Here is a 55,472-nt window from a genome sequence, read left to right as displayed (position 1 = left end):
CATCGTGTTTATTCGGCGCCAGCAGCGTCTCTCACTCGATGACCGTGCGCTTATGGATCTGCGTCCCTTCCGGATCCGCAACTTCACGCTGGCCGTTATCATCCTGCTTATTTCCTTCGGCCTCATGCTCGGTATGGTCACCGTCCTGCCGATATACCTGCAGACCACGCTGGGAGCCACGGCGTTCGCCACCGGGCTTGCGGTCATGCCAGGTGGCATCATTCAGGCCTTCTTGTCGCCGATTGTGGGCCGGGTCTTTGACTCCTATGGACCGCGTCCGCTCACGATTCCAGGCTCGCTGTTCATGGTGGTGAGCCTCTGGCTCATGGCGACGTTGGGAGAGTCCTCAACGCTGTGGATGGTCGTGGGCATGCACGTGCTCTTTTCCCTGGGCATGTGCCTGATGATGACACCGCTCATGACGACCGCGCTGTCCTCGCTGCCGGAGAAACTCTACTCGCACGGTTCGGCCATCATGAACACTTTCCAGCAATTAGCCGGTGCGATGGGCACGGCCTTCCTCGTGGTCTTCCTTACTCGCGGCACGGTTGCGGGCGCGGAAGCCGGAATGAATGCCGCCGCTGCCACAGCCCAGGGAACGCACTGGGCCTTCCTCTTCGCTGGGATCGCAGGTATCGCAATTGCGGTGCTGTCCCCGCTGCTCAAGCGCGTGGATTAACCGCGTGAATTGATTGCGCGTGACTAACAGATAGGCAGGCGTAGTCGAGCTTCCTCGGCATCCTCACCCCATACCAGGATGGCCTCGGCGGAGTCCTCAGCAGCCATGTAGAACAGCGGTTCTGCGTCGGACAGGTCATAGCTGCGTACGGAGCAACGTCCGTTGGAGAGTTCCTGCGCGCCTGTGGTGGGGCCGGCGGCCTCGCGCTTGTCGGCGTCCCCGTAACCCGCAACCGAATACGTCACCCCGTCGCCCGAGCAGGTGATTTTGGCGGTCTGGGATTCTTCGGGTTCGCGTGATTCGCACGTTGTGTCTTCAACGCCGCTGCCGCCGGGGCGAGGGCTGAGGAGGGCCGGGTGGGCGTCGACAAGCGCTTGCTCCTCCTCGGACCACGCGGCGCGGCCCGTGAAGAACCACGCGAGGCCTGCGATGATGACCAAGGCGGCAGCACCAGCGCCGAGGCCGAGGAGGAGCGTGGGGGAGGACTTCTTCTGCGGCGTATCAGAGTGCGGGACCACCTGCTGTACTGGTTCGGGTGCAGGTTGGGCTATAGGCTGCGCGATATCCTGCTGAGGTGCGGCGTTGTGGGTGCGCAGGGCCTCAACGATGGCCGTGGCAGTAGGGTAGGCCGCATCGGCGCGGAAGGCTGGGTAGGCGGCAGACAGCAGCTGGGCACAACGCGCGATGACCTCCTCCGCGGTCGTCCGCGAGCTTTCCTGCGCACCCGCCGGGCCGACCGTGGCGAAGAAAGCAGTGGAGCGGTGATCCGTCAGAATGATGCGCCGCGGGTTCAGCGCCCGCAGGGCATAAGCAGCACGGTTGCGGTGGATGAGGAAGTCCACGGCGTCCGCCAGCGGCGCGAAGATGGCCAGGGCCTCCTCCCGGGAGAGGTGGCGTGCACCAACCCCAGAGCCGGTGAAATCCGCCAGCAGCTCGCCCGGCAGACAGCGGCGCACGAAAAATTCCTGCCCATTGTTCATCGTGCCCGTACCCACGATGGGCGCGATGGCGCTGTGCTCAAGCTGACCGGCCACGCTGGCCTTACGCAGCACCCCTCGGTGCTCGGGAGAGAAGATCTCCACGAGCAGTTGCTCCTTGGAGGGATCCTCAACGAGGAAGAGCGTGGAACCAGCACCCTGGTCCAGGATGGCTAGTTCACGAAGCTGGTGCTGGGATGTAAAAAACTCGGGAAGCGTGGTCACGGTGGGAGAGATTCCTTTGGCGTTGAGGTGGACTGGTCTCAGTTTAAGGGACACCGCCTCCTATCACGTCGCCCCCAAGCACGTCATTTAGCAGAGGGGGAGACTGAGGCGGTCTTCCTTGGCATTTGTGCCTGCGATGACGAAGGCGAAGCGTGCGGACACCCCGGTGGGGTACACGCCCCACGTTCCGGGCTGCCCGGGGATTTCGGCGGAGGTGACGGTGCAGGCTTCGCTGGTGAGTTCCTCCACGGTCCCCGGCACAATGGTGTCGCGGTCGTCCTCGGTGCCAAAGTCAGCGCCGACAAGAGTGAGGTCCTCGCTCTCACAGATGATGCGGGCGCGCTGGCCGGCCTCAGGCTCGGCGGAGTAGCAGTCGAGGTTGCGCCAAGGTGCACGGCCGGGATTCTCGGGGAAGATGAGGGGGAATTCTCGAGCGAGGACGTCTTCTTCGGCATCCCACCCGGCGCCGCGCAGTGCGAGGCCACCGACCACGCTAAGGACCATGAGCACTCCGGCCAGGACCGCAGCGAGGATGATGTGGTTGCGGCGTAGAGACCAGCGAGGAGACTCGTCGCGAGCATCCGGGGCGGGGGAGGCAACGTTGTTCGAAGGATCGATAGCAGGCGACGTATCCGCGGAGCCCGGCACGGTGGCGTCGTGAGGGGCTGGAGCATTCTCCTGTGGTGGCGCGAGTTCGGCGGTTCCTGCCACGGTGGCGAGAGCGTCGAGCATCTCGGTGGAGCTGGCAAAACGCTTCTGTGGCTCGGGGTTCAGCGCGGTGGCGAAGAAGGAGTTGAGGCTGGGGGCGAGGGGGCCGTCACTTGGCGCAAGGTTGTCCGGAGTCAAGTCCGGAATGAGGCGGCTATGCGCCCACTGTTGCGGGCTCGTTGTGCGGCGCAGGTTAACCAAGGTGAGCATTTCCAACACGATGAGCGCGAGCGAGTAGCGGTCACTGGCGGCGGTGGGCTGCGGAGGTGACGGGGCCAGCTGCGTGGGGTAGAGCTCCGGCGCCATGTAGGCGTCCGTGCCTACCCGAAGGCCCTCCCGGGTCATGCGGGTGGTGTCCTCATTAATGGCGATGCCGAAATCCGCAAGCATGACATCGCCGGGTTCCTCACAATCATCCGCGATGATGTTGGCGGGCTTAATATCGCGGTGAATGACCGGGGAGGGCAACTGCGCCAAATAATCGAGGGCCTGCGCAATAGGGGTCAGCAGCCGCACCGTCTGCTCCACCGTGAACTTGGAGCCTTCCATAATGCGGCGGTTAATGTGCGCTTCCAAACTGGGGCCACGCAGGAACTTCATGACGAAGTAGGGCACGCCGCCGGGGGTGACATCGCCATCATAAATCGGCACGATGGCCGGATGATCCAGCGCCGCAACGGTGCGCATCTCCGACATGAACCGCCCTACTTCCTCATCATCCCCCGCGGCGTGCTGGGCAATGACTTTGATGGCCACCTCACGGTCAAGGCTCTCCTTGCGGGCAAAAACAATGGTGCCCATTCCGCCCGCACCGATTTGATGAAACTGCGAATAACCCTTGGCGGTGAGTTCAGGCTCAAGATCCAAAGGTAGGCCGGAGGCTGTGGGCTGCGAGTTCATGTCTAGGCCGCCACGATGATGGGCTGGCGGATGATGAAAGGCTCATAGCCGGCCTGGCGGATGGTGATTGCCGCGGTAAATTCTCCCGGCTCCAGCAGGGAAGCGGCCAAGGTGCATACGCCGAAATTGCAGCTCAATGTGCTTTGCGTGGACTCATCGAGGTGGTTGTGTCCCTCGCTGTCAAGGAGAGCAACGTGCCATTCGGCGTTGTTTTCCAAGTCTGCTTCATTATTGCTGAGATTCATTGCCTGTGCGTTGAGCACGAAGACACCGCCGACTGCCCACTGCAGCACGCCGGTCGGCGCTGACCCGCTCACCGCGCCGTCGTATCCGGTGTTGTCCACCTCCGCGCGCAGCGAGCGGTAGCCGAACTCTTCCAGTTCGGAGTAGTTCGCAACGATTTCGTCCACGGGCCCTGGGCCGGGGCTCTTGGGGGTGATGAGGTAGGAGCCATTGTCTTGGCGCAGGTGGAGCCCGGTAGGCTCTGCGCTTTCCGACGCCTCCCCCGCCACCGTCAGCACCGCCTCTGAACGTTGCCTGGTGCCATTCACCGTGAATTTCGGAGCGTCCTCAGCAGCGTCCTTGCTCGACGAGCACGCAGAGAGCGTGACGAGCGAGAGACCCAGTGCGGCTAGAGCGCGCAGGGAGAACGAGGCGAGCATAGGGCGGATAAATCCTTGCAGAGTCGAGGAAAATAGAATCAGACAAAGAGTATCAGCCCCATACAGGGGGCTAGGGCGTAATTAAGAAGATAGAGATGAATTGTTATGAAAGGTGTGCATAATACTGGGGGTGTGCCGCCGCAAACTGGGCTAACACAATGCGCCACGAAATCTTCTGCCCCGGCTGGAACTGAGGAACACCGAGCTTCTGCAAGGTTTCAGCCAGTGTCTGGATCTTGCGCTCAACCTTTTTCTCCGTCCAGCCAAGAGCCTCGGCCAGTTCGCGCTGAGTGCCCACAACAACGCGGGGTTCAGCCGCTGGGTTCTCCACGAGGGGTTGGGCCAAAGTTTTCAAAAGGAGGCACTGCTCCTCGTTGGGCTCGAAGACATGCGTGGTGAACGGCCCATCTGGCGGCAGGCTGGGTTCGGGGCTGCGCAGAGGCTGCATCACCGTGAGCTCGCATTCATAACTCATCGTGGCGGTGGAAAAATACACGGTGGAGGTGCCCGGGTGCAAAACCTCGATGCTGCCCGGGCTCACCACCGTGCGGCCATAGCCGCAGGCAGCCGGCGGTTGAATGGTGGCGGCGATGAAACTACCAATGTTCTTCAGGAACCACTGCGAGCCGTTGGACCACACCTGCAAGAACGTGCGGTGCATGGCCGGGTCATCGGAGGCGAGCAGGATATCGCCTTGTCGGCCCAGTGTGGCGGACTCGCTGACAGTAAGAAGCTGCGAGTGGCCAATCAAATCGTCGACAAGCAAGGAGCCGTGCTGCGGCTGTGGCTGAGGCTGTGGCATGGCTCCTCCCTTCACGTGTGAACAGTGATAACTAGGACTGTAGTTTACTGCACTGAGTGGGAGGCGTCGCAGACGTCCACGAGAGAGTTCCTTATGCGAAAAGAAACAAACGGTGAAGACTCGGTCGAGGGAAAGGGGCGACGCCGTGAGTGATAGGGCGTGAGTGATAAGGAAAGAGGAACGGGAAACAAGCTCCACACCGCTTCCCGAACCAGCATCGACGATAGTAGCAAGCTCGCGGGCGATTCTCCTAGCTCTAGGGAGAAATCCCCCGGAAGCCGTCTCTATGAGGCGACGCCCTTTCACTCCTGTTCGCTACCGGCGTACAGTGCCGTGAGCTGGGAAAATGAGGGTTGGGGTGGGATGTTGCCGAAAATCGTGAATGGAGTGTCGGCCCCGCGCGTTAGAGTGGATGACACATTAACAGCGAAAGGTAAGAGGTCATGTTCGAGAGGTTTACTGACCGTGCTCGCCGCGTCATCGTGTTGGCGCAGGAAGAAGCACGCATGCTCAACCACAATTACATCGGCACCGAGCACATCCTCCTGGGGCTTATCCATGAGGGTGAGGGCGTTGCTGCCAAGGCCCTGGAGTCCATGGGCATCTCGCTGGAGGACGTCCGCCGTGAGGTGGAAGAGATCATCGGCCAGGGCTCCCAGCCGCACACTGGTCACATCCCGTTTACCCCGCGCGCCAAGAAGGTCCTTGAGCTCTCCTTGCGTGAGGGTCTGCAGATGGGGCACAAGTACATTGGCACCGAGTTCCTGCTTCTCGGCCTCATCCGTGAGGGCGATGGCGTGGCCGCCCAGGTCCTGACCAAGCTGGGCGCTGACCTGCCGCGCGTGCGTCAGCAGGTTATCCAGCTACTGTCCGGTTATGAGGGTGGTGAAGGCGAAGGCGGTGGCCAGTCCCAGGGCGGCCCCGGCCCGGTGGGAGCCGGTGCTGGTGCCGGCGCTGGACAGGGTGGCCGCGGTGGTTCTGGTGGCTCCGGCGAGCGTTCCAATTCGCTGGTTCTGGACCAGTTCGGTCGCAATCTCACCCAGGCTGCCAAGGATGGCAAGCTGGACCCGGTGGTCGGCCGTGATTCCGAGATTGAGCGCATCATGCAGGTGCTCTCCCGTCGCACCAAGAACAACCCGGTGCTCATCGGTGAGCCTGGTGTGGGTAAGACCGCCGTGGTTGAGGGCTTGGCTCTCGACATTGTTAATGGCAAGGTCCCGGAGACCCTCAAGGACAAGCAGCTGTACTCGCTTGACCTGGGTTCCCTCGTCGCCGGCTCCCGCTACCGAGGTGACTTTGAGGAGCGCCTGAAGAAGGTGCTCAAGGAGATCAACCAGCGCGGAGACATCATCCTCTTCATCGATGAGATCCACACCCTGGTCGGTGCTGGTGCTGCCGAGGGTGCCATTGATGCCGCGTCCCTGCTGAAGCCGAAGCTTGCCCGCGGTGAGCTGCAGACCATCGGTGCCACCACCCTGGATGAGTACCGCAAGCACATTGAGAAGGATGCCGCCCTCGAGCGCCGTTTCCAGCCGGTCAAGGTTGATGAACCTTCCCTCGATGACACCATCCTGATCCTCAAGGGTCTGCGTGACAAGTACGAGGCACACCACCGCGTCTCCTACACTGATGAAGCCCTCAAGGCAGCGGCATCCTTGTCGGACCGCTACATCAACGATCGCTTCCTGCCGGACAAGGCCGTGGACCTCCTCGATGAGGCAGGTGCTCGTATGCGCATTAAGCGCATGACGGCTCCGGAGGGCCTGCGTGAAGTTGATGACCGCATCGCTGAGGTCCGCAAGGAAAAAGAAGCTGCCATCGATGCACAGGACTTCGAGAAGGCTGCCGGTCTGCGTGACCAGGAGCGCAAGCTCGGTGAAGAACGCGCGGAGAAGGAAAAGCAGTGGCGCTCCGGCGACCTCGAGGAGATCGCCGAGGTTGGTGAGGAGCAGATTGCTGAGGTCCTGGCACACTGGACCGGCATCCCGGTGCTCAAACTCACCGAGAAGGAATCCAACCGCCTCCTCAACATGGAGGAAGAGCTGCACAAGCGCATCATCGGTCAGGACGAGGCTGTCAAGGCCGTCTCCCGCGCCATCCGCCGCACCCGTGCAGGTCTGAAGGATCCGCGCCGCCCGTCTGGTTCCTTCATCTTCGCCGGCCCGTCTGGTGTGGGTAAGACGGAGCTATCGAAGTCCCTGGCTAACTTCCTCTTCGGTTCGGATGATGACCTCATCCAGATCGATATGGGTGAGTTCCACGACCGCTTCACCGCCTCCCGTCTCTTCGGTGCCCCTCCGGGATACGTTGGCTATGAAGAGGGCGGCCAGCTGACTGAGAAGGTCCGCCGCAAGCCGTTCTCCGTCGTCCTGTTCGACGAGATTGAGAAGGCCCACAAGGAGATTTACAACACGCTCCTGCAGGTCCTTGAGGATGGCCGCCTGACCGATGGTCAGGGTCGCAACGTGGACTTCAAGAACACGGTGCTCATCTTCACCTCGAACCTGGGTACCCAGGACATTTCGAAGGCCGTGGGCTTGGGCTTCAGCGGCTCTTCCGAGACCGATTCGGATGCGCAGTACGAGCGCATGAAGAACAAGGTTAACGATGAGCTAAAGAAGCACTTCCGCCCTGAGTTCCTCAACCGTATCGATGAGATCGTGGTCTTCCACCAGCTCACTCAGGAGCAGATTGTGGAGATGGTGGAGCTGCTCATCGGCCGCGTGGAAAAGCAGCTGTCTGACCGTGACATGGGCATCGAGCTCACGCAGAAGGCTAAGGATCTGCTGGCCAAGCGTGGCTTCGACCCGGTCCTCGGTGCACGTCCGCTGCGCCGCACCATTCAGCGCGAGATTGAGGATCAGCTCTCTGAGAAGATCCTCTACGGCGAAATCGGTGCCGGTGAAATCATCACCGTGGACGTTGAGGGCTGGGACGGCGAGTCCAAGGACAACTCTGCGGCGAAGTTCACCTTCACCCCGCGCCCGCGTCCGCTGCCGGAAGGCACCTTCGATGAGGAACTCGAGGACCTGGAGGACACCGCCGTGCGCGAGGCTGATGAGGAAGCCTCCTCGGATGAGCCGGATACCATCACCCCGGATGTCCTCGGGGAGTCTGGCAGCGATTCCGCTGACGAGTCCCACAACGATGATGGCGATGACGGCAACCCGCCGCCGGCAGGCGCTGGCGCCGGTCAGCCGCTCTAAGCGCTGACTCTGGCCCAGCCACTGGGCCCATGAGGACTAGCCCCGAACCGCATGCGTGTGAAACCACGTGCGGTTCGGGGTTTGTTTTGCGTGACCTTCACGGTGGGCGGGATGCCCACCGCTGAAAAGGAATCAGCACACCGTCTCATGCGATTCGTGCTCCGGGTGCTCAATCTGGATGGTGGAGTGCTCGATTCCAAGTTCGCGCAGGGCGTGCTGGGCGGCATCCAACAGCGGGCCGGTGTCGACGGTGCCGTCACGCACGATGTGCACGGTCGTGAGCACGCTTACGCCATCCAGGCTCCACAGGTGTAGGTCGTGGATGTCGGCAACGCCCTCGACCTGCCGCAGCGCGGGCTCGATCGCGCTGGCGTCGAAGCCCGCCGGAACCTGCTCGAGCAGCACGCTCGCCGACAGTCGCATGAGTTGCCATGCGCGCGGCAGCACCATCGCCGCAATGACCAGCGAGGCGATCACGTCCGCAGCCACGAACCCGGTGGTCAGCACCACGATGCCCGCCACGATCACTGCCACCGAGCCGAGCATATCGACCAGCACGTGTAAGAACGCGCCCTCCACGTTGATCGAGGATTCGCGGTGGCGGTGCAGCACCCACGCCGATAGCGCATTCGCTACCAGGCCGATCACCGCGATGATCAGCATCGTTTTTCCCTGTACTTCGGCCGGGCTCTGCAGTCGGCGAACCGCCTCGACGACAATCCACACCGAGATCACCAGCACCATTACCGCGTTCGCCAGCGCCGCAAGCACCTCCACCCGCCGGTAGCCGTAGGTAGCCTGGGCTGATGCTTGGCGACGCCCCACCAACACTGCTAGCACCGCAATGATTAACCCAGTGGCGTCAGAAAGCATGTGCATAGCATCCGCCATCAACGCCATTGAACCCGCCAACCAGCCGCCGATCAGCTCGGCGAAGAAAACGGTGCCGGTAATGCTGAGCGCAATGAGGAGCGCGCGCAGCGGCGTGCTGGAGTGATCGTGATCGTGGTGCTCGTGTGCCATGCACTCAGCCTATCACCACTGATGCTTATTGACAATCAAATGAAAAAGGTTGACGGCGGGCGCAGCCGGCGACTCCACGTCAGGTTCTTTGTGTGAGTCCTGGGGCGTGTCTAGGATTCAGCAGGCTGGCAGTTCGATGGGGCGGGCACGTCGCGGAAGCGGTCGATGAGATAATTCGTGCCGTGCAGAAGCGAACGAACCATTGGTGCGGCGTGGTTAGTGCCGGAACCAGGACGCACGTTGACGGCGCGGGCATTCTCAAACTGGACGGTGCCGCCAGCCGCACAGAAATCGCGGGCCATGGTTCGTGCCTGCTGGTAGGGAATGATGTCATCGGTGGGGGAATTCATGACCAGCATCGGGGCATTGAGTGCATGTTGGCCCAAGCGTTGCTCGCGCATCATGCGTGAGGCCGCCGGCTTGCGGCGCAGCAGTTCAGCGAAAGTTTCGCCGCTTTCCGTGAGTTCGCTGGTGCGGATATTTCCCCAGGTGGACATGGACTCGCGGATGCAGAAGGTCTCGGCATCAGTGAGGAACTCACGGCCGCGTGGGTTTAACTCGTCGATGATCTCGTGGGAAAAGGCTGTGCTGCGTGCTGCAAAACCGTTGATGGCATAGCCCAAGACGTGGACAAGGGCAGAGCCATCGACGGCATTCATCACCTCGAAGAGGTCTGCTGGCGGAGCGCCCGCGAATGAGCCCTTGACGTTGAGCTCGGGGGCGTAGGTGGCCGCGTATTCGCCGGCGGCGGCCGCTGCGCCGCCGCCTTGGGAATAACCGGCGAAGCCGACAGGTGCGGTAGCAGGTGCGCCGGCGAGCTTGAGACCTGCGCGGGCGGCGTCAAGAACGGCGTGGGCCTCTTCAACGTTGTTGACATAGGAGTGGTGGCCCGGGGTGCCGAGCCCGATGTAATCCGTAACCACAACGCGTACGCCCTGGGTCGTGGCGTACTCGTACACGCGCCCGGCCGCGGCCTCGTAGCCCTGGTCAAAGCGGCTACCGTCGGTGCCGGCGCGCACACGTGACGGCGCGCAGTGGTCACCAGCACCGCGGGTGCCTGGCGCATACACGACGGTGGGGCGTTCACCCGGCCCATTCCACGGAGCCTTCGGCTCAAGAACCATACCGGTGACCGTGGTAGGGGAGCCGTTCATGAGAGTGGAGGCATAGGAGATCGTCGTTGCGGTGACGCCCGGTAGCTCTTCCGTAGCGTCCGCGTGTACGCTGCCCGGTGGAGCCGCCTGGGCTGCAGGGGCGGCGATAGCGATGCTAGCGGCGGTGAACACAACCGCCATCAAGGATTTCATTCTCACGAGGTTGAGAGTAACCCTTACGGCGATGCTGCGCATCCGCGCTATGCTATGCGGCATGGGAATTTACTATCGCAAGCGGAAGAAGACCGGCAAGAATAGCTGGATTAACGTCTCTGGCTCTGGTGCTTCGATGTCGACGAAAGTCGGTCCAGTGACGTTTAACTCCCGCGGCGGCATGTGGGTCAACCTTCCCGGTGGCCTCAACTTCCGGGGGCGCTGGCGCTAATGAGTTCCCACCCCAGCACCGACTATATCCGGATGGGGTATGAGGCTGACGTCGTCCTGCGTTTGGGCATGATGCTCATGGGGGCGGGCACGTCGGGCTATCGTGTGCTGCGCGGCATGAAACGTGCTGCCCGCGCGCTGGGCTTCGACCGGCTTGATGCTGACGTTGGCGTCACCCAAATCACGTGCACCTTTCACCGCGGCCGCGACTTTCGTACCGTGGTGGCTCAGCAGCACTCCCCGGCTGTCGATGCCTCACGCATCGAGGCCCTTGAGGACCTTACGCACAACCGCCTGTATTCAGGGATTACTGCTGAAGAGCTCAGCGCAATGCTGGATGCCATCGAGTCCACCGTGATCAAACGGTGGAACCGCTGGTTGCTAGCCTGCGCGGCGGCAGTTGCCTGTGCATCGTTTGCCGTGCTCAATTACTTCACCGTCTATGCGGTTTTCCTCGTCGCCCTAGCGGCCTTCTGCGGTCAGTTGACCCGCGCCTCACTGCACCACAAACACGTGCACCAGCTGGGCTGCATTGTGGCGGGCGGAACGGTAGCGAGCCTCGTATATTTCTTCACCACCAAGGCGGTTGCCGCCACGGACATCGCGAACCCCGCCGATTTTTCCTCCGGTTATGTTGCGGCGGTGCTGTTCCTCATTCCCGGCTTCCCACTGTTCTCTGCGCTCATTGACCTCGCGCGCTTCGATTTCGGTGCAGGATTGACCCGCCTGGCCTATGCGTTAACTGTCATTACAGCTGCTACTTTCACCGTGGCGCTGGTGAGCTGGACAACGGAACTGACCCCAGAACCGGGAATCCCAAGCCCTGATCCCGAGTGGTATGTTGCCGCAGCCGTGGCAAGTTTCCTGGGTATTTCGGGCTTCGCCTTCTTGTTTAACTCCTCGCGGCGGATGGTGCTGGTGGCGGCGTCGGTGGGCACGGTGGCCAACATCGTGCGCCTGCTCCTCATCAGTTGGGGAGCGACCAACTACGTGGGCGCCTTCATCGGTGGCCTCATCGTGGGCCTATTGGGTGCGGTGGCTTCTAAGGGCGCACACTTGCCGCGCATCACCACGACGGTGCCAGCATCCGTCATCATGATCCCGGGAACATCCATGTTCCGCACCGTCTATCACCTCAATGTGGGCAACATAGACCAGGCTCTGAATAACCTTGCCATCGCCTCGATGGCCGTCGCGGCGATTGGCTGCGGCCTTGTCCTCGCCCGCATGCTCACCGACCGCGACTGGACTATGGGCCGACTCATCGACTTTTCTCATGGCCCTAGTGCGGTAGGTGGAACAGCCCCTCCTCGTTCTGCTCCATAAGGCCATCCTCTAACAGAGAGCCAAGCGCACGGGCACGCTGGGCCGCGTCCTCCCACACCGCGTCCAAATCGGACTGGGGAACGGGGGTGGGTGAGGCGCGGAGGACGTCGAGAAGCAGCCCTCGCACCTGACGGTCCGTACCGGTGAACTTTTGCACGCGCTTTTTAGCCCGCGCGGCTTCTTCCTCGCTGGGTTCTGGACAGCCCGCTAGCTGCCATGCGCAGGTCGCCTTGATGGGGCATGCGGCGCACTCCGGGTTCTTGGCGGTGCACACCAGTGCGCCGAGCTCCATGAGCGCGGCCGAAAAACGCGGCCCATTCTTCTCCGGAAGAAGCGCCTCCACCTGCTTCAACTCGCGTTTCGACGGCGCTGGCGCCAAGAATCGGCCGTCCACAGCGCGGGCATAGACGCGCCGCACATTGGTGTCCACCACCGGCACATTGCGCCCAAAATGAAACGCCGCCACCGCCCGCGCGGTGTACTCACCAATGCCCGGCAGGGCCAAGAGCTTGTCGACGTCCCCCGGAACCTCCCCCGCGCCAATCTCCTTCGCGCATTCCCACAGCCGCAACGCGCGCCGCGGATAACCCAACTTGCCCCACGCGCGCAGGACCTCCGATTTGGAGGCCCCAGCCAAGTCCTGAGGCGTGGGCCAGCGCTCCATCCACTCCTTCCACTGCGGGGCCACGCGCGCGACCGGGGTTTGCTGACTCATGACCTCGCTGAGCAGCACGCCCCACGCCGAGGTTCCGGGCTCACGCCAGGGCAGGGGGCGCTCAACGGCGTCGAACCACTCCAGTACAGCTTGGGTATCCATAAACACCTCAGTGTAGGGGCGATGGGACTAGAGTGTGAATCATGCCTCTAGTTCATGTACCCCACGAACCACAGAAGGTCTGGAAGGCCCTCCAGGAGGGCAACCAGCGCCTTGTGACCGGAAACCTCATCGCCGTCAACCAGGATGCCAAGCTGCGCGCCGGGCTGACCCAGGGGCAGGACCCGCGCGTTATCGTGCTGGCCTGCTCGGATTCCCGTGCGCCCATTGAGCACGTGTTCAACATCGGTTTTGGTGATGCTTTTGTCATCCGCACCGCCGGTCACATCCTGGACAGCGCGGTGATGGCCTCCCTGGATTATGCCCTGGAGAACCTCAATGCGAACCTGCTCGTGGTCATGGGCCACCAGTCATGCGGTGCCGTAGGTGCTGCGTCGGAGTTCCTGGCGGGTGGTGACCTGCCGACGGGCCTGCAGCGCCCCATCATCGAACAGGTAGCCACTGCATCCCTGGTGGCTCAGCGCGATGGCCGCGAGGAGCGCGCGGACTTTGAGCGTGAGAACACCGCGCAGACGGTATCGCAGATTATCTCCGACATCCCAGCGGCGCGCGAGCTTCTCGACGCTGGCACTCTCGGCGTCGTCGGCCTTCGCTACCTTCTCGAGGATTCCAGCGTGGAGACGGTGGTTCTCCACGGCGTCGAGTAGCCTGAATCTACGCCGCGTGGTGGGGGAATAACGAGACACGCGGCCTTATGCTGGCCCGGGTTGGCGCTCAGTCCCCTTAAACTGAGAGCTGTGACTGAGCCTACCCATACCCCGAAGCCGCTGCCGCGCGAGATTTACGTCCGCCGTCGCCTCGCCGCGCTCGTGGCGATTTTGGCGCTCGTAGTCATCCTCATTTGGGCAGCCACTGCGCTTTTTGGTGGCTCCTCGGAGGAGAAGGAGGAGGGCTCGCAGCCGGCGGCAGCCTCAAGTAGCTTGGCGCAGCCGGCTGAGCAGCCGACGACCTCGCAGGCCGAAGAAACTGCCACCGAGACCAGGGAAGAAACGTCGGAGTCCGCGGACGAGAAGCCCGCGAAGGAAGGCTCGGACAATGCTGACGATGCTGACGATGCTGCGAAGTCCGAGGAATCCCAGCCCACCGAGCTAGCCGTGGATCCCTCCAAGACGGAATGCTCTCTCGAAGACCTCATGGTGATGGCTAAGACCAACGAGGACAGCGTCCCCGGCGGCAAGATGCCGACGTTCTACATGGAGGTCTTCAACCCCACCACGAAGGATTGCTCCATCAATTTGGATGAGCAGCAGCTGCGCTTCGAGGTCTACAAGATGGGCTCCAACGAGCGCGTGTGGTCTGATACTGACTGCTATGCCTCGGTAGAGACCGGCACGCAGACCTTCAAGTCTGGTGAGACGCGTTTCTTCCAAGCTGATTGGTCCCGCAAGCGCTCCGAGCCGGGCAAGTGCACCGACCGCCCTGAGGCTGATTCCGGCGCCTACTTCCTTCACACTGTGATTGGTGAAAACTACTCGGCTGCCCTGCCGTTTAATCTGCTCTAGCCGCCCGCTGCGGCCTAGTTGAGTGCGGCGATGGCTTCGCTCAGAGTCGCAGCGTGGCGTACTCGGATTCCACTGACCTCGACGTCTCCCGGCGGGACGATGGCGTGGCGATAACCCAACCGGGCGGCCTCTGCCAGCCGGCGGTCGAGGTTAGGTACTCGGCGCACTTCACCCGCGAGTCCCACCTCACCGATGACGACGGTCTTGGGCGGCAGCGGCCGCTCGTGCAGCGAGGACCACGTAGCCAGCGCCACCGCCAAGTCTGTCGCCGGTTCCTGAATCTTCATGCCACCCACGGTGGCCACGTACGCGTCTTTGTCATTGGTGCGCTCACCCGCACGGGCCTGCAAGACCGCGAGCACCATCGGTACCCGGTTGGCATCGAGTCCGGTGACCACGCGCCGTGGGTTCTTAGCCACTGGGTCCACTGTGAGCGCTTGTACCTCCGCGAGGATGGGGCGCACGCCGTCCATCGCCACCGTCACCGCGGAGCCGTCCGGCGTACTGCCGCGGTGGGAAAGGAACAGCCCTGAAGGATCGGCCACCTCCCGGATACCCGCTGCGGTTTGTTCAAAGCACCCCATCTCATCGGTCGCGCCGAAACGGTTTTTCAGACCGCGCAGTAAACGCAGGGAGGACTGACGGTCGCCCTCGAAATTCAAGACCACGTCCACGAGGTGCTCCAGCACGCGGGGACCGGCCACGTTACCGTCCTTCGTCACGTGGCCGACCAGAAGGATGGGGATTCCCGTGGTCTTTGCCAATGTTGTCAGCGCCGCGGTGACCGCGCGGGATTGGGCCACACCGCCGGCCACTCCCTCGACGCCGGCCGCATGCATGGTCTGCACCGAGTCCACGATGATGAGGCTGGGCTTAAGTTGCTCGACGTGCCCGAAAACAACGTCCAGGTTGGACTCCGCCGCTAGATAGAGGGTCTCATGCAGCGCGCCGGTGCGTTCAGCGCGGGCACGGACTTGGCCGGCAGATTCTTCCGCGGTGGCATAGAGCGCGGTGCGCCCCAGCTGGGCCCAGCGCGACGCTACTTCCAGAAGCAGCGTGGACTTACCCACACCCGGCTCCCCAGCCATGAGTACCACCGAGCCCGGCACGATACCGCGCCCAAGCACGCGGTCCAGCTCCCCAATCCCGGTGTTGAGCGCCTTGGTCTGAGCTGCTCCCACCTTTGTAATCGGTAGCGCCGGGCTCGTCGGAGTCAACCCTTTCGGCATGCGTCCCGTGACCGCTGCCTGGGCGGCACTGCTCTCCTGAGCAACTGCTGTTTCTTGCAGTGTTCCCCAGGAACCGCACTCTGGGCACCGCCCCAACCACTTGGGGGAGACGAAGCCGCACTCAGAGCACGTATGTACGGGACGAACCTTTTTAGCCATGCCCCACACTCTAGTAAGCCACCCGGACATCGACGATTATGTTGGTCTATCAGCAAAAAGCGTGGTTACCCCCATATGGATACTTTTTCTGCGAAGAAAAGCGCCTGTATCACTTCCCCCTTAAAGTATTTGGCAGGTAACAGGCAAGACTCTTCGAGTGTTGCGTGAAGCCGTCCCCCGAGAACATATCCCCGAAGACCCTAAGGTGATTTCATGAAGATCCGTCGTACCCTCGTTGCCGCTGGCGCCGCCGTTGCCATCGCCTTGGCCGGCACCCCTGCCGCCTCCGCTGCCCAGGCTCCGCAGCCGCTGGCTGATGTTTTGACCCAGATCACGAACGTTGCTGGCTACGATGCGCAGAACGTCATTCTTGTTCCGGCAGCCCTGTCGTCCTTGGGCTTCTTCCTGAACGTTCTGACCTAGTAAGCACATCCCCATTCACAGAATCATTCAAGGAGAAACAATGAAGAAGATCCGTCGTTCCCTCGTTGCACTTGCCGCTGCATCCGCCATCGCTGTGGCTGGCACCCCGGCCGCTTCCGCTGCGACTTACCCGGAGCCGCTGAACCAGGTCATGGACAAGATGGTTGAGTACGGTGGCCCACAGGCCCCGAACCTCCTGCTGGTTCCGGCTACGCTGTCCACCATCGGCTGGCTGCAGGCAATCATCGCTAGCTCCTCCGTGCGCTAAAAGCCGGAAAAGCCAACCTCACTGTCACCGCCGCGCGCCTTTGTGCGTGGCGGTCTTAGTGATCGTGCCACCTGTGCGGCGGGAGCTGTAGAGATGCTAAACCGCCCTCACTAACTGAAATTCAATCAGTGAGGGCGGTTTTGGCCGAGCGAAAAGGCTGCAGGCTACTTGGCCTCGGTGTAGCCCTCTTCGGACTGGGAATCACGGTCGAACTCGCCGGACTGCAGCGGGGAGGCGGACACGGTGGCATCGACCTCGATGGTGCCGGTGTTGAAGGTGAACGTGACCGGGCGGGAGCCACCGAAGGCAAAGCCATCGTTCTCCAGGGAGGTGGTCACGTAGGTGACGTTGTTGTCCTTCTCATCCTTCGGAAGGTTCTCCAGGTTGGTGGCGGAGTCACCGTACAGGGCCTGATCGCGAGCGATCGGGGTGGCGCCTTCGAGGACAACGTCCTGGCCATCGACGGTGACGGAATCGAGGGTGACCTCTTCTACCTTGTAGCCCTCGTTCACAGCGATGAATTTCAGGGAGGTCTCACCGGAATCCGGCTCAACCTGAATGGTGACGTCACGTACGGTCACCTTGCCATCTTCGGTGCTGGCGGCTGCGCCGTCGACAGCTGCAACCTTCTCTGCGGTCTGCGCAACGTGGCCGGCCGAGCAGGACGCCAGCGCCAGCGCGGAGAGGGCGGTAACTGACATGATGGCACCGCAGCGAGCGGCGGACTTCAGGGACTGCACTGTGAGTGTCCTCCATTGAATTGCGATCACAAAGCTTATCAACGCTTTAGCCTAGTACCTATCCGGGAAAAGCACACAGTTTCCAGCAAACACCTTGGGTAAACCGGGGGTAGCCGTGCTTCACGGCATCCTCGTCGTGGTGTATGGCCTACTCCCGGCTGCCTCAGCGGGCGGGGGTGAAAACCCACGTGCTAGAATTGACTCCCTGTATATGCGGCCCACCGAGCGCATGTCACGCGCGCACGGCTGGGCACCGTCTCAAAGGCTTCACAAGGAGTGGCAATGGAATTTAAGGTCGGAGAGGTCGTCGTCTACCCGCACCACGGCGCCGCCAAGATTACGGCGATTGAAACGCGTGAGATGGGTGGCGAGACCCTCGAGTACCTCGTCCTCCAAATCAACCAATCCGACCTGGTTGTGCGCGTTCCCTCCAAGAACGTTGAGATGGTCGGCGTCCGTGACGTTGTGGGTAAGGAAGGCCTGGAGAAGGTCTTTTCCGTGCTGCGTGAGGTGGATGTCGAAGAAGCCGGCAACTGGTCCCGCCGCTACAAGGCCAACCAGGAGCGTCTTGCGTCCGGTGACATCAACAAGGTGGCCGAGGTTGTTCGTGACCTGTGGCGCCGCGATCAGGACCGCGGTCTGTCCGCCGGTGAGAAGCGCATGCTGGCTAAGGCGCGTCAGATTCTTGTCGGTGAGCTGTCCCTGGCCACTCCGGTTGATGACAAGAAGGCCGACACCATGATGGAGGAAATCGACGCCACCATCGAGCGTCACCGCGCTGCTGGTCTGGTGGATGACAAGTCCATCACCACCGACGTCGATAGCGACATCGATCTTGATGACCTCTCCTTCGACGACGAAGACTAAACCCCGCGTCATCGCGCTCGTCGCCGCCGCGGGCAAAGGCACGCGCTTGGGTGCGGATGTGCCCAAGGCTTATGTCGAGCTACGCGGCCGCACCTTGGTGGAGCGTTCTGTCCAGGCTATGGTGACCTCCGGCATCGTCGATGAGGTTATCGTGCTGGTCAGTCCGGCGATGGAAGACTTCGCTGCACGCATCCTCGAGCGCGTTGCCGCCGATATCCCCATTCGGCTCGTCCATGGCGGTGGCGAGCGCGCTGATTCCGTCTGGGCCGGCCTCCAAGCAATCCCGGATGAGGACGCCGTGGTCCTCATCCACGATGCGGCCCGGGCATTAACGCCTCCGGGAATGATCGCGCGCGTCGCCAAGCGCGTGCTCGATGGGGCCGTCGCCGTTATCCCAGTCGTGCCCGTGGCGGACACGATCAAGGAGGTCGAGGGGGAGACTGTCCTGTCCACCCCGGATCGCTCGCGGCTGCGTGCGGTGCAGACGCCGCAGGGCTTTAACCTCGCAGCGCTGCGCCGCGCGAACCTTGATTATTGGGAACAGAACCCGGATTTCATCGCCACGGATGATGCCAGCCTCATGGAATGGCACGGCGCGCGCGTGGAGACCGTGCAGGGTGATACCTTCGCTTTTAAAATCACCACTCCCATCGATCTCGTCCTGGCCACAGCCGTGACGGATGAGGCCGAACCGACCATCTTTGAGGTGCCTAGTGACTAACCCCATCATCCCGCGCGTTGGCATCGCCACCGACGCCCACCAGATCGAACCCGGCAAGGAGTGCTGGATTGCCGGCCTGCTTTTCGAAGGCGCTGATGGCTGCGAGGGCCACTCCGATGGAGACGTGGTGGCGCATGCGCTTGTCGACGCACTACTGTCCGCCTCCCACCTCGGCGACCTCGGCTCCTTCGTCGGAGTAGGCCGCCCTGAGTACGACGGCGTATCCGGCGCGCAGTTGCTGCGCGAGTGCCGCGAGCTGCTGGAGAAGGAAGGTTTCGCCATCGGCAATGCGTCTGCACAGCTCATCGGCCAAACCCCGAAGATGGGTCCGCGCCGCGAAGAAGCCGAATCGGTGCTGAGTGAGATTCTTGGCGCACCGGTCTCCATTTCTGCGACCACGACTGACCGCCTCGGCTTCACCGGCCGCGAGGAAGGCCGTGCTGCCGTGGCCACGGCCGTGGTCTGGCGCGCCCCCAATTCCTAACGTAAAGTCGAGGGAGAGGAGGCTGCCGTGGCATTGACAATGCGAATTATAAATACCGAGGCCCTGCGGGCTCGGTATGGGGAACTCCTGCATGCCTTAGAAGTAGCCATTGGGGCGAACCTTAGTTCTGAAGATCTGCGCATGCTCGCAGAATCCGGCCGTTTTTCCACGGAAGAGCGCGACCTTTATGACGAACTCCGTCGCGTAGAGCTGATGCTTGAACGCTAAATGGCGGTGCGTATGGGGGGACTAGGGCAACATCTGACAGCAGAATTTTTTTAACTGGGTGCATGCCGTGCATGTGAAGGTTTTGCCCCTCAATGAAGATTCCGATATCCGCGTGTGGACAGATCTCAATCCAGACTATGGCACTGGATTGTTGGAACTTCACGCACCGTTGGTCTACGGGGTAGGAAGTCAGGGAGGCGATCGGGTTTCCTACAGCGACCTTTTCGAATCCGTTGTTCGCTTTCACACGTCCCTGTCGCCCGATGAATCATCTCTCAGCGTGAAGTCGAGCAAATTCGAGTTGCGTGTAGGAACAGCCCCAGGCGTTCGTTTCGAATATGAGCGAGAGAATCGTACTGCTCCGACGGCCCACATTCACCACTCAGGGGTGGCCGGACTGTTGAGTCCCGCACTAATGAAGAACTTTTCTGGGGTGAAGAACCCTCGAAAGAAGGGCCGAATTGAGGATATACATTTTCCTATTGGCGGCCGTCGGTTCCGGGTATCCCTGGAGGATTATTTTTTCTTTCTTTTTATGGAGTGTGGCTTTCGTTCACGTCCCGGTTGGAAAAGCTTTCTTGCGCAGAGCCGAGAAAAGTGGCTCGATGATCAGTTGCGCGGAGCGGTAGCCGATAATCAAGAGGTTGCTGCGCAAGTACTACGAGAAATAGGCTACACCGTCGAAAGGAAAGGCACGGCACCTAGTGCTGAGGCGCGGGGGCATCGGCCATGGTGAATTCCCACCGGAGGGTCAATTAGACTAGGCCGCGTGAGTACTTTGCGCATTTTTGATACCGCTACCCGCACCCAACGCGACTTTGAGCCGGTTCGCCCCGGCCATGCCTCGATTTATCTCTGTGGCGCCACTCCGCAATCTCAGCCGCATATCGGCCACCTGCGCTCCGGCGTGGCCTTCGACATTCTGCGCCGTTGGCTTCTGGCCCAGGGCTATGACGTGGCACTCGTGCGCAATGTGACGGACATTGATGACAAGATTCTGACCAAGGCCGCAGAAAACAACCGCCCGTGGTGGGAGTGGGTATCCACCTACGAGCGCGAATTCACCAAGGCCTACAACACCTTGGGCGTGCTGCCGCCGTCCGTGGAGCCTCGCGCGACCGGCTTTGTCACGCAGATGGTGGAGTACATGCAGCGGCTTATCGACGCCGGCTATGCGTATGCCGTGCCTGGTGGTGCGGCGGGGCAGAGCAGTGATGCTGGTTCCGTCTATTTTGACGTCGCCGCCTGGAATGCCGCCGAAGGTTCCGACTACGGCGCGCTGTCCGGCAACCGCGTCGAGGATATGGAGCAGGGCGAGTCGGAAGCCGAAGGTAAGCGCAGCCCGCAGGATTTCGCGCTGTGGAAGGCTGCCAAGCCGGGCGAGCCGTCCTGGCCCACCCCGTGGGGCCGCGGCCGCCCCGGCTGGCACCTGGAGTGCTCGGCCATGTCTACCTACTACCTCGGCAGCGAGTTCGACATTCACTGTGGTGGTCTGGACCTGCAGTTCCCGCACCACGAGAACGAGATTGCGCAGTCCCATGCGGCGGGCGATAAGTTCGCCAACTACTGGATGCACAATCACTGGGTAACCATGTCTGGTGAGAAGATGTCCAAGTCCCTGGGCAACGTGCTCTCCATCGCCAACATGCTGGAGATTGTCCGCCCAGTAGAGCTGCGCTACTACTTGGGGTCGGCGCACTACCGTTCCGTGCTCGAGTACTCCGAGGCTGCGCTCACGGAGGCTGCTGCAGGCTACCGCCGCATCGAGGACTTCGTGGGCAAGTTCGAGGGCGTCGAGAAGGGCGAGTGGACCCCCGCCTTCGCAGAGGCCATGAATGATGACATCGCCGTGCCGAAGGCGCTGGCAGAAATTCACACCTCGGTGCGTGCGGGCAACAAGGCGCTTGCTGAAGGTCGCCGTGACGACGCTGAGCGCCTTGCCGGCGCCGTGCGTGCCATGGCCGCGGTTCTTGGCTTTGATCCGTGCGATGAACAGTGGAAAGATGGTGGCGAAACACGCGGCGCTGACGCGGCACTGGACGTTCTTGTCCAGGCTGAGCTTGAGCGCCGTACGACCGCCCGCGCAGAGAAGGACTGGGCTACTGCGGACGCTGTGCGCGACCGCCTGACCGCCGCGGGTATTACTATCACTGACACCGCCGACGGCCCCACCTGGTCCCTGGCGGACTAACCGTCCTTTGGCTAGGCCAAGGACAACAGGCCAAGGACAACAAAGGAGAAGAACTATGGCACGCACCCACGGCCGCGGTGGCGCGGGTATTCGTAAGAGCAACAAGAAAGGCGCCACCAAAGGCTCCGGCGGTCAGCGCCGCAAGGGCCTGGTAGGCAAGGGGCCGACGCCCAAGGCAGAGGACCGCGTTTACCACGCTAAGCACAAGGCGAAGCTGGAGCGCGAGCGCCGCAACTCTGGTCGCCACCAGAAGGAGACCGCGGAGATGGTTGTGGGCCGCAACCCGGTCATCGAGTGCCTGCACGCTAAGGTGCCGGCCACCTCGCTCTACATCGTGCAGGGCACGCGCAACGACGCCCGCCTGTCAGAGGCCGTGGCCATGTGCAATACTCGCAACATCCCTATCCTTGAGGTGCAGCGCCACGAGATGGATCGCATGACCGGCAACGGCATGCACCAGGGCATTGGCCTGCAGATTCCGCCCTACAAGTATGCCGAGGTCCACGATCTCATGGACCGTGCCCGCGATGCCCAAGAGCCGGGCATGTTTGTCATCCTCGACAACATCACCGACCCGCGCAACCTCGGCGCCGTCATTCGCTCTGTCGCGGCCTTTGGCGGCCACGGCGTCATCATCCCGGAGCGCCGCTCCGCCTCCGTGACGGCGGTGGCATGGCGCACCTCGGCCGGTACTGCGGCTCGTTTGCCGGTGGCTCGCGTGACCAACGTGACCCGCACGGTGCAGGATTTCCAGAAGGCCGGTTACCAGGTCGTGGGCCTCGACGCGGGCGGCGAGCACACGCTCGACACCTACACCGGTGGCACTGACCCCGTCGTTATCGTTATTGGCTCTGAGGGCAAGGGCATCTCGCGCCTCGTCCGCGAGAACTGCGATGCCATCATGTCCATCCCCATGACCGACTGGGTTGAATCCCTCAACGCCTCTGTGGCGGCAGGTGCGGTCCTTTCGGAGTTCGCCCGCCAGCGTAGCGCGGCCCAGAAGTAGGCTCACGCTTTCGCCGCCATGTTCCTCACGAGTGTGCGTCCCGCCCCGGAGCTTATTGGGGAGGGGCTGCCCGGCGTGCCGGAACACATGCGCCGCCTGGGCGTGCTCATCGCAGCGCTGCCCGGCGGCGCCTTGCGTTTGCCTACGCCCGTGACCGTCGTCGTGGGGGATAACGGCGCCGGAAAATCCACGCTGCTCGAGGCCATCGCCGTGGGGCTTGGCGTCAATCCCGAGGGTGGCTCGCGCCACGCCCGGTTTGCCACCGGCGACGAGGACTATCCCGAGTGGCTCATCTGCTCGCGGGCGCACAACCCGCGCGACGTGTACTTCTTGCGCGGCGAGACCTTCCTCAACTTGAGCGAGTATCACCACCAGATCCACAGCCCGGAGAATCCCGATCCGCTCAGTGACCTGCCGTTTCTCAGCCACGGCCAGGGTCTGCTCGCCCTCGTCGAGAGACGCTTCCATTCTGACGGAATGATCATTCTCGACGAGCCGGAAGACGGCTTGTCCTATCCCCGGCAGGTCGAGGTTGTCACGCAGCTCGAGCGCCTCGCCGCCCAGGGCGCGCAGGTCATCCTCGCGACGCACTCGCCAGTCTTCCTCAGCATGCAAGGCGCGACCGTCTACGCGTTCGGCGACAAGGGGATTGCGCCCGTCGCTCCCGAAGCGACGGAAGCTGTCCACGCCGCGCGCGAGTTCCTTGCCGATCCATTGGGGACCGCCGCGTTTCTTATTGGGGAGGGCGAATGAGAGACTTCTATGTCGACGCCTATGCCGCGCTGGACGGCGGCCACGGACCTGAGTGGGTGTCCTCCGTTCCTGGTTTCGTGGCGCTGCGACGCCAAGGACTGGACCTGCGTGCGCCGGTGACCTTGCTGACCGGGGACAACGGGGTAGGAAAGTCGACGCTCGCCGAGGGCATTGCCTTCGAGTACGGCTTTCCTGAGCGCGGTGGGATATGGGGTGTGCAGCGCTCCGCCGGTCCCATCAATCCCCTCCGGAGGTGGGCGAGCCTGCGGCTAGGTACCGCGCCCAAGGACGGCTACTTCCTGCGCGCGGAGGCGCACTACAACGTTGGTTCGACCGCGATGTCGCATGGCGAGTCCGTCATGGACGTCGTGCAGCGTTCCTTTGATGGGCGCGGGCTCTACATCCTCGACGAGCCGGAATCTGGGCTTTCGCTCGTGCGGCAGATGACGCTCATGGCGGAAATCCATCGCGCCGCGGAGGCGGGTGCGCAGTTCATCGTGGTGACGCACTCGCCGATTGTGGCAGCCATCCCCGGTGCGCGGATTGTTGAAATTACAGAAGATGGGTTCTTCCTTGAGCTGCGCGACGTGACACAGACGCTGGCGTTTCAGTCGTTGCGTGAGTTTCTCTACGCCTCCGGATGCTAGATTCAGGGCCGAGAAAGCTGGATGGCGATCTTTACTTCTTTGGTTGCTGGCCAGTACTTCACATCTTGAACATTCAGATTGCGTGCGTGTGCCGAATACAAGGTTCTGGAGGATTGGGGTTCCACGGCTTAGAGACGAGGACGACTCGGTCCTTTGCCTGCCGTTTTCACCTTGGACAGATTCAGCTGCGGGTAACTTGAAGAATCTTCGCCAGCAAACAGTGACATCGAGAGTACATACATGCACAGACGTGTGCAACATCACGCTGAGACATAATAATTCTCTAGATAACAACGGGTCGAAAGTGTGATTAGTCAGTACGCGAGAAAAGAAAACCTACGCGATGGAACGCGACCTCTACGTGATCGTCAACGACATTGCCGACCACTACAACAAGGTTCACTGAATGATGAACTGAAGGATCTTTTATCCCTTGTAGGCCTTTCATTGCACCACAGTGTTTCCTGCGAGCATGCTTCGCTCGGTATGAAACAGCGTCTAGGAATCGCCAAAGTACTGGTCGGTAATCCACAATTATTGCTTCTCGACGCTCACCTACGAACGGCCTCGACCCGAGGTTGGGGCTGAGTGGAGTGAGACACGATGGGGCGCACGTGCAGTCTAGAGCCCGAAGAATTCCTCCACGAGCTCGGCAGCGATGAAGGAATCCGTGTTTTTACCCAGGCGTGGGTCCAGTTCGTTGCCCGACGGGATGACGTGGCCCATGCCCTCGACGCTCACGAGCTCGACCGGTGCGCCGGTGGCGTCTGCCGGCTCCCAGCGGTCGACAACGGTGTCGGGGAAAAGGTGGGTGCGCTCTGGGCCGGCGGCATGGTTGAGCTCCGCGAAGCGGGCGGCGTTCTCCTGCGCGCCGGTGACGGCACCGCGGGTGCGTTTCGGGTCAATGCCCGCCGTTCCGCCCGTATAGGGCGCGAGCCGGTCGCCCGTGCCGTGGACGAACATGACCGGGGTGGGTTGGTACGCCGAGTCCGGATTGGTGGGCGCATGGTTGGCGCCGGCGCCGAGAGTGGAGGCGAAGACGCAGGCGGCATCGGCAAGCCCGGGGGCGTCGAAGAGCAAGCGGATAACCATCTGCCCGCCGTTGGAGAAGCCGCAGAGGAACACGCGGCCAATCTCCTGCTCCGCGCGCAGCTCGTCGAGGATGGCGCGCGTGAAGGCGACGTCATCGATCCCCAGCTCGCGCGCGGCGACGGGCAGGGTGGCGCGGGCATCGTTAAAGTGCTGTTCCACGCCGGTGGGGTAGACCGCAAGCATGCCGTGGCGGGTGGCGAGGTCATCGAACGTGCCGTTAGTGAAGCGGCGGATGACGTTCGCGGATTGCAGGGAGCCGTGGAAGAACAGGAGGAGGTCTCTCTGGCGCTCGACGTCATCATTCGGGCGGTACACGAGGTAAGTGCGGGTGCGGTCTTGTAATTCGAGGCTACGGCGTTCCAAAGTCACGCATCTAGCCTAATCCTGATGCGCGCAGTGCTCATCGTGCGTCGAGGTGTGGTGTGCCTCGGCGTCGGCGCGATTGGTGGCGGCGCGGAAGTGTTCCTGGGAGGCGCGGCGGGCGGCGACGTCGTCGCGGACGGCCTTGCGGCTGCGAGCCCAGCCGATGCCGCGGCAGACCAGGTAAATAACAAAAGAGATGCTCGTGACGAAGACCGAGACGGGCAGGCCCGGCGCCAGGGAGAGCAGGAAGCCGCCCACGGCGGAGACCTCCGCGAAGATGGTTGCCCACACCACCGCGCGCAGCGGGGAGGAGGTAATCTGCACTGCCGCCGCGCCCGGCGTGATGAGCAAAGCCATGACGAGCAGCGAGCCGACGATCTGCACCGACTGCGCGGCGGTCAAACCGACGAGAACTGCGAAGACCACGGAGAGGGCTTTCACCGGCACGCCCGCTGCCTGCGCCATGACAGGGTCCGCGGAGGCAAAAAGAAGCGGGCGCCACAAAATAGTAACGGCTGCGACAATGATGACGGTCGTCGCCGCCAGCAGCCACACGGACGCCGAAGATACACCGACGATTTGGCCGGTCAGCAGCGTCATTGCGGTGTTGGCGTTGCCAGGGTAGAGGTGCAGGAATAACACCGACAAGCCTAGGCCAAAGCTCATGACCACGCCGATGGCGCTGTCCTGTTGGCCTTTGAGGCCGAGCACCGCCAGAATGATGGCGGCGACGATGGCGCCGGCAATCGCGCCGAAGCCGATGTTCAGTCCGAACAACAGCGCTGCGGCCGCACCCATGAGCGCGAGCTCCGAGGTGGCATGCACGGAAAAAGACATCTGGCGCAGCACGATGAGCGAGGTCATCACTCCGGACAGGATGCCCAGCAGCGCACAAGCAACCAGTGCATCCTGTACGAAATCGACGCCCAGCAGGTACTGGGTGTCCTCGAGGAACTTAGACAACGATGAGCCTCCCATCGACGTTGAGGACCTTCACGGATGAGCCGTACAGCTCCGAGAGCACCTCGGAACGCATGACCTCATCCACCGTGCCGAACATGTGCCCGTTGGGCGCGAGGTAGAGCACCTTGTCCACCACACCCAGCACGGGATTGATGCCGTGGGTGACGAAGAGGATGGAGGTGTCGCGCTCGCGACGCCACGCATTGAGCTTCTCGACGGTCGCCTGCTGCCGCCCCGGGTCCAGCGACAGCAGCGGCTCATCAGCAAGGATGAGCTCAGGGTCATTGGCTAGGGCCTGTGCCTGGCGGATCAGCTGCTGCTGGCCGCCGGAGAGTTGGCCCACGCGCCGCTCCGCAATGCCGGTGGCGCCGACCTCCTCCAGCAGGGCATCGACGCGGTGGCGGGGAGGTCGGCGTCGAGTGACAGCGCCGTGTGCCAAGGAGAGCGAGACCAGGTCGCGGGCGCGCAGTGGCAGGTCGGCGGGGAACATCCGCTGCTGTGGGATAAAGCCGACGCGACAGTCCACGTCCACCGTGCCCGCCGTGAGCTTCCGCGTTCCCAGGATGGTTCCTAGCAGCGTTGATTTACCCACGCCGTTGGGGCCCAAAACGGCGATGAACTCGCCGCGGTCCACGGCGAGGTTCAAATCCGACCACAGCGGTTCCACTGCGGCATTGTGAAAGGAAACGAGCACTTAAGCGGCCTCGAGTGCGCTGACGGCTTCCTCGTAGTAGTCGAGGAAGTTGGTGTTCTCCGGCGGGGTCTCGCCGATTTCGACGACCGGGATGTCCTTGTCCTCGGCGGCAGCGCGGATGCGCTTGGTCATGTCGGTTTCGGTCTGCGGGTTGAAGATGAGCAGTTCCACCTCGCCGGTGTCGATGGCCTCAAGGAAGCGCGCCAGGTCAGCAGCGCTGGGCTCGCCTTCGGCAACGGTGGCCTTGCGGTAGCCCTCCGGGGTGACGTCGGTGCTGTCGGTGTACTTCATGATGTAGTCCGCAATCGGCTCGGTCTGTGCGTAATTCTGCGTGGGCAGCTTCTCGACGCGCGCCTTGATCTTCTCCACCCTGTGCAGCAGAGGGTCTGCGGTGGCCTGGGCATCCGGGTTGGCCTTGTTAACCATGGCTGCGACCTCGGTAGCGACCTTCTCGATGGCAGCGGCGTCATACCACACGTGCTCGTTGCCTTCGATGTTGGTGATCTGCTCTGGGTGCTCGGCAGCTATCTTCTTGGCCTCGTCCATGCTCACCTGCTCTTCGTCATGTGCGTGATCATGGCCCTCGTGGTCGTGCTCGCTATGGTCATGCTCGTCGTGTGCGTGCTCATGGTCATGGTCATGGCCTTCATGCTCATGCTCGTGATCATGGCCTTCGTGGTCATGATCATGGTTGTGCTCGGTCAGCGGAAGGGCGTGGATGATGTCGTCCTGGTTCTTCACCGCCTGGTAGAGCCAGGCGTCGTAGCCGCCGCCACCGGCGATGATGACATCGGCTTCGTTGGCCTTGGCAATGTCGGCAGCTGTTGGCTCGAAGTGGTGAGGGTCTACGCCGTTGCCGGTGACAATGGCCTCGACGTCGACATTGACGTCAGTCTTCGCGGTGTCCACCACTGCCTGCGCTACGTCGGCCCAGATGGAGGTCGAGGCGACGACGTGGATGGTGTCATTTTCCGCGTCTGCGCCATCAGAACCGTTGGCATTGTCGCTGCTGGAGGAACAGGCGGTCAGCGATGCGCAGCCAAGAGTGGCGGCGAAGAGGAGGGCGGTGGGGCGGCGCCAAGCGCGGCGTGAGAGGGGTGTAGTCATGTTGTCCATTCTAACGTGTTAGTGAAAAACGTTGTCAAATGATAATGAGTTGAAAAAGGGTAAGGTAACCGGCATGTCCACTCGCAGCACGACGCTGGCCTCTCTCGCGGCCGAACTCGGGGTCTCCCGCACCACGGTGTCTAACGCTTACAACCGCCCTGACCAACTGGCGCCGGCCACCCGCGAGCGCATCCTCGCCGCGGCCGCTGCGCGCGGCTACACGGGTCCAGACCCCACCGCACGCAGCCTGCGCACACGCCGCCAGGGCTCGGTGGGGGTTCTGCTCACCGAGCACCTGTCCTACGCCTTCGAAGACATGGCTTCGGTGGATTTTCTCGCGGGCATGGCGGAGGCCTCCGCGGGCGCAAGCACCACGCTCACGCTCATCCCGGCAGGTCCCGACACGGTGGGCGCGCCTGACGACGCCCACGCGGCCCAACTCGTTGGCTCAGCCGCGGTGGACGGGTTCGTGGTGTACTCCGTTGCTGCGGGTGATGCCTACCTTGAGGCCGTGCGGCGCCGCGGTCTGCCCGTCGTGGTGTGTGATCAGCCCACGGATTCCGGCTTGCCCTTCGTCGGCATCGATGACCGCGCCGCGATAGCACCGGCGGCGCGAGCACTTGTTCGCGCCTCCCATACCCGCATTGGCATCCTTGCCATCCGCCTGCACCGCGAGCGCCTCGACGGTGTGGTCTCGCCAGAGCAACTCGCAGAGGCCGATATGCACGTCCAGCGCTCGCGTGTGGTGGGAGCTCTCGACGTTTTTGCGGACGCGGGACTGCCGCCGGAGTCGATTCCGGTGGTTACCCGCCACATCAATGATGCCCGCACGGCCTATGCGGCAGCGGAGGAATTGTTGAACGCGCACCCAGAGCTCACCGCGGTGTTGTGCACCACGGACTCGATGGCGCTCGGCGTCCTGGCCTATGCCCGTGACCACGGCATCGCAGTCCCCGAGCAGCTCTCCGTCACTGGCTTCGACGGCATTGCCCCAGCACTGGCCGTGGGCTTGAGCACCGTTGTGCAGCCCAATAAGGCGAAGGGCGCCGCAGCTGGACACATGCTGGCTGACCTCATCGACCGCGCCGCCAGTGAACCCGCTCCCCGCGCTGCCTCAGTCAAGAGAGAGGAGTCGCCGCGGAAGGTCCTGCGCACGAGCTTCCATGAGGGCCGCACGGTCGCGCCGCCGAACGTCTAGTGCAGTGCTCTGCCGCGGGCAGTGGCGAGCTGCTCGAGGAAATCCGACACCGCGGCGATGTCGGGCACGCGGTGTGCGGCCTGGGTTGCGCCTTCGCCGACCTTCACGCCGAGGTCCGGCGGCTGGTTGAGCACGGCAAAGCCATCTTCGTCGGTGGTGTCGTCCCCGAGGAACACCACCGCCGTGGCGCCGACACGCTCCCGCAGGCCCGCAATCCAGGTGCCTTTCGTCGCCTGCGTGGCGGAGAATTCGACGACACATTTGCCGGTTGTCTTGGGGTAACCATCCGCGCTCAACGCCGCGCCCTCCTCATAAGCAGCAGCCGCGGCGGCAGGGTCCTGCAGCTCCAAAGCACGCAGATGCAGCACGCGCTGGAAGGGCTTGACCTCCAGTTCCGCGCCGGGATGGCGGGCAATGATCTCCTTGATCTCCGCTTCCTTCTGTGCCAGGTGCGCCTCCATTTCTGGGGTGAGGGAGGAGTCCTCCCACGAAGATTCCGCGCCATGCGAGCCGCCCATGAGTACCGGCTCGCGCAGGGGGCACACACGCTTGAGGCCGTCCAGGTGTCGGCCGGACAACACCGCCACCGTGGTGTTCGGCAATTGCGCCAGGGCCGCGAGGGCGTCGAGGGAGCGCTGCTCCGGCGTTACGGCATAAGGGCTGCGAGCAAAACCCGCCAGCGTGCCATCGAAATCGGAGACCACCGCAAGGTGCTGTGTTGAGGCAAGAGCATTGATCATGCTCCCAACCCTAGTGCTACAGCGAGGCCATGCGGATGATGGGTGAATCCACCTTGTCTGTGCGCAACGTCAGCACGAGTTGATTGTTCTGGTTGAGCTTGAAATCAAACTCATGGCCTTGCGCGATGAGGCTGCGCAGCAGTTTGTCCGCCCACTGTGCTGAGCCCGTGCACTCCTCACCCGCGGCTACCGACTCATAGTCGACCTTCTCCACGAGCATGCCGTCGGCATCCCAAATCGTGGAATCCTTCTCACCCTCGGTGAAGGACACCTCAGCGGTAAACGGCACACAGCCCGTCGAGCCCACCACCGTGTGCTCGCCAAAGCTCATGTGCGGTACCTGTGCTGTGTCCGGCGCAATTGCCGAGCGTGCCTCCGGCGTTGTGTACAGGTTGGTGACTTGCCACTGCTTGCCCACGATGAGGTCGTCACCCCGTGGGGCGGGAGCGTCATCGGAGGAGCACCCGGGGAGCGTGGCTAGGCACAGCACCGCTGCCATTACTGCCAACTTGCGCATTACGCCTCCTCCTCCAGCGCGCCGAGGAAGGACTCTGACCACACCGTGATGTCATGTTCCTGCACCTGGCGGTGCATCGCCTGCATGTGTTCACGCATGAGCTCTGGGGACTCATCGAGAGCCTTGACCGCGGAGAGCAGAGCGCGCTTAATAGACTCGATATCGAAAGGATTACACAGGTTGGCCTGCGTCAGCTCCGCCGCAGCACCAGCAAACTCGGACAGCACCAGCGCGCCCGAGCCGTCGCCATGACTGGCCACATACTCCTTGGCCACGAGATTCATGCCGTCCTTAAACGGCGTCACCAGCATGACATCCGCCAGACGGTAGTAGCGGCGCAGTACGTCCTTCGGCACCGAGCGGTGCTGGTAGTGGACAACCGGCTGGCCCAGCTGGCTGAAGCGCCCATTGATGCGGCCCACGGCCTCTTCCACCTTGGACCGCGTGGCGCGGTAATGATCGATGCGCTCGCGCGACGGTGTTGCCAGTTGCACCAGCGTTACCTCCGCCGGATCCAGCGCGCCGGTCTCCAGCAGCTCCTCAAACGCGGTGAGGCGCTGCAGGATGCCCTTCGTATAATCCAGGCGGTCTACACCCAAAATGATGCGTTTGGGGTCGCCCAATTCGGCGCGGAGCTTCGCGCTGTCCTCGTCATCCCCCTCGTCATCCTCCGCCGCGATGGAAATGGGGAAGGCGCCGACGCCTACCGAATGTCCGTTGCTCGTCGTAATGCGGGCGGTGACCTTGCGGGTGCTGACCGCGCCCTCGACGCTCAGGCACTGGGCGCGAGCGAGCTCGAGGAAGTTGCGGGCAGTGGATTCAAGGTGGAAGCCGATCAGGTTGGCGTCGAGAAGCCCGCGCACCAACTCCTCACGCCACGGCAACTGGCGGAAAAGATCCGGGGAGGGAAAGGGAATGTGCAGAAAGAAGCCGATGGTGAGGTCCGGGCGCAGCTGGCGCAGGATGCCGGGAACGAGCTGGAGCTGGTAGTCCTGGACCCACACCGTGGCATTCTCTGCTGCTACGGCGGCGACCTCGTTGGCGAAGCGCAGGTTGACCTCGCGGTACGCATCCCACCAGTCGCGGTTATACACTGGGGTGACGATGAGGTCGTGGTAGAGCGGCCACAAGGTGGCATTGGAAAAGCCCTCGTAGAAGGCCTCGTAATCATCTTGGGTGAGGCGCACGGGGTGGAGCAAGACGCCGTTGTCGGTGGTGAAGGGCTCCGGGGCTTCGTTAGCCACGCCGGGCCAGCCCACCCAGCAGCCCTGGTGTTCCTCCAGAACCGGGGAGAGCGCAGTGACAAGGCCGCCGGGCGAGGCCTTCCACGTGCGGCTGCCATCCGGGTTCGTCTCCAGATCAACCGGCAGACGGTTGGCCACAACGACGAAGCTATTGGTGCGCCCAGGCATGTTTAGGCCTTCTTCGTTGCCTTTTTCGTTGACTTCTTCGTCGATTTCTTGGTCGACTTCTTGGAGGCCTTCTTCGTTGTCTTCTTAGTGGATTTCTTGGTCGACTTCTTTGAAGCCTTCTTCGTTGCCTTCTTGGAGGACTTCTTGGTCGACTTCTTTGGCGCGGCATCTTCCTGCTCGGCCAGAACCTTGCGGTGAACCAGGCCTTCGGGCTCGACGCCCAACATCGACATGAGCGTCACGCCGTCCAGGAAATCCTCGGCGTAGGTAGCAACTACGCGGCGCGCGGCGCGGGCGGTCTCTTCCTCGACGGCATGAGTCTGGTCAGCGGCAGGCTGAGTATCTGTGACCTTGGGTGGCACGGAGTCCTCCTGGGATGAAGTGTGAAAGCTTTCAGACGGGCTATTCTACGCTATTGCTCTTCTGAAGGGGTGGTCGGGGCATCCTTGCCCGGCACCGTGTAGGTGGGGCGCTGCGCAGGGAATTGAGTGGTGACCGGCCACTTGTCCGTGACCGCGTCGCCCTGCTGGAAGCGGGCCTGTTGGGCAGGCGTCGGCGGCTTGGGCCCGTACTGCGGCGGCGGTGCCGGCAGGTTGTGGCGCGGGGCAAAGGGCGACATCGGCACACGGGGGATGCGGGCACGGTGCGCCAGGCGGGTGGCGCGGGAGAAGGAGAAGGTACCCAGGCGTTTGAAGGCGGTGTAGGGGCGGAAGTACTTTGGGCGGCGCAGGCGGCGCGCCACGCGCTCACCAAAGACCACGCCGGCTGCCAGCGCACCGGAGATGGCCAGGGCATTAGCCAGGTTGGTTAGTCCGGTGATGATCTGTTCGTTGAGCATGGCGTACATGCCGCGATACAAGGTCAGGCCCGGCAGCATGGGGGTGTAGCCCACAATCATGGTGATGAGCGGCGGCATCATGTAGCGGCGGGAGAGCAAACCACCGGCCAGGCCCACGGCTACTGCCGAAATTCCCGAAGCCACCACCGTGCCTGCACCAAAGGGCACGACGACGGAGTAGTAGAAGACCATACCGGCGGCAGCCGTTAGCCCTGAGATGGCGACCTCTGACCGCGAGGCGCCCAGCGCCAGTGCAAAGCCCGCTGAGCCGATGCCACCGCACACCACGAGCAGCGGAATCTGGTGGTACACCGGTGGTGCCAGTGTGGCCAGTGGCGGGAGGCTGAAGCCCAGCCACCCGGCTATCTGGATGCCTAGGCCCACGCCGGCAATGATGGCGCCGGTGGACATGAGAGCCTCAAAGAACTTCGCGGAAGAAGTCACAGGCGCGCGCGTGATGCCGTCCACCAGGCACTGCACGAGCGTCAATCCCGCGACGAGGATGATGATGCCGGAACCGATGATTTGGGATGGCAACATTTGGATGCCAAACCGCGCGAACACGTTGTACAAGATGGCAGCCGGAATAACGGCCATGAGACCGCCCACGAGGTTCTGGTAAAAGGGCGGCAGGCGGTACTGGGCCAGAAACATGTTTGTGCCCATAATCAGCGCCGAGATGAGGAACGTGACCACGCCGACGAGGAGGTCGCCGCCGAGCATCACCGCGATGAAGGCGCCCATGGCACCCCACGCGCTGACGATGGTCGCCGTGGAGTAAGGATTCTTCATCGCCTCAATGTCATCGAGAACTTTTTCCGCCATAGCGGGCGGGGTTGCGCCTGAGTGGATCGAGCGGATGAGGCGGTCCACGGCCGACAACTTAGTGAAGTCCACTGCGATACCGGGGGCGACGCGGAAGACGTGTAGGTTACGGCGGTTCGGGCCGGTGCCGATTGCGGTGTGAATCGTAATGGTGTTCATCAAAATCGACACGTGGCAGTAGTGCAGGCCATACGAGGAGGCCACGAGGTGAATCTGCGCCTGGGCATCGGTGTTCGCCGTGCCGGCCGCGATGAGGATCCCGCCAACGCGCGCGGCAATCTCCATGACGCCCGTGACCTGTGCCGGGTCGGTGAGATCGACCGGGGCGAGCGGGGAGGGTGGTGGGGCGGCTTTGGCGGTGTCGATGGTGGCGATATGCGCCGAGCCATAGCGCAAGCGCTGGCGGAGCGAAGAAAGAACAGACACGGAAAAGATAGACCTCAACAACACTTCTGGATTCGGTAAGTCAGCACTTTAGTAACTGCCGCCGATTTATGCACCTGCCAGTGCTTTTAGTGTGGCGCGGCGCACGCTTTTGTGCAGCGCATGGACCTGACTTTCCGTCTTTGGGGTGGACTCAGGTACGATTCCTCCCTAGCGGATTATCCGCGGTGCTGGAGTGGCGCAATTGGTAGCGCAACGCACTTGTAATGCGTAGGTTGCGAGTTCAAGTCTCGTCTCCAGCTCAAATTACTCGGCGAGGTGGGCCAGGGCGACGTCGATAAGCGCGCGGCGCCGACGTGGTGGCAGGGGGCGCTCGGTGAGGTGGTCATGCACCCACAACCCGCTGCCAATCACCGATGCGAGCACGACGGATTCGTCCTCCGTGGCGGGGTCAGGTAGCCAGCGCTTGTCGACGGCCCTCCATACCTCCTGAAAGTCTGGATGCGACTGCGAGTGGATGGACATGAGCAGCTCGATGAGCGGATCGTTTTTGCCCATTGACTCAATCGCTGCGCGGTAGCGCTGACGCTCAGTCAACTCGTCCGCGGTTTTTCCACCGGAAAGGTGCACGAGTTCTTCCTCCCACCGCTCGGCACAGAGCGTGTGGCAGTCAATGAGCAACTGGTGGCGAGTGGGGAAGTGGTAGATGAGCCCGGACTTACTCATCCCAGTGGCGGTGGCCAGGGAGTCGTAGGTGAGCGCGTGGACGCCGTCCCTCTCGATGATGAGGAGCGCCATCTCCAGCGCCTCTACCTTTTTACTCACGCGTGGCATCAGCACCTCCAGACGTCGGATTATGGCGGAAGCACCAGCCAGTTACTGCGGCAAAGAGGAGCATGACCACGGCGAGTCCGGCAGCGGTAGTGAGATAGGCGTCGGTGTAGGCGGCAGCGGGTGCGGTGCCAAGCTCAGGGACCCGCAGTGCCTCGACGCCGAGGTCCTGCGCCTCGTCCGGGAGGCTGCTGGTGAACAGCAGCGGCAGGACCGAACCCGTCACGGCAATGGACAGCAACGTGCCAAACTCATAGGAGACCTCTTCCACACCTGCGGCCATGCCGGAGCGCGAGACTGGGGCCGAGCCGATGATGGCAGTGGAGGAAACCGACATGACGAGGCCCGCGCCCACGCCAGTGAGGAGGAGCCCCGCCAGATAGGCGGCGAACACGTCGCGGTGGCCGCCCCACACCACGCAGGCAATGCCGGCGGCCATGAAGAGGAAACCGCCGCTGATAATCGGCAAGAAGCCCCAGCGGTGCAGGTTCGCCCCACCCAGCGCGGACATGGGCAGCGCGGCCAGCGCGATGATGGAGATAATCAGACCCGCATGCAGGGGCGAATACTGATCCACGAGCTGCAGCTTCTGGGTCGTGGTCATCTCCAACCCCGACATGCCAAACATTGCGCCCGCTGCCGCCACAACGCCGCCGGTGAAGATGGGGGAGCGGAAGATATCGAAGGTAAGGAGCGGTTCCTCGAGCTTGTTTTGGCGGCGGGTAAACAGGATGGCGCCACTGAGGCAGGCGGCCAGCGCGCCGCCGATCAGCGTGGCGTTGAGGTGGGAACTGGCTACAGATTTGATGACGAGTACGAGTGAGGCCAGGGTAACCAGCGCGTAGAGCGAGGAAAGGAAATCCCACTGCTTTGCCGGGTTCGCCACGTTGGGAGGGGCAAGAAATACCGTGAGCACAAGCGCGATGATCACGATGGGGACGTTGACCAAGAAGACTGAGCCCCACCAGAAGTGTTCGAGGAGAAAGCCGCCCACCGTGGGACCGGCCGCCGCGCCGACGACGGCGATGGAGCCCCAGATGCCGATTGCGGTGTTGCGTTCAATTTCGTCTTCAAAGGTCAGGCGAATGAGCGCGAGGGTGGCGGGCATCATGATGGAGGCGCCGAGTCCCAGGAAGGCGCGGGCGGCGACGAGCTCCCACGCGCCGGGGGCAAACGCAGCGGTCAGCGAGGCGATGCCGAAAATCCACAGGCCTATGACGAACATGCGGCGATGGCCGATTTTATCGCCCAACGTGCCGGTGCCGAGGAGCAGGCCGGCCAGCATGAGCGCGTAGGCGTTGATGATCCACAGCTGTTGCAGCGAGGTGGCGTGGAGCTGCTCGGAAAGCGCCGGCAGGGCGGTGTACAGGATGGAGTTGTCCAGCCCGATCATGAGCAGTCCGAGGGAGACGACACCAAAGAACGTCCATCGGCGCGGTGCTGAGGAACGGAGGGCGTCAGTGGCGTCAGTGAGGTCTGTCGTTTGGGCGTCTGTCATGCTGCGAAACTATAGCGAACGGTCGTTATAGTTTCAATCCCTGCAGGGCGAGTTGTTGTTGGGGTCACAAAACGACCGTTACGTGAGAATTGAGGTTTAAGGTGGCGAAACCACTCCGGTTGGAGCAAAACTGGGGTCTGTTCACAACAAAGTTAGAGAGGAAGACAACATGGCACGCACGTATGCCACACAACTTGTTGAGATGCTGGAGGCGCAAGGCGTCGAGCGCATTTATGGCCTGGTGGGTGACTCCCTGAACCCCATCGTGGATGCGGTACGCCGCTCCTCTATCGAGTGGGTCCACGTCCGCAACGAGGAAACCGCTGCCTTCGCCGCAGAGGCTGATTCCCTCACCACCGGCAAGCTCGCTGTCTGCGCTGCTTCTTGTGGCCCGGGTAATACGCACCTTATTCAGGGGCTGTATGACGCCCACCGTAACGGCGCCAAGGTCCTCGCCATTGCTAGCCACATCCCGTCGCGCCAAATTGGTTCGAAGTTCTTCCAGGAGACCCACCCGGAGTCCATCTTCCAGGAGTGCTCCAGCTACTGCGAGATGGTGAACTCGGCTGATCAGGGCGGCGTCGTTCTGCACCACGCTATCCAGAACACCATGGCGGGCAACGGTGTCTCCGTCCTCGTTATCCCAGGCGATGTCTCCATGCAGGAGGCTGAGGATGACACCTTTACCTCTTCGGCTATCTCTGCTGGCCGCCCGATTGTTTTCCCGGACCCGGCTGAGGCAGCCGCGCTGACCCAGGCGATTAATGAGGCTAAAACCGTCGCACTCTTTGTCGGTGCCGGTGTGAAGAACGCCCGCGAGCAGGTCTTGGCCCTTGCGGAGAAGATTAAGGCCCCGATTGGCCACGCCCTCGGCGGCAAGATGTACATCCAGTACGACAACCCCTTTGACGTTGGCATGTCCGGCCTGCTCGGCTACGGTGCTGCCCACGAGGCAACCCACGAAGCAGACCTGCTCATCCTGCTGGGCACCGACTTCCCGTACAACGACTTCCTGCCGGATGCCAACGTGGCGCAGGTCGATATCGACGGCACTCACATCGGTCGCCGCACCCGCATCAAGTACCCGGTGACCGGTGACGTTGCTGCCACCATCGAGAACATCCTGCCGCACGTGGATGAGAAGAAGGATCGCTCTTTCCTCGATAAGATGCTGAAGAAGCACTACGACAAGCTCGAGCATGTCGTCGAGGCCTACACGTCGGGCGTCGAGAAGCACACGCCGATTCACCCGGAGTACATCGCGGATCTCATTGACAAGGAAGCCGACGAGGACGCCATCTTCACCGTCGATACCGGCATGTGCAACGTGTGGGGCGCGCGCTACATCACCGCGAATGGCAAGCGCGAGCAGATTGGTTCCTTCCGCCACGGCACCATGGCCAACGCCCTGCCGATGGCCATTGGCGCTCAGGCTGCGAACCCGGGCCGTCAGGTCATTACCTTCTCTGGTGATGGTGGCCTGTCCATGCTCATGGGTGAGTTGCTCACCGTGAAGTTGCACAACCTGCCGGTGAAGACGGTGGTCTTCAACAATTCTTCCCTCGGCATGGTGAAGCTGGAGATGCTGGTGCAGGGTTTGCCAGAACATGAGACCGACCACGAACATGTCAACTTCGCCAAGATTGCAGAGGCCGCTGGCATCAAGCACTTCCGCATCGAGGATCCGAAGAACGCGCCGAAGGAGATCAAGAAGGCGCTGGCCTACGATGGGCCTGCGCTTATCGATGTCGTTACTGACCCCAACGCCCTCTCCCTGCCGCCCACACTCACCTTCGAGCAGCTCCTTGGCTTCTCCAAGGCCGCCACCCGCACTGTCTTCGACGGTGGCGTGGGCCAGATGCTCACCATGGCGAAGTCCAACTTGCGCAACATCCCGCGCCCGCAGGACTTCTAAGCCCACGGTTCACAGCCAGACCCCGCCTTGAGGCATCACGCCTTGGCGGGGTCTTTGACTGGGATGAGGACAAGGGCTCCCACGAAGAGGACGAGGCCGATCGCGAGCACGCCGCCGCGGTCGCCTTGTCCCAAGAGGGAGACAAACACGCCGAAGAGGAAGGGCGTTAGCCACGAGACCGCCCGTCCAGTCGTGGCATACAGCCCAAACATCTCGCCCTCGCGGCCCGGTGGGGCCACTCGAGCCAGGAAGCCTCGTGCTGAGGCCTGCGCTGGGCCAACACACAGGCAGAGGATGAGTCCACAGATCCAGAAAGCCGTGGCGCCCTCGGCAAAGAACATGATCCCGGCCATCGCAGTGAGTGTCACCAGGCAGGCGACGATGATGGCTTTGGGGCCCACGTGGTCATCAATAAGCCCGCCGGCCACCGCACCGAGCGCGGCCGCAACATTGGCGGCAACACCGAATATCAGGACATCACCTGGTGAGAGCCCATACACCGACACTCCCAGCACCGCGCCGAAGCTGAACACTGCTGACAGTCCATCGCGGAAAATGGCGGAGGCGAACAGGAACGCGAAGGCGTTGCGGTCCTCCTTCCAGAGTGTGCGCAGGGTGCGCCACAGCTCGCGATAGGACTGTGCGATACCACCCGTGGTGTCGCCGGAGGGAGCAATTTCTGGAACGCGCAGCAGCACCGGAATCGCGCTGAGACCGAACCAGAACGCCGCCAGCAGCGCTACCAGCCGAATGTTCCAGCCACCTTCGGTGCTCAGGCCCAGCGCACCACCCTCCCCAGCGACGAAGCCGAAATAGCACACAAGCAGCAGGACGATTCCGCCGAAATAGCCCGCGGACCAGCCCAAACCGGACACACGACCCACCTTGTCCTCCGTGGCCACCTGGTTGAGCTGCGCAAAGTAATTAACCTCCGCAAACTGGATGGTCACGCTGCCCACCGCCAAGCCCAGCAGGCCGAGCCAGAAATACTCGGGTGCGTCGTTGCGAATGAAGAACAGCCCAGCCATGGTGACGAAGGTCAGAAGTGACCAGAAACCCAGCGCCCGGCGCCGTGTGCCTAAGCGATCCGAACGCTGGCCCATGATTGGGGTGACCGCGAAGATGACGAGGCCCGCCACCGCCATGGACCAGGACAGCCACTGCGCCGGGCTAAACCGCGAATCAATCTGTTGGCCCACTGAATCGGTGAGATAGACCGAGAAAATGAACGTCACCAGCACCGCATTGAAGGCGGCAGACCCCCAGTCCCACAGGGCCCACGAGGCGACGGTGAGGCGATCGGTGCGTTGGGAAGCGTGCGTCATAGCTCTTTATCGTAGGCAACGCCGCCCCCGATTTCTGGTTCACAGCACACGTACAGATTTTGCTCAGTACTCTGGGAAGGCGTAATGCAATACTTCTCACTCTGAATGAGATACCTGACCAGAGGCTGCGCCCTGGGCGTTCGTCGTGGCGCTGGGAGTTGCAGCAGAGAAAGGATTCAAGCGGGACTATGGATGATTCCAAGGACATCAAGGTGCTCGTCGTCGATGACGAGCCGAATATTGTTGAGCTACTCACCGTCTCCCTGAAGTTCCAGGGGTTTGATGTGTATAGCGCCAACTCCGGCAATGAGGCTTTGCGCATCGCGCGCGACATCAACCCGGATGCCTACATCATGGACGTCATGATGCCGGGCATGGACGGCTTCGAGCTGCTGGGCAAGCTGCGCGGTGAGGGCCTCGACGGACCCGTGCTGTACCTGACCGCTAAGGATTCCGTGGATCAGCGCATCCACGGTCTTACTATCGGCGCTGATGATTACGTTACTAAGCCTTTCAGCCTGGAGGAGGTCATTACCCGCCTGCGCGTCATTCTGCGTCGCGGCAGCGCCACGGAAGACCACGATGGCGGCGCCACCATGACCTACGCTGACCTCACCCTCAATGATGACACCCACGAGGTCACCAAAGGCGGCGAGATCGTTGAACTGTCGCCCACGGAGTTCAACCTTCTGCGCTACCTCATGCAGAACCGTGAGGTTGTGCTGTCCAAGTCCAAGATTCTGGACAATGTGTGGCACTACGACTTTGGCGGCGACGGCAACGTGGTGGAGTCCTACATTTCTTACCTGCGCCGCAAGATTGACACCGGCGATACCCCGCTGATTCACACGGTGCGCGGCGTGGGTTATGTCCTCCGTATGCCGCGCTCGTAGGCTGCAGGAGTATGAGCGACCCCACCGCGAACATTCAGGCCCCGGACTCCGGGGTCACTCTCGTGCGCGAGAAATCTCAACGTCGCCGCATTCAGCGCCCCAAGGCCCTGCCGCTGCGCACGTGGTTGCTCGTGCTGATGGTGCTGGTGTCGGGCATTGGCCTAGCGATGTCCTCGTTGGCGGTGTCATCGATTATGCGCAACGTTCTCTACACCCGCGTGGACACTGAGCTCAATGACGCCCTCCATTCCTGGGCCAGCAACCTTGACGAAACCTTCTACACCCAGGACCGCAGCCGCCGCCCACCGACGGATTACGTGGCTATGGCCTATTATCCCAACGGATCCGTGGTCTCTACGGGCCCAACCGCTGCGATTCCGGATGCGCGAGGTGTGTATGTCGGTGGCGAGCCCATGACGGTGCCCTCAACGAAGGGCGATACCGAATGGCGGGCGGTGGCCGCGCTGAACCCGGATGGGTCCGTGGTGGTCGTGGCCAAGGACATGACCACGGAGAATTCCATCCTTAAGGGCTTGGCAATCGTTCAGATCATCATTGCCGCCGTGGTCATGCTCATCATCGCCATCGTCGGCATGTGGTTTATCCACCGAGCCCTGCGGCCCCTGCGGGTGGTGGAGAAGACGGCATCGCAGATCGCGGCAGGTAACTTAGACAAGCGCGTTCCGGAATGGCCGCTGCACACTGAGGTGGGGCAGCTCGCCGCGGCACTGAACGTCATGCTGGGTCGACTACAGAAGTCCGTCGTCCACGCGCAGGAGAAGGAGCAGCAGATGCGCCGATTCGTCGGCGATGCCTCCCACGAGCTGCGCACCCCGCTCACCAGCCTGCGCGGCTATACGGAGTTGTATCGTTCGGGCGCGACGAAGGATGCGGAGTTCGTCTTCGGCAAGATTGATGCCGAGTCCAAGCGCATGTCCCTCCTCGTGGAGGACCTCTTGTCCCTGACGCGTGCGGAGGGCTCGCGCCTGGATATGCGTCAGGTGGACATGCTGGAGCTCGTGCTGTCTGTGGGGTCGTCGGCGCGCGCGGCCTTTGCTGGCCGAACCATTAACGTCAACAACGAGGCCACGAGTATCCCCATGGTCGATGGTGACGCGGACCGCCTCCACCAGGTTTTGCTCAACCTGGTGTCCAATGGCATTCGCCATGGTGGCGAGGATGCCGTCGTTACCCTCACGCTTCGGGATGATGAGGAGCACGTGCTTATCGACGTCTCCGATGACGGCAAAGGCATCTCCCCCGACGATGCCTCCCATATTTTTGAGCGCTTCTACCGGGCGGATTCCTCACGCACCCGCGACACGGGTGGTTCGGGCCTTGGCTTGGCCATCGTGAAGTCGCTCGTGGAGCAGCACGGCGGCTCGATCTCCGTGGAATCCGAGCTGGGCCGCGGCTCCGTTTTTACCGTGCGCCTGCCCAAGGCGGCAGACGCTGCCTAACGCGGCGCGTTAGTTACGCTTGCCCTCCTCATCGGTGCCGAGGTGCTGGCGGATGCGCGCGGCGGCTTCATCCATGGCGGCGGGGTCGGTGGCGTCAGCGTCGAAGGCCTTGGCGAAGTCGTAGTCCTCCATCTTCTCGGCGGGGAAGAGATGGATGTGGGTATGCGGCACATCGAAGCCGGCAATGATGTAGCCAGTGCGCGGGGTATCGAAGGCGGTGTTGATGGCACCGCCGATCTCTAGGGCGATGGCGTTGAGGTGTGCCCAGGTCTCAGGATCCAGATCGGTCCACTTATCCACTTCCTCGACCGGCACCACGAGGGTGTGGCCGTAGCGCAGCGGCTCGATGGACAAGAATGCGACGCACTTCTCGTCGCGATACACAAAGCGAGCGGGCAGCTCGCCGTTGATGATCTTAGTAAATACAGAAGACATGGCTCCTAGGCTACCGGCAGTTAAGATAGACGGCATGCGCATACTCGTAATCGGCTCGGGCGGCCGCGAACACGCCCTGCTCACCGGCCTCAAGGCTGATCCTTCTGTGACCGATCTGCACATCGCGCCGGGCTCCCCGGCCCACGCGCAGCAGGCCACGGTGCACCCGGAGTACTCCCAGGTGGCTGACCCTGCGCGCATGGTGGAGCTCGCGCTCGATATCGCCGCCGACCTCGTCGTCATCGGCCCTGAGGTCCCGCTGGTCGCTGGCGTGGCGGATGCCTTGCGGGAAAAGGGCGTGGCGGTTTTCGGGCCGTCGGCAAGCGCGGCTCAGATCGAGGGCTCCAAGGCCTTCGCCAAGGACGTCATGGCTGCTGCAGGCGTGCGCACCGCCCGCGCGGAGCGGCTCGCGCCCGGCACCCCTGACGCCGACATTGAGGCGGCCCTCGACCGTTTCGGTCCGCATTTCGTAGTCAAGGATGATGGCCTCGCCGGCGGCAAGGGCGTTGTGGTGACTGAGTCCCGCGAGGACGCCCGTGCCCACGTCGACGCCGTCCACGCCGCAGGCAACCCGGTGCTGCTGGAGTCCTTCCTCGATGGTCCCGAGGTTTCCTTGTTCTGTCTCGTCGACGGTGAGACCGTCGTGCCGCTACTGCCGGCCCAGGACCACAAACGCGCCTACGACAACGATGAGGGCCCCAACACCGGCGGCATGGGTGCGTACACCCCACTGCCGTGGCTGCCGGAAGACGGTGTCCAGCGCATCGTTGATGAGGTGTGCGTCCCGGTAGCCCGCGAACTTGTCCACCGTGGCACGCCTTACACCGGCCTGCTCTACGCCGGCCTGGCGTGGGGTGCGGAGGGGCCAGCCGTGGTGGAGTTTAACTGCCGCTTCGGTGACCCGGAAACCCAGGCGGTTTTGTCCTTGCTGACCTCCCCGCTCGGAGAGGTCCTCAACGCCACCGCCACCGGTCACCTGGCAGAACTCGCGCCGCTGGAGTGGAAGGAGGGCTACGCCGTCACCGTCGTGTTGGCGGCCGAAGGTTACCCGGCCTCGCCACGCAAGGGTGATGTTATTAGCTCCCCCGACCTCGAGGACCCCACGAAGATCCTGCATGCGGGCACCGCGACGTCGGACAGCGGCGTGGTTTCCAACGGTGGCCGTGTCCTCAACGTCCTTGGCCAGGGCGCCACCCTCCAGGAGGCCCGAGCTGCTGCCTACGCCGTCCTCGACGGTATCGAGCTGGAGGGCAGCTTCTTCCGTACCGACATCGGTGCCCGTGCGGCCGCTGGAGAAATCAGCATCTAATACCCCAGGGGTGGGGCGGCGTGGAATAATGAGCGACGTGGCTGAAAAGAAGAACATTTCCAACGTCCTGTCCGCTCGATACGCCTCCCCCGAGATGGCTGAAATCTGGTCTCCAGAGCACAAAATCATCCTGGAGCGCCAGCTGTGGATCGCGGTGATGAGCGCGCAAAAAGACCTCGGCGTCGACATCCCCGCTGAGGCCATCGCCGCCTACGAGGCGCAGGTGGACAACGTCGACCTCGCCTCCATTGCGGAGCGCGAGCGCATCACGCGCCATGACGTCAAGGCCCGCATCGAGGAGTTCAACGCCCTGGCCGGCTTTGAACACATCCACAAGGGCATGACCTCTCGCGACTTGACAGAGAACGTGGAGCAGCTGCAGATCCTGCGCTCCCTAGAGCTAGTTCGTGACAAGGCCATCGCGGTGGTCTCCCGCATCGGTGAGCGCGCTGCGCAGTACCAGACTCTGGTTATGGCTGGCCGCTCACACAATGTGGCGGCGCAGGCCACGACGCTGGGCAAGCGTTTTGCCTCCGCCGCGGATGAGATGCTGCTGGGCATCGAGCGCGTTGAGTCTCTTCTGGGCCGTTACCCGCTGCGTGGCATCAAGGGCCCGATGGGCACCTCACAGGACATGCTCGACCTTATGGGTGGATCAGAGGACAAGCTTGCCGCCTTGGAGACGCGCATTGCGGACCACCTGGGATTCTCCCGCGTGTTCAATTCGGTGGGCCAGGTTTACCCGCGTTCCCTCGATTTCGATGCCGTCTCCGCCCTCGTGGAGCTCGGCGCGGCCCCGTCCTCCCTGGCCACGACGATTCGCCTCATGGCTGGCAACGAGACGGTAACGGAGGGCTTCAAGGAGGGCCAGGTTGGCTCCTCTGCCATGCCGCACAAGATGAACGCTCGTTCCTGCGAGCGCGTCGGCGGCTTCCAGGTCATCCTGCGCGGCTACCTCACTATGGTGGCGGACCTGTCCGGCCAGCAGTGGAACGAGGGCGACGTGTTCTGCTCAGTGGTGCGCCGCGTCGCGCTTCCGGATGCCTTCTTCGCCCTCGACGGCATGTTTGAAACCTTCCTCACGGTTCTGGCCGAGTTCGGCGCCTTCCCCGCCATGATTGACCGCGAGCTGGAGCGCTACCTGCCGTTCCTGGCTACCACCCGTATCCTCATGGCGGCGGTGCGCGCGGGCGTGGGCCGCGAGACTGCGCACGAGGTCATCAAGGAAAACGCCGTGGCTGTAGCGCTCAACATGCGCGAGAACGGCGGGGAACAGGACCTGGTGGAGCGACTCGCTGCGGATGAGCGCCTGCCGCTCGATGCCGACGCGCTTGCCGCCGCCCTCTCCGATAAGCATGCCTTCATTGGCGCCGCTGAGTCGCAGGTGAGCCAGATCCTCGGCCGTATCAAGGCGCTTGCGGAGCAGCACCCGCACGCCGCTGCTTACACTCCGGGCGACATCCTCTAACCCACGCCGCCAGGGGTATCCCCTGTGCAGGGGCGACCCGGCGCGGTACGTTTTCGCAGACAAGCCTTCTCAAACGTGAGTTTTTGAGGCTCTATTTACGAAAACGTACCTCAGCATCGCGGGCGGCCCTTGTGAGTGCGTCGCGGGTTGCACCCCAAGCCTGGCGTGTTCGGTGAGCCACGGTGTCGCCTGCTTCGGTGGCGAGGTGCTGTGTCGCGTCGACGGCTTCGTGAGCAATGTTCGTGCCAGCGGCCGTGAGCTCGCGGGCGGCGTCGAGGTGGCGGACGGCCTCCAGGTCCTCGGTTCCGTCCACCGTGAGGTTGGCTGCCTCGGAGAATTCACGCAGCTGGCCAAAGAAGCGGTTGACCTCGTCGACGGCGCGAGGAGAGTTCCAGTCAACGGCTTTGCGGAACGTCGAGAAGCTACCCAGCTCATGAGCTGTCTGGGCGATCGCGGACAGGGTCTCCAGAAGCCGTGTTGCGCGCTTGTCCCGCGCGCGGGCAACTGCGGCGACGTAATCGGTAGCGGCTTCTCCCTCCACGGCGGTGACGCGGTTGAGCTGGAGCACGTACATCTGGTTCTGCAGCTGCACGGTGCGGGCGAGCTCGTAGAGCCAGAAACGCGCGTCGTCGTTGGTCTCCTGGAAAGTCTCGCGCACCTTGCTGGGTGAGGTCTTCGACTGCGCCATGCGTTCCGCCACCGCAGTGAGGTGGCGCAACACCTGGCCTTGCAGTTTCGCCAAGTCAGCGCTGACGTGTTGCACGGTGGCCCACTGCGTATCGGTCACCGAAGTGGTGCCGTCCAGAATGAGGGCGGCCTCCGCGAGCGTCTCCGCAACGCCGTCAATATCGCCCGCCAAGGAATCCTGCTGGAAGCGCAGAACCGAGTCGATTTTGGAGTCGATGCGCTCCAGGTAATCCTGCATCTGCGCCATCTGCTTTTCGACGGCCGCCTGCTGCACCATCGACGCCATCACCATGGGCGCTGCTGGCGTGAGTAGCCCAGCTTTGTCGAAGGTCAGGTGCTTGAGCACGCCGCCGCCCGTGTGCGGTGCAGCGCCGCGCGGCACGTCTGTCGCACGGATGACGCCAGTGCGGACATCGCCCGGTTTAATACCCATGCGCTTGAGGTAGTTAGCGGAGTCCGCATCCAGTTTGAGCCAGCGCCCTGATTCCTTCTGGTAGCGCTCAATTCCCGAGAGAGCTTGGCTCGCGCGGTGCAGCAGCTCCGGCGTGATGGGAGAGGAATCGGCATCGGCACCGGCGGAAAGGCGCTCGAGCGCGGACTCGGGGCCGAGGACTAAGGCGCCTTCCTCACCCACGATGACGGCGAGCTCGTCATCTGGGACTAGATTCTCAGCCATTAGCCGAGCCCCGGAACGCGCAGAACCGGCAGCTCGAAGCCGCCGAAGCTGCCAATGGACTTGCCATTGGAGGCGAGGTAGCCGCCAAGCACTATCGCGGTGAGCGCCACCATGACGCCGATGACGGCGGCGCCCGTAGACGAGCTCTTCTCCTGTGTGGTCTGACCCGGAATGGTCAGCTCGGGCACCTCCTGGATGCCTTCTTCCGCACCGTGGCTGCGCAGCTCAGAAACACACTCGGCAAAGGCCTGCGCCTGGGCAGCGTTGAAGGCATCGACCGCTTCTTTTTCCTGTGCCTGGTTCTCTGCCAAAGCGGCGCGGAGGGTGGGGCTGAAATCGCTACCCGTCGACAGGAGCGGTGCCGGGCCCTTCTCCGCGCGGGCGGAAGCCGCATTGATGGAATACTCGGCGTCGTCAGGCAGCAGCACCGACTCGTCCGCCACGAGCGCCTCTGGGGCCGACGCGCCAACCAAAATGATGAGCATGTCCGCGCCGGTGTAGCCGGCCTTGCCCAGCGCCGCCACCGTCGAGGCATAGCCTGGAGCCTTGCTCACATCGCGCGAGGTGTACGCCGAGAAGTCCAGCTTCGGAAACTGTGCTTGAATTTGCTCGGAGGTCGCACGGATGGTGGCGATGTAGCCGGCGCGAACGTCGCGCGCCAGCTCACGGTCAGAGGCCGAGGCTGACACCGAGCACAGCCACTGGCCGTGGGCGGACTCGCGCACGGAGACGTCGGCTGCGTGCGCAGCGGGCACAGACAGGGCGCCGCCCACGACGGCAACGGAGGTAACAAGGGAGGTCAGACGAGTACGCATGGCTAAGGCTCCTCGGGATAGGGACGTATCTTGAAGCAGTGTAGACGGGGCTAGGATGGATGTCATGCGTCCAGAACTTTCTTCCTACACCCACATCGCTTCCGGCAAGGTACGCGATATTTACGACATCGACGACAACACCCTGCTCATGGTGGTCTCCGATCGCATTTCCGCTTTTGACTATGCGCTCGAGCCCGCCATCCCCGATAAGGGCCGCGTGCTCACGGCGACGTCGAAGTTTTTCTTCGATGCGATCGACTTCCCTAACCACCTCGCCGGTCCGCTCGATGACGAGCGGATCCCTGAGGAAGTCCTCGGCCGCGCCATGGTCGTACAGAAGCTGGACATGCTGCCGTTTGAATGCGTCGCTCGCGGTTACCTCACCGGTTCCGGCCTGAAGGAATACCAGGAATCCGGCAGCGTGTGTGGCGTCGACCTTCCAGAAGGCCTGACGGAGGCTTCCCGCCTGCCCGACCCCATTTTCACCCCGGCCACCAAGGCGGAGCAGGGCGACCACGATGAAAACGTCTCCTTCGACGTCGTCGTGGACAAGCTGGGCCGCGAGCGCGCCGAGGAGCTGCGCGAGGCTACCCTGCGCATTTACTCCGAGGCCGCGGCATTGGCGGAGGCGAAGGGAATTATTTTGGCGGATACGAAGTTCGAGTTTGGCGTCGATAAGCACGGCACCCTCATCCTTGCCGATGAAGTCCTCACCCCCGACTCCTCGCGCTACTGGCCGGCCGATACGTACGAGGAAGGCAAGGTTCAGCCTTCCTTTGACAAGCAGTACGTGCGCAACTGGCTGAGCAATTCTGGCTGGGACAAGGAGTCCACGCCGCCGCGCCTGCCGGAGGACGTTGTCAACGCCACCCGCGCGCGCTACGTCGAGGCCTTTGAACGCCTGTCCGGAACGACCTTGTAAGGAGACTGCATGAGCGCACCGATTGCCGCCAAACACCCGGTAACCCGAGAATTTCACGGACGTAGCTTCGTCGATGACTATGAGTGGCTACGCGAAAAGGACGCACCGGAGACCCGTGCGTACCTCGAGGCGGAGAACGCGTATACCGCCGAGCGCACCGCGCATCTGGACACACTGACGGAGAATATCTTCACCGAGGTCAAGTCCCGCATCAAGCAGACGGACATGTCCGTGCCCCAGCGCCGTGGACAGTACTGGTACTACGGCCGCACCGAGGAGGGGCAGGAGTACGGCTACAGCTGCCGCATCCCGGTGTCGGAGGGCTCCGATCCGTGGACCCCGCCCACCATCCCAGAGGAAGGTGCACCAGACGGGGAGCAGGTGCTTCTCGACGTCAACTCTCTCGCCGAAGGCCACGATTTCTTCGCCCTAGGTGCCTCCACGGTGAGCGATTCCGGGGACTTGCTGGCCTATTCCGTGGACGTGGCCGGTGATGAGCGCTTTGAGCTGTTTATCAAAGACCTGCGTACAGGGGAGTTGCTGGAGGACCGCCTGGAAGGCATCTTCTACGGTGCGACGTGGGTAGGTGAGGAATACATCTTCTACACCACCGTCGATGACGCCTGGCGCCCGGACACCGTGTGGCGCCACCGCGTTGGAACCCCGCAGTCGGAGGACGTTGTGGTCATGCGCGAGGAGGATTCGCGCTTCGGCATCGGTGTGGGGACGACTCGCAGCGAGAAGTACATCATGATCGTGTCGAGCTCGAAGATTACGAGCGAGACGTGGGTGCTCGATCAATCCTCCCCGGAGGGCGAGTTCCGCCGCCTGTGGGAGCGCGAGACCGGAGTGGACTATGACGTCGACCATGCGGTTGTAGAGGGCACCGACTACTGGGTTGTCACGCACAACGTCACTGGGCCTAACTTTGAGCTCGGATACTGCCCGGCTTCTGAGAAGCTGCCGTCTTTGCGCGAACTCGCCGTCCTCATGCCGCATGATGACACCGTGCGCATTGAGGGCGTGGATTGCTACTGCGATCAGATTGTCGTGGGCTACCGCCGCGGCGGCATCGGCCGTGCGGCGGTGATGGATGTGCGCGAGGGGTGGGCGCCCTTCGACGAGCTTCACTTTAACGAGGAGCTCTACACCGTCGGCGTGGCCGGCAACCCCGAGTGGGATGCGCCGGTGCTGCGCGTGAGCTACACCTCCTTCATCCAGCCAGCCCAGCTCTTTGATTACCGCGTGGCTACTGGTGAGTACACGCTGCTCAAGGAACAGGAAGTCCCGGGTGGCTACGACAAAGACGAGTATGTGGCCTACCGCATCTGGTCTGAAGCGCCTGACGGGACGAAGGTGCCGGTGTCCATTGTGCACCGCGCGGACCTCGACCGCACGCAGCCTAATCCGACGCTGCTCTACGGCTACGGTTCCTATGAGTCGAACATGGACCCGTATTTTTCGGTCTTCCGTCTCTCACTCATGGACCGCGGCATGATTTTCGCCATGGCGCACGTGCGCGGTGGCGGCGAGATGGGCCGCACCTGGTACGACGACGGCAAGATGCTGGCCAAGAAGAACACGTTTACTGACTTCATCGCAGTGGCCGATGACCTCATCGCGCGCCGTGTGACCACGCCGGAAACCTTGGTGGCTGAAGGCGGCTCCGCCGGTGGCCTGCTCATGGGCGCGGTGGCCAACATGGCACCGGACAGGTTTAAGGCCATTCAGGCCAACGTTCCCTTCGTCGACCCACTGACCTCGATCCTCATGCCGGAGTTGCCGCTGACGGTGGTGGAGTGGGAGGAATGGGGAGACCCATTCCATGACCCAGAGGTCTACGACTACATGGCCTCGTACTCGCCGTATGAGAACATTTCGGCGCAAGATTATCCCAATATCCTGGCGCTGACCTCGCTTAATGACACCCGCGTGCTCTACGTGGAACCGGCGAAGTGGGTGGCCAAACTGCGCGAGGTTGCCACCGGCGGCGAGATCCTCCTCAAAACGGAAATGGCCGCCGGCCATGGCGGTGTATCGGGCCGCTATGCCAAGTGGAAGCAGAGCGCGTTCGAGTATGCGTGGCTGATCAACCAAGCCACGGGTGCTGAGGCCTAACTGAATAACACAGCCCCACTCGGCGCGCGCCGGGGCGGTGGCTGTGCGATAATTTTCCTTATGCATGGCCACCTTCTGGTTTCGATTTCCAGTATTTTTGACGACACCCGAAGCCAGGCCTCCGGCCTGCTTGCCTCGTTTGACAAGGCGGACATCCCGGTGTCCCTCCTGGTTGCTCCGCATATTGACGGCAACTGGCACCTGGCTAAAGACGCCTCCACGCGGGCATGGCTGCGCGAGGAAGCTGAGTCGGGCCGAGTGCTCATTCTCAATGGCTTTGACCAGGCGGTTCAGGGCCGCCGTGCGGAGTTTGCCAACCTTGATGCGCACGAGGCGCGCTTGCGCCTGAAGGGGGCGACGCGTCAAATGGCAAAGATCGGCTTCGAGCCCACTATTTTTGCGCCGCCGCGCTGGCGCATGTCGGAAGGTACGCTCACTGTCCTTCCCGAGTTCAATTTCGACTTCGCTGCCTCCACCCGAGGTATCCACGACTTGCGTTCCGGCGAGCTCCACCAAGCCCGCAACCTGTCCTTTGGTGAGGGTTTTGGTTCGGCGAAGTGGTGGCGCCGCAACATCATCCGCGCCGCGGAACGCTCCGCCGAGCGTGGCAATACCGTGCGCCTGTCCATTTCGGGGCGCAACCTTGATGACCGCAATGTCGTCTCTGATTTCCTCAAGGCCGCCGAGCGCGCAGCTGCCGCAGGCGCCCGTCCTGCTGATTATTCCGTCTTTACGCACGCCGAATAGTTTGTGCGTTGTCAGAGGGTTAGGCCTGTGGAAGTGGTGTGTTTGTTCTTTCTAAATCGAGGATAGTGTCCGGGGCGGTGTTGGGGTCCGACTCGAGGTTGGTGTCAGTTCATTAGACTGCTTCTTCGGCGGTCTTCGTGCTACTAGCATTGAAGGTGTTGGCGGCTATGAGGTTTCGGGTTTGTTCCAAGCTTGCCAGCGACATGTAGCGCTTTTGCTGGATCCAATCATTCTGCTGTTCAGCTAGCACAGAATCGATCAGGCGGATTACAGAACTGCGGTTAAGGGAGATTCCTACAACGTCGGTGCGCCGCCGGATTTCCCGATTCAGTCGTTTTGTCGGATTGTTAGACTACACCTCAAAGCGCTGAAGGAAGTCATCGATGCTAACCCCTCCCCCGAGATTAAGCGAGAGCTCGCTGAACGGTTTGGGCTGATCCTTTCAGCGATCCGTTGCATTGACTCTGAGTGTGTCCGCCCAGTGAGTGTGATTGTCCTGCAGGCTCGTGCGCGACTTTTTCAAAATGTAGCGAAGAAATTCTTGGACATCGGAGCCGGCAGCAAGCCGTGTCCTTTCCGTAATAAGTACATCGCTTCCGTTACCTTCAGTGTCCGATAGGCAAACGCCTTGCTGATGTTGAACGAAGCGACCAATCTCAGTCAGGCTGGGAGGGGTGATTTCCACCTTTCAAGCTGAGCGATGACGGTGGGAGCGTTGCGCACGAGAGTGGTTTTCCACGACAGGTTACCCTCTTTTTGAAGCCTTCCAATCAGGGTAATGGGATGAACCCCTAGGTGGTCGGCTTGTTCTTTAATCCAGGATGAGTGCACACGATCAGGAACCGCCGGTAAAGGGTTAGAGATCGCGAGTTCGCTGGCCAGCTGGTCTGCCTGGGCTTCGTTATCGGCACTGTCATCTGATAGGTCATCGAGGATGACCTCGCCATTGTCGACAAGGTGACCCAATAATATATGGGCTGTCTCATGCAGGATAGTAAATAGTATCTTATCGAGCCGTTTCCCTCGTCCCGATATGCCAATTACGGGGTGCCCGTCGACCATCATGGCGCAGCCGTCGAGTTTTCCTCCCGGAAAAGCCTCCACATAAACAAGTTTCACCCCTGCCTCGGCGAACAGAGTCTGGAACTCAGCAAAAGCCTGCGGGTCACATGCTCTACTCGACAGTGTCCGGGCGAGGTCTTCTAGTGCCTTTCGGGAGTAGGGGGCAGCCTCGAGAACGCTGGCAGTTGCTCTAACGCAAGCTGCCCACGCTTCCTGCAGAACAGTGACCTTTTCCTCGCAGTTACTACGTCGGGCGGCGAAGCTTATCCCCAAGGGATCTTCAAAGGATTTCTTGCCAAACAAGTTCAGCACCTCGCATGCCTGACTTTGTACGTCGGTGGCGGTGATGTATCCCCGCTTGACGAGCAGAGAGACGGGGGCTAGCTCTCGTAACTGTGCGCGGATTTTCACGACGTTGAGGTTGTTCTGCGTCCGGTCGTCCTGAGACTGCTTCCATAACAGGTAGGAGTCCTGGAGGTTAAGCCAGAATTCCGCGGAGGTGCCCAGGGCGGCACCGATCTGCGCTGCGGATTCGCGCGTGATCTCCTTTTTTCCGGAAATAATCTCCGAGACAAACTGTGCCGGACGTCCGAGCACCTCGGCAAAGTCGGCCTGAGTCCATCCGCGTGTGTCTAGCTCGTCAGCGAGGATCTCCCCGGCCGGGAATAGCTCCGCCGCAATTGGAGCATTCATGAGTTCACCTTCTCTCAGTGGTAATCCACCATTTCAATAACGATGACCACGCGGCCGTCGCTGTTGGTTGCGAATTTGAGGATGAGCCGAAACTGCTTGTTCAAGCGGATCGAAGAGGTCCCGGCTCGGTCGCCTTTCAGTTGTTCCAGATGTAACGACCGCATGGCCCGCAGGTCGCGTTCATCCACGGCTCCCTTCAGGATCTGGATTTTCTTACGATATGCCTTGATGATGTCCGAACCCCATCGTTTGGGGATGTAGGAGGCATCCTCGGCCACTCGTTGAAGTTCGTCGTCCTCGAAGAGGATGCGCACCAAGTCCACCTCGCCCAGTTCACTAGTGCCGCGCCCAAATGACGTGACCCTTCCCTCTCTACTTATCTAAGGCTCATCACCTCTCGTGTGAAGTACGATATCTTATATGTGCCGATTCCGCAAGATGGAACCAGGTGCGAAAGAGGGGTACACCCTATTGTTACGCCGGTGTGCGGCAGAATGTTTCCTGCAAAATAGGGCCGTTACTAGCATTGTTTTAGACGTATCTAGCGGGGTCTAGGCCTTATGTTTGCAGAAAGTGGTGAGTGTGGTGTTGCCGTCGGATGATTTCCATATTGAAAGTCATATTGACGAAGTGCCCGCGTTGACGCGAGTGAAAGATCTGCATGGTGGGTTGTCGTCGGGGCAGCAGGCGTTGGGTAGGATTGTGCAATCCTTGCTTGCTGACGCTGATGGTCTCGACGGGGCACAGTTGTCTGGCTTGGCGCGGGTGGTTGAGTCGTATCGTGATGCGGTCATAGAACAAGAGACTGTTTCCTTTAGCTCTCTGCGGGGCGAAGACTAATGGCCAATGACTCTGGTTCGCATGGGCAGCGGGTGGGCTACATCCGTGTTTCGGGTGGGCTACATCCGTGTTTCCACGGTGGAGCAGAATAATCAGCGCCAGAAAGAACTACTCAATGCTTCCGGCAGGATCGTCCGGTTCTTTGAAGATAAGATTTCCGGCCGCACCAAGACTGCACGCCCAGGGCTAGGGGAGTGCATGGCCTATATGCGCGACGGTGACGAACTCGTCGTGTCGTCGATTGACCGCCTCGCCCGATCTCTGACGGATCTTCGCGGCATTGTTGATGAACTTACCGGCAAAGGTGTGACTGTTACTTTCCTGCATGAGAATCTCGCGTTTGCGAAAGACACCACGGATCCGCGTGCAGATTTAATGCTAGGCATTCTCGGTAGCTTCGCGGAGTTTCAGCGTGCCATTGTCCGGGAGCGCCAGGCGGAGGGGATTGCGTTGGCGAAAAGGTAGGCAAGAACAAAGGTCGCAAGCCTACTTTTAGTCCGCAGCAGGTAGCGGAGATTAAGCGGCGCACACTGGCGGGGGAGTCGAAAGCAGCCTTGGCGCGGGAATTCGGGGTTACTCGTCCTACGGTGTATCGGGCGTTGAAAAACGCCTAAAGCGGCCCAGCTGTGAGGGTAAATCAGCGTGCTCATCAGTTCTGGCATATGTCTTGCCATATGGCGGGACACATGTTTAGGCATATGTTATATCGTATGTTCCGCCATATGCTAAAGCATATGTCCAGTGATGTGTAGAGCCACCTGCGCATTTATAGGCTATCCAAGAACTGCCAGAGTTCCTCTACAGACGGAAGAGAGCAGTAGGAGCACTTCCCTTACACCCCAACGGATATACAATGTCGAAATCTAGGCCACCATGGGAATTTAGCACTCCCCCCTCTGCTCCTTCAAGGAGACCACCGCGCACCTTCAAGCCCGGCACAGCTGCTAATGGGTAAACACTCATTGGATATAGACAGCTCCCATCAACTACCCCACACGACGAAAACCGGAGGACACGTTACCCTTTCAAGTCTGTGATCTCCGGTCGTCGCAGTCCGGGAACCGTTCGAGACGAAGTCAAGTGGCGGTCGAGTCGCAACTTCTTGCGATGCATACCTACAAAGCGGAATAAGTCACAAATGCCCACGATTAATTCCCGGTTAAGTCTTTGTAAACACTTATCCTCATTCTATCCGCATTCATTGACCGGCAGTCTTGGCATAAATAGTCTGACCGATACAACCTAGCTCAGGAAAGTAGGCGACATGAACATCGGTACACTGCGGGCCATGGTCGACGAAACCGGCCTTGCAATGGAGAGTGAGGAACGGAAGGAGAGCGCCTTCAGTCAGAATCACTGCGGTGCCAAGGATATCAGCACCATCACTTGGTCTTACTGTGGAAACTAGCGCCCAGTAAAGCAATGTATCCGATTATACTAGCGAGAGGGCTCCTCTCCGGCCAGTCTACTTTAGTGGGTAGCTCATGATTGTGGAAATCGCCAGACGCTTTCGCCGTTGGGGAGTTACGAGCCAGATTGTTTGGTG

55 protein-coding genes, 1 tRNA gene and 2 pseudogenes (1 of these 58 running past the window's edge) are annotated in these 55,472 nt (G+C 62.0%); 31 read left to right on the top strand and 27 right to left on the bottom strand.

Translation table 11 applies throughout. The annotated features are described in order from the left end of the window. Window positions 1-679 carry the final stretch of an MDR family MFS transporter gene (locus HMPREF3149_RS07645; protein ID WP_070537339.1) on the top strand. The gene continues 722 nt to the left of window position 1, outside the view, so 679 of the gene's 1,401 nt are visible here — the last part of the coding sequence; the start codon falls outside the window, past its left edge; it ends in the stop codon at window positions 677-679. Between the two features lie 23 nt (window positions 680-702). On the opposite strand, the gene HMPREF3149_RS07640 is transcribed toward HMPREF3149_RS07645, so the two are convergent. The 4 genes from HMPREF3149_RS07640 to HMPREF3149_RS07625 all read right to left on the bottom strand — a co-directional run bounded on the left by HMPREF3149_RS07640 (window position 703) and on the right by HMPREF3149_RS07625 (window position 4,953). Beyond that, window positions 703-1,881: a serine/threonine-protein kinase gene (locus HMPREF3149_RS07640; protein WP_070537338.1), complete on the bottom strand. Its 1,179-nt coding sequence runs from the start codon at window positions 1,879-1,881 to the stop codon at window positions 703-705. An 87-nt stretch (window positions 1,882-1,968) separates the two neighbouring features. Continuing rightward, window positions 1,969-3,489, bottom strand: coding sequence for a serine/threonine-protein kinase (locus HMPREF3149_RS07635; protein WP_070537337.1), 1,521 nt, complete (start codon window positions 3,487-3,489; stop codon window positions 1,969-1,971). A gap of 2 nt (window positions 3,490-3,491) precedes the next feature. Continuing rightward, on the bottom strand, window positions 3,492-4,151 hold the full coding sequence (locus tag HMPREF3149_RS07630) for a hypothetical protein (protein WP_070537336.1): 660 nt from the start codon (window positions 4,149-4,151) through the stop codon (window positions 3,492-3,494). A 103-nt stretch (window positions 4,152-4,254) separates the two neighbouring features. Beyond that, entirely contained in the window at window positions 4,255-4,953 is a 699-nt protein-coding gene (locus HMPREF3149_RS07625) for a hypothetical protein (RefSeq protein ID WP_070537335.1), read from the bottom strand. A gap of 443 nt (window positions 4,954-5,396) precedes the next feature. On the opposite strand from HMPREF3149_RS07625, the gene HMPREF3149_RS07620 reads away from it, so the two are divergent. Further along, window positions 5,397-8,159 (top strand): ATP-dependent Clp protease ATP-binding subunit, encoded by a 2,763-nt coding sequence (locus HMPREF3149_RS07620; protein WP_070537334.1) that lies wholly within the window; start codon window positions 5,397-5,399, stop codon window positions 8,157-8,159. A 132-nt stretch (window positions 8,160-8,291) separates the two neighbouring features. Here HMPREF3149_RS07620 and HMPREF3149_RS07615 read toward each other — a convergent pair whose 3' ends face one another. Then, the gene (locus HMPREF3149_RS07615) at window positions 8,292-9,182 is read right to left on the bottom strand and encodes a cation diffusion facilitator family transporter (protein WP_070537333.1); all 891 of its coding nucleotides are present in this window, start codon (window positions 9,180-9,182) and stop codon (window positions 8,292-8,294) included. A 110-nt stretch (window positions 9,183-9,292) separates the two neighbouring features. Beyond that, window positions 9,293-10,489, bottom strand: coding sequence for a lipase family protein (locus HMPREF3149_RS07610; protein WP_246819967.1), 1,197 nt, complete (start codon window positions 10,487-10,489; stop codon window positions 9,293-9,295). A 61-nt stretch (window positions 10,490-10,550) separates the two neighbouring features. On the opposite strand from HMPREF3149_RS07610, the gene HMPREF3149_RS07605 reads away from it, so the two are divergent. Then, a complete protein-coding gene (locus HMPREF3149_RS07605; RefSeq protein WP_082013969.1) occupies window positions 10,551-10,721 on the top strand; it encodes a DUF4236 domain-containing protein in 171 nt (56 codons plus the stop codon). Continuing rightward, window positions 10,721-12,046: a threonine/serine exporter family protein gene (locus tag HMPREF3149_RS07600; RefSeq protein ID WP_070537331.1), complete on the top strand. Its 1,326-nt coding sequence runs from the start codon at window positions 10,721-10,723 to the stop codon at window positions 12,044-12,046. The genes HMPREF3149_RS07605 and HMPREF3149_RS07600 overlap by 1 nt, the downstream gene beginning before the upstream one ends. Here the strand turns inward: HMPREF3149_RS07600 and HMPREF3149_RS07595 are convergent. After that, entirely contained in the window at window positions 12,003-12,863 is an 861-nt protein-coding gene (locus HMPREF3149_RS07595) for an HhH-GPD family protein (protein ID WP_070537330.1), read from the bottom strand. The genes HMPREF3149_RS07600 and HMPREF3149_RS07595 overlap by 44 nt on opposite strands. A 41-nt stretch (window positions 12,864-12,904) precedes the next feature. Here HMPREF3149_RS07595 and HMPREF3149_RS07590 point away from each other — a divergent pair, with 41 nt between their 5' ends. Both HMPREF3149_RS07590 and HMPREF3149_RS07585 read left to right on the top strand, forming a co-directional pair. Further along, on the top strand, window positions 12,905-13,528 hold the full coding sequence (locus tag HMPREF3149_RS07590; protein ID WP_070537329.1) for a carbonic anhydrase: 624 nt from the start codon (window positions 12,905-12,907) through the stop codon (window positions 13,526-13,528). A gap of 90 nt (window positions 13,529-13,618) precedes the next feature. After that, a complete protein-coding gene (locus HMPREF3149_RS07585) occupies window positions 13,619-14,383 on the top strand; it encodes a hypothetical protein (RefSeq protein ID WP_070537328.1) in 765 nt (254 codons plus the stop codon). Between the two features lie 14 nt (window positions 14,384-14,397). On the opposite strand, the gene radA is transcribed toward HMPREF3149_RS07585, so the two are convergent. Next, a complete protein-coding gene (gene radA, locus HMPREF3149_RS07580) occupies window positions 14,398-15,771 on the bottom strand; it encodes a DNA repair protein RadA (RefSeq protein WP_070537327.1) in 1,374 nt (457 codons plus the stop codon). 213 nt (window positions 15,772-15,984) lie between these two features. Between radA and HMPREF3149_RS07575 the strand changes: the two genes are divergently transcribed. Then, window positions 15,985-16,194: a hypothetical protein gene (locus HMPREF3149_RS07575; protein ID WP_070537326.1), complete on the top strand. Its 210-nt coding sequence runs from the start codon at window positions 15,985-15,987 to the stop codon at window positions 16,192-16,194. A gap of 40 nt (window positions 16,195-16,234) precedes the next feature. Beyond that, window positions 16,235-16,462: a hypothetical protein gene (locus HMPREF3149_RS07570; RefSeq protein ID WP_070537325.1), complete on the top strand. Its 228-nt coding sequence runs from the start codon at window positions 16,235-16,237 to the stop codon at window positions 16,460-16,462. 164 nt (window positions 16,463-16,626) lie between these two features. Here the strand turns inward: HMPREF3149_RS07570 and HMPREF3149_RS07565 are convergent, their stop codons facing one another. After that, window positions 16,627-17,202, bottom strand: a complete 576-nt coding sequence (locus tag HMPREF3149_RS07565) for a hypothetical protein (protein ID WP_070537324.1) — start codon at window positions 17,200-17,202, stop codon at window positions 16,627-16,629. 282 nt (window positions 17,203-17,484) lie between these two features. Here HMPREF3149_RS07565 and HMPREF3149_RS07560 point away from each other — a divergent pair, with 282 nt between their 5' ends. The 10 genes from HMPREF3149_RS07560 (at window position 17,485) to HMPREF3149_RS13050 (ending at window position 24,687) form a co-directional block, all read left to right on the top strand. Beyond that, window positions 17,485-18,069: a CarD family transcriptional regulator gene (locus HMPREF3149_RS07560; protein ID WP_070537323.1), complete on the top strand. Its 585-nt coding sequence runs from the start codon at window positions 17,485-17,487 to the stop codon at window positions 18,067-18,069. After that, window positions 18,041-18,790, top strand: coding sequence for a 2-C-methyl-D-erythritol 4-phosphate cytidylyltransferase (gene ispD / locus HMPREF3149_RS07555; protein ID WP_070537322.1), 750 nt, complete (start codon window positions 18,041-18,043; stop codon window positions 18,788-18,790). The genes HMPREF3149_RS07560 and ispD overlap by 29 nt, the downstream gene beginning before the upstream one ends. After that, complete coding sequence (gene ispF, locus HMPREF3149_RS07550; protein ID WP_070537321.1) at window positions 18,783-19,274, top strand: 2-C-methyl-D-erythritol 2,4-cyclodiphosphate synthase; 492 nt, start codon at window positions 18,783-18,785, stop codon at window positions 19,272-19,274. Before ispD ends, ispF begins: the two co-directional genes overlap by 8 nt. 27 nt (window positions 19,275-19,301) lie before the next feature. Next, window positions 19,302-19,502 carry a hypothetical protein gene (locus HMPREF3149_RS07545; RefSeq protein WP_042532302.1) on the top strand — a complete coding sequence of 67 codons (201 nt, stop codon included), beginning with the start codon at window positions 19,302-19,304 and terminating at the stop codon, window positions 19,500-19,502. Between the two features lie 67 nt (window positions 19,503-19,569). Beyond that, window positions 19,570-20,238, top strand: coding sequence for a hypothetical protein (locus HMPREF3149_RS13390; protein WP_141741475.1), 669 nt, complete (start codon window positions 19,570-19,572; stop codon window positions 20,236-20,238). A gap of 33 nt (window positions 20,239-20,271) precedes the next feature. Then, a complete protein-coding gene (cysS, locus tag HMPREF3149_RS07540; RefSeq protein WP_070537320.1) occupies window positions 20,272-21,693 on the top strand; it encodes a cysteine--tRNA ligase in 1,422 nt (473 codons plus the stop codon). Window positions 21,694-21,748: 55 nt separating this feature from the next. Further along, window positions 21,749-22,699, top strand: a complete 951-nt coding sequence (gene rlmB, locus HMPREF3149_RS07535) for a 23S rRNA (guanosine(2251)-2'-O)-methyltransferase RlmB (protein ID WP_070537319.1) — start codon at window positions 21,749-21,751, stop codon at window positions 22,697-22,699. An 18-nt stretch (window positions 22,700-22,717) separates the two neighbouring features. Further along, entirely contained in the window at window positions 22,718-23,452 is a 735-nt protein-coding gene (locus HMPREF3149_RS07530) for an AAA family ATPase (RefSeq protein ID WP_010188884.1), read from the top strand. Beyond that, complete coding sequence (locus HMPREF3149_RS07525; protein WP_070537318.1) at window positions 23,449-24,099, top strand: AAA family ATPase; 651 nt, start codon at window positions 23,449-23,451, stop codon at window positions 24,097-24,099. The genes HMPREF3149_RS07530 and HMPREF3149_RS07525 overlap by 4 nt, the downstream gene beginning before the upstream one ends. Window positions 24,100-24,405: 306 nt before the next feature. Further along, complete coding sequence (locus HMPREF3149_RS13050) at window positions 24,406-24,687, top strand: ATP-binding cassette domain-containing protein (protein WP_083280806.1); 282 nt, start codon at window positions 24,406-24,408, stop codon at window positions 24,685-24,687. Between the two features lie 33 nt (window positions 24,688-24,720). Here the strand turns inward: HMPREF3149_RS13050 and HMPREF3149_RS07520 are convergent, their stop codons facing one another. Genes HMPREF3149_RS07520 through HMPREF3149_RS07505 form a run of 4 tightly spaced genes read right to left on the bottom strand, consistent with a single transcriptional unit; the run spans window position 24,721 to window position 28,318 of the window. After that, window positions 24,721-25,560 (bottom strand): CE1 family esterase, encoded by an 840-nt coding sequence (locus HMPREF3149_RS07520; RefSeq protein WP_070524571.1) that lies wholly within the window; start codon window positions 25,558-25,560, stop codon window positions 24,721-24,723. Window positions 25,561-25,569: 9 nt separating this feature from the next. Continuing rightward, window positions 25,570-26,532, bottom strand: coding sequence for a metal ABC transporter permease (locus HMPREF3149_RS07515; protein WP_210385429.1), 963 nt, complete (start codon window positions 26,530-26,532; stop codon window positions 25,570-25,572). Continuing rightward, window positions 26,510-27,211 (bottom strand): metal ABC transporter ATP-binding protein, encoded by a 702-nt coding sequence (locus HMPREF3149_RS07510; RefSeq protein WP_070537316.1) that lies wholly within the window; start codon window positions 27,209-27,211, stop codon window positions 26,510-26,512. Before HMPREF3149_RS07510 ends, HMPREF3149_RS07515 begins: the two co-directional genes overlap by 23 nt. Then, window positions 27,212-28,318, bottom strand: a complete 1,107-nt coding sequence (locus HMPREF3149_RS07505) for a metal ABC transporter solute-binding protein, Zn/Mn family (RefSeq protein ID WP_070537315.1) — start codon at window positions 28,316-28,318, stop codon at window positions 27,212-27,214. It abuts the gene before it with no gap. Between the two features lie 73 nt (window positions 28,319-28,391). Here HMPREF3149_RS07505 and HMPREF3149_RS07500 point away from each other — a divergent pair, with 73 nt between their 5' ends. Then, entirely contained in the window at window positions 28,392-29,516 is a 1,125-nt protein-coding gene (locus HMPREF3149_RS07500) for a LacI family DNA-binding transcriptional regulator (RefSeq protein ID WP_070537314.1), read from the top strand. Here the strand turns inward: HMPREF3149_RS07500 and otsB are convergent. The 5 genes from otsB to HMPREF3149_RS07475 are packed head-to-tail and all read right to left on the bottom strand — an operon-like array spanning window position 29,513 to window position 34,274. Next, a complete protein-coding gene (otsB, locus tag HMPREF3149_RS07495) occupies window positions 29,513-30,256 on the bottom strand; it encodes a trehalose-phosphatase (RefSeq protein ID WP_070537313.1) in 744 nt (247 codons plus the stop codon). The genes HMPREF3149_RS07500 and otsB overlap by 4 nt on opposite strands. Window positions 30,257-30,272: 16 nt before the next feature. Next, the gene (locus tag HMPREF3149_RS07490; protein ID WP_070537312.1) at window positions 30,273-30,773 is read right to left on the bottom strand and encodes a hypothetical protein; all 501 of its coding nucleotides are present in this window, start codon (window positions 30,771-30,773) and stop codon (window positions 30,273-30,275) included. After that, entirely contained in the window at window positions 30,773-32,185 is a 1,413-nt protein-coding gene (locus tag HMPREF3149_RS07485) for an alpha,alpha-trehalose-phosphate synthase (UDP-forming) (RefSeq protein WP_070537311.1), read from the bottom strand. The genes HMPREF3149_RS07490 and HMPREF3149_RS07485 overlap by 1 nt, the downstream gene beginning before the upstream one ends. A 2-nt stretch (window positions 32,186-32,187) precedes the next feature. Next, window positions 32,188-32,547: a hypothetical protein gene (locus tag HMPREF3149_RS07480; protein WP_070537310.1), complete on the bottom strand. Its 360-nt coding sequence runs from the start codon at window positions 32,545-32,547 to the stop codon at window positions 32,188-32,190. 50 nt (window positions 32,548-32,597) lie between these two features. Beyond that, window positions 32,598-34,274: a threonine/serine exporter ThrE gene (locus HMPREF3149_RS07475; RefSeq protein ID WP_070537309.1), complete on the bottom strand. Its 1,677-nt coding sequence runs from the start codon at window positions 34,272-34,274 to the stop codon at window positions 32,598-32,600. A 187-nt stretch (window positions 34,275-34,461) separates the two neighbouring features. On the opposite strand from HMPREF3149_RS07475, the gene HMPREF3149_RS07470 reads away from it, so the two are divergent. After that, window positions 34,462-34,534 (top strand) — tRNA-Thr (locus HMPREF3149_RS07470). Window positions 34,535-34,538: 4 nt separating this feature from the next. Here HMPREF3149_RS07470 and HMPREF3149_RS07465 read toward each other — a convergent pair. Together HMPREF3149_RS07465 and HMPREF3149_RS07460 are read right to left on the bottom strand one after the other, a co-directional pair. Continuing rightward, window positions 34,539-35,066, bottom strand: coding sequence for a TetR/AcrR family transcriptional regulator (locus HMPREF3149_RS07465; protein ID WP_070537308.1), 528 nt, complete (start codon window positions 35,064-35,066; stop codon window positions 34,539-34,541). Next, a complete protein-coding gene (locus HMPREF3149_RS07460; RefSeq protein ID WP_070537307.1) occupies window positions 35,050-36,561 on the bottom strand; it encodes an MFS transporter in 1,512 nt (503 codons plus the stop codon). Before HMPREF3149_RS07460 ends, HMPREF3149_RS07465 begins: the two co-directional genes overlap by 17 nt. Before the next feature lie 169 nt (window positions 36,562-36,730). On the opposite strand from HMPREF3149_RS07460, the gene HMPREF3149_RS07455 reads away from it, so the two are divergent. Further along, window positions 36,731-38,476, top strand: a complete 1,746-nt coding sequence (locus tag HMPREF3149_RS07455; protein ID WP_042532265.1) for a pyruvate dehydrogenase — start codon at window positions 36,731-36,733, stop codon at window positions 38,474-38,476. A 35-nt stretch (window positions 38,477-38,511) separates the two neighbouring features. Here HMPREF3149_RS07455 and HMPREF3149_RS07450 read toward each other — a convergent pair whose 3' ends face one another. Next, window positions 38,512-39,801 carry an MFS transporter gene (locus HMPREF3149_RS07450; protein ID WP_070537306.1) on the bottom strand — a complete coding sequence of 430 codons (1,290 nt, stop codon included), beginning with the start codon at window positions 39,799-39,801 and terminating at the stop codon, window positions 38,512-38,514. Window positions 39,802-39,989: 188 nt separating this feature from the next. Here HMPREF3149_RS07450 and HMPREF3149_RS07445 point away from each other — a divergent pair, with 188 nt between their 5' ends. Both HMPREF3149_RS07445 and HMPREF3149_RS07440 read left to right on the top strand, forming a co-directional pair. After that, the gene (locus HMPREF3149_RS07445) at window positions 39,990-40,694 is read left to right on the top strand and encodes a response regulator transcription factor (protein ID WP_070537305.1); all 705 of its coding nucleotides are present in this window, start codon (window positions 39,990-39,992) and stop codon (window positions 40,692-40,694) included. A gap of 11 nt (window positions 40,695-40,705) precedes the next feature. Next, complete coding sequence (locus tag HMPREF3149_RS07440) at window positions 40,706-42,154, top strand: sensor histidine kinase (RefSeq protein WP_070537304.1); 1,449 nt, start codon at window positions 40,706-40,708, stop codon at window positions 42,152-42,154. Window positions 42,155-42,163: 9 nt separating this feature from the next. Here the strand turns inward: HMPREF3149_RS07440 and HMPREF3149_RS07435 are convergent, their stop codons facing one another. Further along, window positions 42,164-42,589 carry an HIT family protein gene (locus tag HMPREF3149_RS07435; protein WP_042532254.1) on the bottom strand — a complete coding sequence of 142 codons (426 nt, stop codon included), beginning with the start codon at window positions 42,587-42,589 and terminating at the stop codon, window positions 42,164-42,166. A gap of 34 nt (window positions 42,590-42,623) precedes the next feature. On the opposite strand from HMPREF3149_RS07435, the gene purD reads away from it, so the two are divergent. Both purD and purB read left to right on the top strand, forming a co-directional pair. Further along, window positions 42,624-43,898, top strand: a complete 1,275-nt coding sequence (gene purD, locus HMPREF3149_RS07430) for a phosphoribosylamine--glycine ligase (protein WP_070537303.1) — start codon at window positions 42,624-42,626, stop codon at window positions 43,896-43,898. 28 nt (window positions 43,899-43,926) lie between these two features. After that, window positions 43,927-45,366 carry an adenylosuccinate lyase gene (gene purB / locus HMPREF3149_RS07425; protein ID WP_070537302.1) on the top strand — a complete coding sequence of 480 codons (1,440 nt, stop codon included), beginning with the start codon at window positions 43,927-43,929 and terminating at the stop codon, window positions 45,364-45,366. Between the two features lie 91 nt (window positions 45,367-45,457). On the opposite strand, the gene HMPREF3149_RS07420 is transcribed toward purB, so the two are convergent. Together HMPREF3149_RS07420 and HMPREF3149_RS07415 are read right to left on the bottom strand one after the other, a co-directional pair. Then, a complete protein-coding gene (locus HMPREF3149_RS07420; protein WP_070537301.1) occupies window positions 45,458-46,729 on the bottom strand; it encodes a hypothetical protein in 1,272 nt (423 codons plus the stop codon). Continuing rightward, entirely contained in the window at window positions 46,729-47,544 is an 816-nt protein-coding gene (locus HMPREF3149_RS07415; protein WP_070537300.1) for a serine/threonine protein kinase, read from the bottom strand. Before HMPREF3149_RS07415 ends, HMPREF3149_RS07420 begins: the two co-directional genes overlap by 1 nt. 64 nt (window positions 47,545-47,608) lie before the next feature. On the opposite strand from HMPREF3149_RS07415, the gene HMPREF3149_RS13385 reads away from it, so the two are divergent. Genes HMPREF3149_RS13385 through HMPREF3149_RS07400 form a run of 3 tightly spaced genes read left to right on the top strand, consistent with a single transcriptional unit; the run spans window position 47,609 to window position 51,331 of the window. After that, complete coding sequence (locus HMPREF3149_RS13385; protein WP_042532241.1) at window positions 47,609-48,466, top strand: phosphoribosylaminoimidazolesuccinocarboxamide synthase; 858 nt, start codon at window positions 47,609-47,611, stop codon at window positions 48,464-48,466. Between the two features lie 9 nt (window positions 48,467-48,475). Further along, window positions 48,476-50,584, top strand: coding sequence for a S9 family peptidase (locus HMPREF3149_RS07405; RefSeq protein WP_070537299.1), 2,109 nt, complete (start codon window positions 48,476-48,478; stop codon window positions 50,582-50,584). Window positions 50,585-50,644: 60 nt separating this feature from the next. Then, window positions 50,645-51,331, top strand: a complete 687-nt coding sequence (locus HMPREF3149_RS07400; protein WP_070537298.1) for a DUF2334 domain-containing protein — start codon at window positions 50,645-50,647, stop codon at window positions 51,329-51,331. A gap of 112 nt (window positions 51,332-51,443) precedes the next feature. Here the strand turns inward: HMPREF3149_RS07400 and HMPREF3149_RS13045 are convergent. From HMPREF3149_RS13045 to HMPREF3149_RS07390, 3 genes and pseudogenes are all read right to left on the bottom strand, one after another. Next, window positions 51,444-51,683 (bottom strand): annotated as a pseudogene (locus HMPREF3149_RS13045) (transposase); the annotation flags it as partial. 308 nt (window positions 51,684-51,991) lie between these two features. After that, entirely contained in the window at window positions 51,992-53,086 is a 1,095-nt protein-coding gene (locus HMPREF3149_RS07395) for a HigA family addiction module antitoxin (RefSeq protein WP_070537297.1), read from the bottom strand. A 14-nt stretch (window positions 53,087-53,100) separates the two neighbouring features. Then, window positions 53,101-53,400 carry a type II toxin-antitoxin system RelE/ParE family toxin gene (locus tag HMPREF3149_RS07390; protein ID WP_023025236.1) on the bottom strand — a complete coding sequence of 100 codons (300 nt, stop codon included), beginning with the start codon at window positions 53,398-53,400 and terminating at the stop codon, window positions 53,101-53,103. A gap of 259 nt (window positions 53,401-53,659) precedes the next feature. On the opposite strand from HMPREF3149_RS07390, the gene HMPREF3149_RS07385 reads away from it, so the two are divergent. The 3 genes and pseudogenes from HMPREF3149_RS07385 to HMPREF3149_RS13605 all read left to right on the top strand — a co-directional run bounded on the left by HMPREF3149_RS07385 (window position 53,660) and on the right by HMPREF3149_RS13605 (window position 55,334). Beyond that, a complete protein-coding gene (locus HMPREF3149_RS07385; RefSeq protein WP_246819966.1) occupies window positions 53,660-53,926 on the top strand; it encodes a hypothetical protein in 267 nt (88 codons plus the stop codon). 21 nt (window positions 53,927-53,947) lie between these two features. Further along, window positions 53,948-54,540, top strand: a pseudogene (locus HMPREF3149_RS07380) (recombinase family protein). Window positions 54,541-55,190: 650 nt separating this feature from the next. Then, entirely contained in the window at window positions 55,191-55,334 is a 144-nt protein-coding gene (locus tag HMPREF3149_RS13605) for a hypothetical protein (protein WP_168162191.1), read from the top strand. Window positions 55,335-55,472 lie beyond the last annotated feature (138 nt).

The sequence above is a fragment of the Corynebacterium sp. HMSC05E07 genome (assembly GCF_001807225.1).
Lineage (GTDB): Bacteria > Actinomycetota > Actinomycetes > Mycobacteriales > Mycobacteriaceae > Corynebacterium > Corynebacterium singulare.
Note: the sequence above shows the minus strand (reverse complement) of the source record. Positions and strands in the feature narration are given on the sequence as shown.

What these genes read in the sequence shown, in the direction of transcription:
- HMPREF3149_RS07635 (WP_070537337.1), bottom strand. Translation starts at nt 3,489, where the DNA reads ATGAACTCGCAGCCCACAGCCTCCGGCCTACCTTTGGATCTTGAGCCT.
- HMPREF3149_RS07630 (WP_070537336.1), bottom strand. Translation starts at nt 4,151, where the DNA reads ATGCTCGCCTCGTTCTCCCTGCGCGCTCTAGCCGCACTGGGTCTCTCG.
- HMPREF3149_RS07625 (WP_070537335.1), bottom strand. Translation starts at nt 4,953, where the DNA reads ATGCCACAGCCTCAGCCACAGCCGCAGCACGGCTCCTTGCTTGTCGAC.
- HMPREF3149_RS07620 (WP_070537334.1), top strand. Translation starts at nt 5,397, where the DNA reads ATGTTCGAGAGGTTTACTGACCGTGCTCGCCGCGTCATCGTGTTGGCG.
- HMPREF3149_RS07615 (WP_070537333.1), bottom strand. Translation starts at nt 9,182, where the DNA reads ATGGCACACGAGCACCACGATCACGATCACTCCAGCACGCCGCTGCGC.
- HMPREF3149_RS07610 (WP_246819967.1), bottom strand. Translation starts at nt 10,489, where the DNA reads ATGAAATCCTTGATGGCGGTTGTGTTCACCGCCGCTAGCATCGCTATC.
- HMPREF3149_RS07605 (WP_082013969.1), top strand. Translation starts at nt 10,551, where the DNA reads ATGGGAATTTACTATCGCAAGCGGAAGAAGACCGGCAAGAATAGCTGG.
- HMPREF3149_RS07600 (WP_070537331.1), top strand. Translation starts at nt 10,721, where the DNA reads ATGAGTTCCCACCCCAGCACCGACTATATCCGGATGGGGTATGAGGCT.
- HMPREF3149_RS07595 (WP_070537330.1), bottom strand. Translation starts at nt 12,863, where the DNA reads ATGGATACCCAAGCTGTACTGGAGTGGTTCGACGCCGTTGAGCGCCCC.
- HMPREF3149_RS07590 (WP_070537329.1), top strand. Translation starts at nt 12,905, where the DNA reads ATGCCTCTAGTTCATGTACCCCACGAACCACAGAAGGTCTGGAAGGCC.
- radA (WP_070537327.1), bottom strand. Translation starts at nt 15,771, where the DNA reads ATGGCTAAAAAGGTTCGTCCCGTACATACGTGCTCTGAGTGCGGCTTC.
- HMPREF3149_RS07575 (WP_070537326.1), top strand. Translation starts at nt 15,985, where the DNA reads ATGAAGATCCGTCGTACCCTCGTTGCCGCTGGCGCCGCCGTTGCCATC.
- HMPREF3149_RS07570 (WP_070537325.1), top strand. Translation starts at nt 16,235, where the DNA reads ATGAAGAAGATCCGTCGTTCCCTCGTTGCACTTGCCGCTGCATCCGCC.
- HMPREF3149_RS07560 (WP_070537323.1), top strand. Translation starts at nt 17,485, where the DNA reads ATGGAATTTAAGGTCGGAGAGGTCGTCGTCTACCCGCACCACGGCGCC.
- ispD (WP_070537322.1), top strand. Translation starts at nt 18,041, where the DNA reads ATGACCTCTCCTTCGACGACGAAGACTAAACCCCGCGTCATCGCGCTC.
- rlmB (WP_070537319.1), top strand. Translation starts at nt 21,749, where the DNA reads ATGGCACGCACCCACGGCCGCGGTGGCGCGGGTATTCGTAAGAGCAAC.
- HMPREF3149_RS07530 (WP_010188884.1), top strand. Translation starts at nt 22,718, where the DNA reads ATGTTCCTCACGAGTGTGCGTCCCGCCCCGGAGCTTATTGGGGAGGGG.
- HMPREF3149_RS07525 (WP_070537318.1), top strand. Translation starts at nt 23,449, where the DNA reads ATGAGAGACTTCTATGTCGACGCCTATGCCGCGCTGGACGGCGGCCAC.
- HMPREF3149_RS07515 (WP_210385429.1), bottom strand. Translation starts at nt 26,532, where the DNA reads ATGGGAGGCTCATCGTTGTCTAAGTTCCTCGAGGACACCCAGTACCTG.
- HMPREF3149_RS07505 (WP_070537315.1), bottom strand. Translation starts at nt 28,318, where the DNA reads ATGACTACACCCCTCTCACGCCGCGCTTGGCGCCGCCCCACCGCCCTC.
- HMPREF3149_RS07500 (WP_070537314.1), top strand. Translation starts at nt 28,392, where the DNA reads ATGTCCACTCGCAGCACGACGCTGGCCTCTCTCGCGGCCGAACTCGGG.
- otsB (WP_070537313.1), bottom strand. Translation starts at nt 30,256, where the DNA reads ATGATCAATGCTCTTGCCTCAACACAGCACCTTGCGGTGGTCTCCGAT.
- HMPREF3149_RS07490 (WP_070537312.1), bottom strand. Translation starts at nt 30,773, where the DNA reads ATGCGCAAGTTGGCAGTAATGGCAGCGGTGCTGTGCCTAGCCACGCTC.
- HMPREF3149_RS07485 (WP_070537311.1), bottom strand. Translation starts at nt 32,185, where the DNA reads ATGCCTGGGCGCACCAATAGCTTCGTCGTTGTGGCCAACCGTCTGCCG.
- HMPREF3149_RS07465 (WP_070537308.1), bottom strand. Translation starts at nt 35,066, where the DNA reads ATGCCACGCGTGAGTAAAAAGGTAGAGGCGCTGGAGATGGCGCTCCTC.
- HMPREF3149_RS07460 (WP_070537307.1), bottom strand. Translation starts at nt 36,561, where the DNA reads ATGACAGACGCCCAAACGACAGACCTCACTGACGCCACTGACGCCCTC.
- HMPREF3149_RS07455 (WP_042532265.1), top strand. Translation starts at nt 36,731, where the DNA reads ATGGCACGCACGTATGCCACACAACTTGTTGAGATGCTGGAGGCGCAA.
- HMPREF3149_RS07450 (WP_070537306.1), bottom strand. Translation starts at nt 39,801, where the DNA reads ATGACGCACGCTTCCCAACGCACCGATCGCCTCACCGTCGCCTCGTGG.
- HMPREF3149_RS07445 (WP_070537305.1), top strand. Translation starts at nt 39,990, where the DNA reads ATGGATGATTCCAAGGACATCAAGGTGCTCGTCGTCGATGACGAGCCG.
- HMPREF3149_RS07440 (WP_070537304.1), top strand. Translation starts at nt 40,706, where the DNA reads ATGAGCGACCCCACCGCGAACATTCAGGCCCCGGACTCCGGGGTCACT.
- HMPREF3149_RS07435 (WP_042532254.1), bottom strand. Translation starts at nt 42,589, where the DNA reads ATGTCTTCTGTATTTACTAAGATCATCAACGGCGAGCTGCCCGCTCGC.
- purD (WP_070537303.1), top strand. Translation starts at nt 42,624, where the DNA reads ATGCGCATACTCGTAATCGGCTCGGGCGGCCGCGAACACGCCCTGCTC.
- purB (WP_070537302.1), top strand. Translation starts at nt 43,927, where the DNA reads ATGAGCGACGTGGCTGAAAAGAAGAACATTTCCAACGTCCTGTCCGCT.
- HMPREF3149_RS07420 (WP_070537301.1), bottom strand. Translation starts at nt 46,729, where the DNA reads ATGGCTGAGAATCTAGTCCCAGATGACGAGCTCGCCGTCATCGTGGGT.
- HMPREF3149_RS07415 (WP_070537300.1), bottom strand. Translation starts at nt 47,544, where the DNA reads ATGCGTACTCGTCTGACCTCCCTTGTTACCTCCGTTGCCGTCGTGGGC.
- HMPREF3149_RS13385 (WP_042532241.1), top strand. Translation starts at nt 47,609, where the DNA reads ATGCGTCCAGAACTTTCTTCCTACACCCACATCGCTTCCGGCAAGGTA.
- HMPREF3149_RS07405 (WP_070537299.1), top strand. Translation starts at nt 48,476, where the DNA reads ATGAGCGCACCGATTGCCGCCAAACACCCGGTAACCCGAGAATTTCAC.
- HMPREF3149_RS07400 (WP_070537298.1), top strand. Translation starts at nt 50,645, where the DNA reads ATGCATGGCCACCTTCTGGTTTCGATTTCCAGTATTTTTGACGACACC.
- HMPREF3149_RS07395 (WP_070537297.1), bottom strand. Translation starts at nt 53,086, where the DNA reads ATGAATGCTCCAATTGCGGCGGAGCTATTCCCGGCCGGGGAGATCCTC.
- HMPREF3149_RS13605 (WP_168162191.1), top strand. Translation starts at nt 55,191, where the DNA reads ATGAACATCGGTACACTGCGGGCCATGGTCGACGAAACCGGCCTTGCA.